This is a genomic window from Exiguobacterium sp. s80 (assembly GCF_018618725.1).
GTDB lineage: Bacteria > Bacillota > Bacilli > Exiguobacteriales > Exiguobacteriaceae > Exiguobacterium_A > Exiguobacterium_A oxidotolerans.
In genome coordinates this window covers 91,901-138,751 of the sequence record NZ_JACSMP010000008.1, presented here as the reverse complement: position 1 = coordinate 138,751, position 46,851 = coordinate 91,901, and the positions used below count along the sequence as shown (strand labels likewise).

The following is a 46,851-nucleotide window of genomic DNA, read 5'->3' as shown; positions in this document are numbered from 1 at the left end:
TGTTTCATGGCCAGCGACCGCTTCTTGTGCTGCTTTCGTCGGAAGGTTTTCTTCCGTTGCTGCTCCGAGGAACGCACCGAAGTCGTTCGTGAACATCTTGAGCATGTCTTGTGCGTCACCCATCATTTTTTTATCATCGTTGATGGCTGCTGTGACGAGGTTCGCTTGTGCTTCGATGTGGTTTTTCGTCCAGACTTGCTCGAACTGATCCGCACCGGCTTGACCGTAGATCGATTTGATCGCGGCTTTGAAGTCAGCTGTGTGCATGTCTTCCGCCCAGTTTGCAGCATCGTAGTCTTTCGCTTGATCGACGCCTGCCGTCATGCTGAGGTTCGCAAGAGCGACGTGTTCAGCAGCAAGGCTGTTGAGTGTTGACCGGAGGTCAGCGGCTTTCGTATCAGCTTTCGAGTTATCGAATTTCTCAGGCATTTGTGTCGTGATCGCGACTGAGAGTGCTTTCGAGATGTCATACATGCGGCTGTATCCTTCACGGAACGTGTTGTACGATCCTTCGTAGTCGCCTGCTGCATACTCTTGGAATGTTTTATAGACGTCCGCTTCGTGAGCACGAAGGACTTCTTCAGCTGCTTCCTTCGGAAGTTCGCCTTCTGTCGCAGCGTCGAGGAATGTCGAGAGATCCTGGACGAATTCTTCTGTCTCGGCTTTCGAAGCGTTGATGCCTTCCTGGTCATCCGCTTTGACGGCTTTGACGAGGTCCGTTGTGTATTTGTTGTGATCGACGAAGATTTTTTCGAATTGTTTTGCGCCTTCGTCGCCATAGACTGAAGCGATTGCCGGTGTCATGTCGAGTGCATTCTGTTTGAGTGCCGCTTCATAATACTCAGCATCTTTTGAACCGTCATATTGTTTTTTCATGTCCATGACAGCAAGCACGAAGTGCTCAGAAAGTAATTGGTCGAGTGTCGCACGAAGATCTGCTGCTTTCGTTTTGACCGTGACGTTTTTTGCTTTGTCCTCATGCATCATGTCGTCTGAACCGCCTGATGCGAACGCCGCCGTTCCTGGTAATACGAGTGCTGCTGCCATTGCTGATGCTGCGAATTTTTTAGTGTGTTTCATCTGTAATCATTCCTCTCAGTTTTTAGTGGTTTTGGTAGTTTCTGTTTCGTCCTTCTGAAGAGCCTACGAAGGAGTGAGGCATTTGGATTTAAAAAAGTTTTAAAAAGTTGAAGAAATCTTAAAACGTAATTTTGATGCGTTTCAGTAGTCGTTCTGTTTGCCGTTCTGTGTAGCTTACGCACAAGGGAATGAATTGGATTTAAAATTTGTGAAAGAATATCGAAAAATATGGGAAAGTGTTTTTTCTTTCCTTATATACACAATGCGAACTTTTTTTATATATTCGGTGATTCCTCATGTTACACTTGGAAAAAGAGCAAACTTGTAGCTAAATCGGAACTATTTAATACCAGGTACTAATGTGCTATACTGTTCTTTAGACTGACTCAATGAAAGGTGATCAAGATGGTACAAAACCAAGCAGGAACGGGTCAACCGACACGTGAACGTCTGAAACGGCATCAAAAAGAGCCGAATCAGGAACATCAAGAAAACCCGGAGCAGAAGCAGCGTAAACGTCTTCGTGAGTATTCTTCTCGTCGAGTACCGATTCTTGTACGACTATTGATCGTATTGGTTCTCGTCGCGATTGCACTCGTCGTAGGCGCGATGGTTGGTTACGCGACGTTTGGTGGTGGCGAAGCGATGGATGTATTGAAGCTCGATACGTGGACCCGCATCACCGATTTTTGGATGAAGGCTTAGATTAATCAGTGATTGGAGCTGTAGATATGTATACGATTGAACAGATAAAAGAAGTGATTCCGCACCGTTACCCGTTTTTACTCGTTGACCGGATTCTTGAAGTCGAGGAAGGTGAACGAGCGGTAGGCATCAAGAACGTCACGGCGAATGAAGAATTCTTCAATGGTCATTTTCCGGATTACAACGTCATGCCTGGCGTACTGATTGTCGAGGCGTTAGCACAAGTCGGTGCGTTCGCTGTACTGAAGATGGAACAAAACCAAGGGAAACTCGCATTTTTCGCAGGTATTGAAAATTGCCGTTTCAAACGTCAAGTCGTACCCGGTGACCAGCTCCGACTGGAAGTCGAATTGACGAAACTGCGTGGACCGATTGGTAAAGGGCGTGCTACAGCTACGGTCGATGGGGAAGTCGCCTGTACTGCTGAACTAACTTTCGCGATTAAGTGACCTGCTGATGAAACGCTGGTTGATCCCCCTTGCGATATCCTTACTCATCATTCCGGGTTGTCAGCGTGCTGACGTGGTGAAGACGGCTTCCCCGACGGTCTTCATTGATCCTGTCAAACGTGCCGGACAAACGGAAAACATTTCCGCTCAAGTCTCCTTGACGGAAAAGGACCGGATGCGCTTGACGATTCGAACGGCGAATGACATTCGTCTTGACGATCAACAGGTCGATATCCGACTCGATGTCGCCAATCAATCGATTCCGTTCCCGTTCGTTTCATTTAAAGCAAAGAAGATGGGTGAAGTTCGAATTTATACGGCAGATACGACGATCGAAGAAGACATCTTTGATGAAGAACGACTCCCTGTGTTGATTATCGATGCAGGCGCCGGGCGTGGCATTGAGATTCCGCTCGAAATCGTCCGTTAAACCAAATGAGAAGCATACGAGAGCCACTTGGATTCCCCGGTTCTCGCATGCTTCTTTTTTGATGTTTGTGATGAAGATGATAGGGAAATTAAAAAAGAGTGGTACCTACTATACGTATAGGAAGGACTTGGATGATGTCTGAAAACCATCAAGCTGTCTTAACAGAATTGAATGCATGCATCATGGCCTGCAACGCGTGCTTCGATGCCTGTTTGAATGAGGAACACGTCGCGCACATGGCAGGCTGTATCCGACTCGATCGGGATTGTGCCGATATATGTGGTCTGCTCCGTCAAGCGATTGCTCGAAACAGCTCGAATGTATCTGTACTCGCGAAAGCCTGTATCGAAATCTGTCGTGCATGTGCGAAAGAATGTGCCGGACATGATCATGACCATTGTCAAAAATGTGCTGAAGCGTGTGAAGTGTGCGCGACAGCTTGCGAGCGACTCGTCTAAAAGTCGAGTGAACGGGACTGCTTTCTTCCTGAAGGGAAGGGGCCGTCTCTTTTTTTGAAAAAAAGATAACGCAATTTAAAGTTTTAGGTGGTTTATTTTTCCTGTATTGTTTAAAGTTTAGGTAGAACATATTTTTGGAATGGAGTGTACATTTACATAATGCGAAAACTTGGCATGTATCTTGTGGCACTCGTAATGAGCTTGAGTATCATTCGTCCGGTACAAGCAGCACCGATGAGTTGGGACGTCACGGGAACGGGAACGAATCCGTACACCCTGACCTTCACAGGGGAAGGACTCGTCGATCTCAAATCAGAAACGGCGCTCGTCTTCGAAGGCGAAGTGACGGGAAAAAATATCGATATCGCGAAAACGCCGGTCGTGACGTTCACGGCTGATACGGCACCGACGATCAACATCGTTGCGGTCGATCAATCGAAGAACATCCTCGTCGAGTTCGGACGTGTCGTGACAGATGAACCGGCAACAGAGGAACCGACGGCGGAGGAGCCGGTAACGAAAGAACCAACAACAGAAGAACCAAATCCTGCGACGGAAGAACCGGCGAATGAGGAACCAGTAATAGAAGAGCCAACAAAAGAAAAGCCTGTCAAAGCCACAACGGGAACAATCAGTGGAACCGTCTGGTATGACGAGAACATGGACGGGATTCGTCAAAGTGGCGAGTTGTTACTCGATGATATTCCTGTATTGCTGTTGAATCATGATGAAGATGTCGTCGACGAAGTGTATACGAAGGAAGGCCGCTACACGTTCTCGAACCTGAAACCGGGTGAGTATGACGTCGAGATGGACGGATTCGACATGGGGTATTACTACAACTCGCCTCAAAACGTCGGTGACGACCGATTGATCGATTCGGATTTAGATGAAGAGGACGGTTACCTTTATTTAAGGCTGAAAGCTGGTCAAACGGCAGAGATTGATGCAGGACTGTATGGCGGTGAGGAAGAGGAAGACTTCTCAAACCTCTTGCTCGTCACAAACTTCTTTGACGCGGATGCGAATCAACGACCGGGCTATACAGAAACGGGCGTGCCTGCGACGTATACGGTGACGGACACGATTACCGGAGAAGACGTCTACAAAGAAACAGTCGGTGCGAATGAAGCAATGATGATTGAACTCGAACCAGGGACGTACTCGGTTAAAACAGAAGTGAAATCAGGGTATCTTGTAAAAGCGATGCATCATTTGGATTTGGATACGTTGCTTGACTTCGAAGATTTTTCAGGTGCCATCACGAAAGCGGACATGAAAGCGATGGCTGAAGATCAGGGTGAAGAACTCGACGAAGAATTCCCGGAGCTCGAGGAATTCATGAAGTTGTTCAAACGAAAGCCGGTCGAAGCCACCTTTACGATGACGGAAGACACGCTCGGATTTTTCTTGGCGGCTGAAGTCGTCCGTGCTGAACCGGTCGAACAAGCGAAACCGACGCCGGTCAAAGCGAAAACGGAGCAGGCGACGGACGTGACCCGTTCGACTAAAATGTCTGGAACGTTGCCGCAAGCAGGGGAAGAGACACCGTTCCCGTTTGCTGCGACAGGTGCCGGGCTTGCAGTTGTCGGACTGTGGTTCCTCTTACGCCGAAACGGTTAAAAATGAAAGCCTTCTGAACGATTATGTTCAGGAGGCTTTTTCGTGTGTGTATCGGTTGACACACACGCACACACGTGTGTATAGTTGTAGTATCAAATGAACAGAAAGAGGGATGACGATGTTAACGACGAAACAAATCAGTGAATTGTTACGTGTATCGGAAGAAACGGTCCGTCGCTGGATCCGGACAGGCGAATTGCATGCGGAACAGGATGGAAAAGGTTACTTGGTCGATGAACTGGCGCTGAAACGACTGGTCGATGAAAAGTCACAAATCCCGGGGACGGCGATGAACAAGATCCTTCCGATCATCAATGACATGTTTGGTCCGGAAGCGGCGAAGTTTGCGAAATCGAACTTGTTTGATCCACTCCGTCAATCGATGGATCAGACGCAAAGCGAGTCGGTGCCGCCAAAACAGGAAGCGACGGCTGAATCAATTGCTGAACAAATCAGTCAGCTCAAACGTAAAAAACGTCGCCTTGAGCTTGAACATGAACTGAAGTTGCTGGATGTTGACGAAAAAATCGCCGCACTCGAGCATAAAGCGAACGGTTTATAACCAGGAAAGACTACCTTCTACACATGAGGTAGTCTTTTTTTTGACGAAAAAAAGACAAAGTTCACAGTCGTGTGAGCTTTGCCGGCAGGCTAGTCCATCATGAAGACGATGGCGGTGTGATGGTTTTTTGTTTTTTCTTACGGCGCCAGTACCAATACCCGAGTCCGAGTGTGATCGGAATCGCGGCTAGATACGGATTGGCTTCTAGATAACTGATGATCTCAAACAGCGCGAACCATCCACTGAATAACCCGAGGATGAGTAAGATCGTCCGGATCGCTTCAGGAAGCTTCCGGATACGATATGCGAAGAGACAGACGAGGCAAAAGATGATAATCGCCACGGACATTCCTCCCATTCCCATGACTAGTATAGCGTATTCGAAAAGCTTTTTCGATGCACAAATCTTTCTTCCTCCCGTATAGTGAAGACAGAGAAACTAACGAAGGAAGTGATTGCATGCATCTAACGGTGATTGGGACCGGTTATGTCGGTCTTGTGACAGCGATTGGACTAGCGGACGCGGGACATGAAGTGACATGTGTCGATTTAAATAAAGAACGGATGGAACAGCTTAAACGAGGTATCGCGCCAATTACGGAGCAAGGGATAGACGAGGCACTCGAGAAAAATCAAAGTCGATTGACCTTCACGACGGAGTACCCGGTCTCGGACCTCTACCTCGTCGCCGTCGGTACACCGGAACGGGCAGATGGCAGTTGCGATCTTTCAGCCGTCGAAGCCGTCGTCCGGTTGATTGAATCGATCAGTCCCGGCGCATCGGTCGTCTTGAAATCGACCGTTCCTCCGGGGACGACGGAACGGTTGAGTACGGAGCATCCGTCCCTCCGCTTCGCGATGGTCCCGGAATTTTTGCGGGAAGGAACGGCACTCGCCGATATGCGTCAACCGAGCCGGATTGTCATCGGGACGCGTGACGCGCTACTTGCGCCTCGACTCGAGGAATTACTCAAGACGACGGACGCACCGGTCGTCCATGTCGATCCGACGACAGCAGAATTGACGAAATACGCGGCAAATAGTTTCCTGGCCGTCAAAATCAGCTTCATCAATGAAATCGCCCGGCTTGCCGACCAGGTCGGGGCGAACGTCGACGACATCGCCCAAGGGATCGGTCTTGATCCACGGATTGGTCCAGCCTTTCTCCGGGCAGGGGCTGGCTACGGCGGATCCTGTTTCCCGAAAGACATCAAAGCCTTGACGACACTTGCACGCACGCATGATACGCACCTTCACGTCATCGAAGCAGCGGACCGGACGAATGAAGCTCAGCTCGCATACGTGCTCGAAAAGATTCGTCCCGAGCGTGGCATGCATGTCGCCCTGCTCGGACTTGCCTTTAAACCGGGCACGGATGATTTACGGGATGCACCGGCGTTACGATTGGCCGAACGCCTGCAACAGCTTGGGGTGAAGGTGACAGGCTATGATCCGGCAGCGAAGACCCTGCTCGACCAAAAAACGACGATGGCTGAAGCAGTGGCGGGAGCGGACGTCGCCGTCATCATGACGGAATGGGATGACATCAAGTACGTATCCCCGCAACTCTTGCAGGAACACATGCAGACACCGCGTCTGATTGACGGACGAAACTGTTGGCAACATCTCGAGGCGCCGGGTAGCGTCCAGTATGAAGGCATCGGGCGACCGCACCAGACATTTTCGAACAATCCATCTAACTGACCTGTTATATAGGGTGAATCCATCAGTGGGTTCATCCTATTTTTTGTGGAGGAGACGGATGATGAAAATTGAGTATTTCACGGTACAACCGAGTGGACCTAAAGGGAAACTTGAAACAGTCCCCTTGGTAAACGGGTGGGAGCAACATGTCGACGAAGAGTGGTCGCGGGCGATTCATTACGGCGCGGGGGTGATTCGGGTGACGGACGCCGGCGTCGAGCTTCGGATTCCGATCGAGTTCGGGTTCGGATACGTGTTGCAATACATCCGTCAGTTCGTCGAAGCGGAACGAAAAACGAAGCGAGCGCGTCATTTGTTGCAGCGGCAACTGGACTGGATTGGGCGTGGCTTACCGATTCAGCTCCGACGAGTCGGTGAACGGATTGAAATCATGGCGGATTCGCGGCATCAGTTCGACCGGACGGATTTTTTGGAGGCGATGGACGCGCGCCATCAGATACTTACTTAGCGTGCATCCATCTTTCTGAAGAAAGGATACATCTCTTTTTTAATAATCGAAATGAAGCTGTCTTTTATCAAAAATAGGCGAGAATACGCCCACCTCTAAACGGTCAGGGTGAAGCCCGAGTGAAAGTGGGAGATGAATCGCTACCCTCTCTTTCGGGTATATCCTTTGTAAGGAGGTGAACATCATGTTGACTCACAAGGCCTACAAATTCAGAATCTACCCGACAAAAGAACAGGAAATCCTGATCGCGAAGACGATCGGTTGTTCGCGCTTCGTCTTCAACCACTTCTTGGCGAAGTGGGATGAGACGTATAAAGCGACAGGTAAAGGACTATCCTACGGGTCTTGTTCGAAAGAACTCCCGGTGTTGAAGCAGGCGTTCGACTGGCTGAAGGAAGTCGATAGCACGTCTGTGCAGATGAGCGTCAAACATCTTGCTGATGCCTTTGACCGCTTCTTCAAGAAGCAGAACGAACGGCCTCGCTTCAAGTCGAAACGGAACCCCGTTCAATCGTACAAGACGAACATTCAAGGGAAATCTCAACTTCCCGAAGTCTCTATAATCGGCAACAAGTTAAAACTCCCGAAGTTGAAATGGGTGCGTTTCGCCAACTCGAGGCAGGTCGTCGGACGCATCTTGAACGCGACGATCCGGCGTAACGCTTCAGGAAAATACTTCGTCTCCCTGCTCGTCGAGCAGGAAAGCAACGAAATGCCGAAGACGGGCTCATCCGTCGGCGTAGATGTCGGATTGAAGCACTTCGCCATCCTGTCGGACGGCACGGTATACAAGAACGACCGTTACTTCCGTTCGCTTGAGAAGAAGCTGGCGCGCGAGCAACGCAAGCTTTCTCGTCGTCAACGGTTGGCCTTGGACAAGAAAGTAACACTTTCCGAGGCGAAGAACTATCAGAAGCAGAAGCGGAAGGTCGCCCGCATCCACGAGAAGATCGCGAACAAGCGAACCGATTTCCTGCACAAGGTATCGACCGAGATCGTCAAAAACCACGACGTCATCGGGATCGAGACCTTGCAGGTGAAGAACATGCAGAAGAATCGCAAGTTAAGCAAGTCGATCTCGGAGGTCAGTTGGTCGGAGTTCTTCCGCATGTTCGGATACAAGGCGGAATGGTACGGAAAGACCGTCGTGAAAGTCGGCAAGACCTTCGCCTCTAGTCAACTGTGCTCCCGTTGCGGACATCAACACAAAGACGTGAAACATCTTGGCTTGCGTGAATGGACATGCCCGAGTTGCGGGATCCATCACGACCGCGATGTGAACGCAGGACTGAACCTCAAACAAGAAGCTGAACGCATCCTAGCTTCTTCAACCGTCGGGACGACGGGGTTAGCCTGATCAATTTTCGACCGTTAGGTCGGATTACTCAGGAATCCTCCACCTCTAAGCGAAGCGTAGGTGGAGGTAGTTCAATTTTGTGAACATGATCAAATTTCAGTTCAAAATTACGTTCGTAAAGGTGCGATTTGAATAGAGGTGGGAGTAGAAGTATTGCACGCGCATCAAGTTCTCTGAAGGTGACTATTTACGCATGTATAGATGATTCGAAGAGTAGAGCAGGATACGTCTTCAATGGAAAGATAGTTCAAGTTAATACAGAGATTTAGCTATACGATGGCTTTGTATTAACTTGTGTAAAAAAAATTGCGGATTAAACCAGTCACGACATGATTCTTTGGTCCAGAAATGGATTGAGGAGTTTTTTATCAAGCGTCCAGCATTTAGGGTTCAGTTCATAAGAGTCTGTAGAGAAGTTTTTTTCATTTTTTTTACAAAAAAAGAGTTATTTTTTGTATACTCGACTATAAGAGTGCTCATGCTGAACCGATATAAATGAGAACTCATAGGTATGACATAATACGCAAGACAAAAAGGAGAAATGATAGAGTGGAACGCGTCAAAAAGAAACGAAAAGCGAAAAAGCGGTGGACCCCGCTGAAAATCATGCTGTTGATTGCCTTGGTCCTCGTCGTCGGCATCGGCGGCTTCATCGGTTATACATATTATCAAGTCGACCAGACGGTCAAAAAAATTCAGTCACCGGTCAAAAATACAGGGGATGCTGTCGTTGAGAAACAAAAACCGGTTTCAGTCCTGCTGCTTGGGGTCGACCAACGTCCGGGTGAGCGCGGACGGAGTGACTCAATCATGGTTATGACACTGAATCCGACACGAAATGAAAGTCGTCTTATCAGTATCCCACGTGATACGAAAGTCGATATCGTCGGCAAAGGGACGAACGATAAAATCAACCACGCCTATTCATTTGGTGGACCGGAGATGGCAATCAAGACGGTCGAGAACTTCCTTGATATTCCGATCAACTACTATGCGGAAATCAACATGGAAGGGTTTACGTCACTCGTTGATGCGGTTGGTGGAGTGACAGTAGTCAATGATATTGATTTTGATTATGGAGGTGAAAAATTTTCTGTCGGGAAAATTAATTTAGACGGAAAATCTGCATTGAAGTACACACGGATGCGTTACGATGACCCACGTGGCGACTTTGGTCGTCAAATGCGTCAACGACAGGTCATTGAACAAGTAATCGATAAGTTATCCTCAGATGTATCCATCGGTAAATTTAATGCAATCATGGATGTCGTCGGGGACAATGCCCAGACGAATGTCTCATTCAAACCGATGCGGACGCTCGCTTTTGACTATATGGATGCCTTTAAGAATCAGGAAAACTTAAAGCTTGAAGGAGCGGGTGGAAAAGAAGCGGATGGCATTTATTACTGGCATCCGACGGACGATTCGCTCGAACAAACAAAAACTGCATTACAATATTCGTTAGGAATCGAATGATACAGAAAAAGGAGTGAGCCGACGTGGCTCACTCCTTTTGTTTAGAGATTTTGTTCGGCGAGACGGACGCGACTGAAGTCGGTCCCGTCTTTTGCGAACCGTTGCAGTCGGTACGAGTTGCTCATGACGAGCGAAGCCGTATCCGATTCGAGCTGGAGCGGTGCGAGTGTCGCGAGAGTTTCATTCGTGATATCCGTTTCCGACCAATCGATGGCGATGACCCGGTCATCGTATAACGTAAAGAAATGATTTCCATAAAACAGGTATGTGTTCAGTTCATCGGGATATGTGCGGTCGGGTTCGCCATATAAAGTGTTCAACTCTTCGTCCGATTTGCCGATAAGGTCAATGAGGGTGCCCGTGACAAAACTTGTATCGAGATTATCGTTGACCCATGTCAGTAACGTTTCATCGGCAATGGCATCACCCTCGACTTTTTTTGTCGTATCTGTATTTTTGATATATCCTGTCACTCCGTCAGTCAGTTCGACTTTACTGATTGAGTCGGATGTCTCAAGGATCCGGTAGCCGTCACCGAAGTCGGCTTCGTACAATTCTTCCGTCAACGCTTCGTCACGGTAGATGTTACTGTTGCGTGTGTTGACGTAAAGGATGTTTGTTTCCGGTTCAGCTTTCGGCTGATCGTCTGCTTTTTCATCATCTTGGTCTTCCATCGACTCTTTGACAGCGATCGGTTGTTCAATGGTCGCATCAGGTGCAGACGATTTTTGGCTTGCGAGATAGTTCGAATAGACGTATGTTCCACCAGCTCCAAGCAGGAAACAAAGAATCAATAACGCGATCCAGCCCCATGGGAATTTCGGTTTCGTATGTGGTGCAGCTGTCGGCTTCGTATGCTGGCGGCGTGGCGCATCTGGTCGCTGCGTACGTGACAGGGAAGACGGTGCTTCCGCCGAGATATCCTGTTTGATCTGGTCTTCTTTAAGGATTGGTCGGGCGACAATGGTGCCATAAAAATCTGCCAAACTCTCATGGTGCTTTCCGTCTAAAAAATTTTGCCATTCGTCTACCGTAACCGTGTCCTGCTTGAATGGGAGGAGTGGTGCGTCTCCCGTCAGACGGATCATCGTATCGGTTAAGGATTCGGTCGAAGCGAGACTTGAACGGATGCGTTCATGAAGACGTATGATCTCTTCCTCCGAGTGCGATGTATAGTATTGGAGTGCTTGCAGAGAGCGATGCATAAAAAATATTCCTCCTATGTAGATATCCGGTAATTCATGCAAAGGAAAGCATGTTAGTCTCTATTATACGCAAACTTTTTCAATAAACGTATGGTATTTCCTAAAATAATAGTAACCATTTCCCAATTTTTTGTTATACTGAATCCTAGTTGATAAAATAATCACTGCATTAGACAAATAAAGGAGAATAGTCACATCATGAATGAAACGATTAGCTTGCAAGAATTATTTTCAGTTTTACGGAAGTCGCTTTGGCGGATTCTCGCCCTGACGATCGTCGCAGCCGTCATCGCTTTTGCCGTCAGTACGTTTTTGATTAATCCGACGTACCAAGCTGGAACACAAATTCTTGTCACACCGAAAAAACAAGAGAACAATGTCATCGATGCGTCACAAGTCCAGTCGTCGGTCACACTCGTCAATACATACCGTGTCATCATCAAAAGCCCAGCGATTTTAGAAAAAGTCCAAGCAGAAGTCGATAATGCACCTACGAGTATTGATGCATTGAACAGCATGATCACTGTCGAAAGTGAACAAAACTCCCAGGTCATCAACGTCTCTGTCCAAAGTACAGATGCAGCACTTGCTTCAAACGTTGCTAATTCGGTTGCAAACGTCTTCAGTGATGATATCACTGAATTGATGAATGTCGATAACGTCAAAGTTTTATCGGTCTCAGGCATTCCGACGTCACCGGTCAGCCCGAATATCATCTTGAATACGGCGATTGCAGCAGTTGTTGGGTTCTTACTCGGCGTCGGTCTGGCCTTCTTACGTGAAGTTCTCGACCGCCGGATCCGGACGGAAGAACAAGTCCAACAAATCCTTGATCTACCGGTCTTAGGTAGTATCCCGGACATCGATAGCAAAGTCTTTAAATCGTCAGCGAAGGCAACCAAACGAGAGGCGGCAAAACAATATGGCTAAGAAAAGTAAAATGCATAAAGACGCACGGAACTTAATTACGGTCACACAACCGAAATCGCCAATCGCCGAGCAATACCGGACGATTCGGACGAATATCGAGTTCATGGCCGTTGATAAAGAAATTCAAGTCATGCTGATTACATCAGCAACGCAAAGTGAAGGAAAATCGACGACGTCGTCGAACCTTGCTGTTGCCTATGCTCAACAAGGGAAAAAAGTTCTAATCATCGATACCGACATGCGTCGTCCGACGGTTCACTATACGTTTAAAGTCGCAAATGGTCTTGGTTTATCGAGTCTCTTGACACGTCAAGCCGAGCTTGAAAAAGCGATTCTGCCAACGAAAGTCGACAACCTGTCGATTTTGACGGCTGGGCCAATCCCACCGAACCCGGCGGAGCTTTTATCATCACGGGCGATGGAAAATCTGATTTTAGAACTTCGTGAAAATTATGACGTCATCATCCTTGACGCACCGCCGTTACTGCAAGTCGCAGATAGCCGGATTACATCAAAATTAACTGACGGCGTTGTCTTAGTCGTCGGCTGTACGACTTCTGACCGTCAGCGTGTCTTGAAGGCGAAAGAACAGCTCGAACTGGCGGAAGCGAAGATTCTCGGCGTCGTCTTGAACCGTCGTGAACTGACGGATGATTCCGCATACCAATACTACTATTCTTATGAGTGAGGGGTTCAATCATGGTTGATTTGCACTGTCATCTCTTACCACTCGTCGATGATGGTCCGGCGAGCGTCGAACATACATTACAACTCGCAGAACAGGCTGTTGCAGAAGGGGTGTCGCAAATCATCGCGACACCACATCTGTACCACCCACAGTTCGAAACGGAAGACGTCGATGTCCGGTTGACGGTCGCTGAACTGAACGTCTTACTGAAACAACGGGATATTCGCTTGACGGTATATCCGGGACACGAGATTCGCTTGACAGGGGAATTGATCGAAGAAATCAAAGCGAGAAAGGCGTTACCACTCGCAGATTCGCGTTACTTATTGATTGAGTTTCCGTCGAGCGGGATTCCGTCCTATGCGCGGCAAGTCTTTGCTGAGTTGATCTCGGATGGTTATATCCCGATCATCGCCCACCCGGAAAAAAACAAAGCGATCATTCAAAACCCACAATTGTTGTTTGAGTTGATTTCGAACGGGGCGATCAGTCAAGTGACATGTGCGAGCTTGATTGGCAAGTATGGAAAAGACGTCCAACGGTTCGCAGTCGCTTTACTGGAAAATGGTCTTGCTCATCTTGTTGCATCAGACGCCCACCACATCGAAAAACGACCATTCTACTGGGAGCAGTGCAGAAAGTACTTGGCACAGGAACTGGAAGACTGGTTGTATGACGAAGTGTATGAAAACAATGATGCTGTCTTACTAAATCAGCTTGTGACGATTAATCCACCGAGTCCGGTCGAGAAAAACTGGAAAGGGCAATGGGTCTAAGGTGATAGTAACCAGAAATAGATAAAGAGAGTGAAATTGCACTCTCTTTTTTCTATGTTACCGCTTACATTATTAAAATATGGAAATATTTATGAAAAAAAGGTCAGTGATGTGTTATCTTAATTTACATAAAGACTACCAAGTTGATTATATTATGGTAATCGAAAATTACAGATAGGAGTTGATTTCATGAGCCGTGTAAAAAAAGCGGTCATCCCGGCAGCGGGTCTTGGGACACGTTTTTTACCAGCGACAAAAGCGATGCCGAAAGAAATGTTACCAATCGTCGATAAGCCGACGATTCAATATATTATTGAAGAAGCGATTGAATCAGGGATTGAAGATATTTTAATCATCACCGGTAAAGGGAAACGGGCGATTGAAGATCATTTTGATTCAGTACCGGAACTGGAAGCGAATTTAATCGCCAAAAACAAATCAGAGTTACTGCATTTAGTTGAAGCGACAACAAACATCAATATCCACTTCATCCGTCAATCAAAACCAAAAGGTCTTGGCGATGCAATTCTTCAAGCAAAAGCCTTTATCGGCAATGAACCATTCGTCGTCATGCTCGGAGATGATATCGTCCAGGCCGATGTCCCGTGCACACGCCAGTTAATTGAACAGTACGACATCACGAATAGTTCGATTATCGGTGTCCAACCAGTGGCCGATAAAGACACGCATCGTTATGGAATTGTTGATCCAAGCACAAGCATCTCGGAGAACTTACATAAGGTAAAATCATTTGTCGAAAAACCGGCGCCGGGAACGGCACCATCAAACTTAGCCATTTTAGGACGTTACTTATTAACACCGGAAATCTTTAAGTACCTCGAAACTCAAGAAGTCGGTTCAGGTGGCGAAATCCAGTTGACGGACGCGATTACAAGGCTCAACGAAATGCAACGCGTCTTTGCCTATGAATTTGATGGCAAACGGTATGACGTCGGGGAAAAACTTGGCTTCATCCAGACGACACTCGAATTTGCGTTGAAACGTGACGATCTCGGAGAAGATGTTGCGAAGATGATGGCAGACCTACTCGCAGCGCGGGAAGCGAACCAATCACTCGTCTAACTATTGCCCGCGAAATATGAAGAGAAAGGAACTTCATAGATGAAATTTTATTATTATTATCGGACGTTGACGTTAGCCTGTATTGATGCGGTCGCCCTGATCGTCGCGATGAGCTTTACGTACTTTTTCTTATATCCGAAGGAGTTATTTTCGTTAGTCGATACAGCATTGTTATTACGTTCCGCCGTGTTGTTCGCCGTGTTGTTCGTGACGGTTGCGTTCTTGATGAAGCTCTACCGTGTCAACTGGAAGTATGCCAGTATTCAAGAGGCACTGACGTTGTCATTATCATTAGGCGTTAGTTCAATCGGTCTAATGATTTATCAAAAATTTGTTTTCGGACAGATTTTAGAACGAATCACGATTTTAAGTTTTTGTATCGCACTCTTGTTACTCGGAGCAATCCGTGTTGCGCTTCGGCTACTCGGAATCGGCCAGCACTGGCGCAAATATGCGTTACCACGCCGGATGGTCAAGTCACGGGAACGGACACTCGTGATTGGTGCCGGTCGGGCCGGACGGTCACTCGTCCGTCAATTGTATGCGTCACCGTTTCATGAATTAAAACCAGTCGCGTTTGTCGATGACGATCCAAAAAACATGCATTTTATGATTCAGGGAATTGAAGTCGTCGGGACAACCGGCGATTTAGAATCAGTGATCGAAAAACACCGAATTGAAGCGATTGTCCTGGCGATTCCGTCGCTGTCACAGCAACGGCGGATTGAATTGATTACGGAAGCAAAAAAACTCTGTAAAAATGTCCAGACGTTACCGATGATTGAGGAACTCGTCACGGGGAAAGTCTCGATTAATGCAATTCGCGACGTTTCGATTGAAGATTTACTTGGACGGGAAGCCGTTGAACTCGATATCTCCGGCATCCGCTCAGAAATTGAAGGCCGGACTGTCCTCGTGACAGGAGCCGGTGGATCGATCGGCTCAGAAATCTGTCGACAAATCGTCCAGTTTAATCCAACGACGATTTTGTTGCTTGGTCACGGGGAAAACAGCATCTATTTAATTGAGCGCGAGTTACGCGGATTACAGTTGCCGATCAACTTAGTCCCAATTATTGCCGATGTCCAGGACCGGACACGGCTTGAAGAAGTATTTGAAGTGCATAAACCAGAAGTTGTCTTCCACGCGGCAGCACATAAGCACGTCCCATTGATGGAAGCAAATCCGTATGAATCGGTTAAAAATAATGTCTATGGGACAAAAAATGTCGCCGAAGTCGCCGATTTATTTAAGGCAGAACGGTTCGTCATGATTTCGACCGATAAAGCCGTTAATCCGACGAACGTCATGGGATCAACAAAACGGATTGCAGAAATGATTGTACAAGATTTAGGACGCCGCAGTCAGACCAAGTTTGCCGTCGTCCGGTTCGGTAACGTCCTCGGCAGTCGTGGGTCGGTCATTCCACTCTTTAAATCACAAATCTTAGCTGGTGGACCGGTCACGGTGACACACCCAGAAATGACACGATTCTTTATGACAATCCCAGAAGCAAGTCGTCTCGTTATTCAAGCGGGTATCTTAGCGGATGGCGGAGAAGTGTTTGTTCTTGATATGGGCGAGCCGGTTAAGATTGTGGATCTAGCAAAAAATATGATTGAACTGAGCGGCTTTACGGAAGATGAAATGCCAATCGTTTTCTCAGGGATTCGCCCGGGTGAGAAGATGTATGAAGAGTTATTAAAAGACGGCGAAGTCGATCCGGAAGCAATCTATCCGAAAATTTTTGTCGGGCGAACACGCCAAAAAGAACAAGTGTCGGACATTTTAGCTTTAGTCAATCAACATAAAGAAGCACCATTACAATTACGGAATGTGCTACTTGATATCGCGAATGATGTAGCGGTCCGTGAAAAAAATCTAATCTAAATGGATGAGGGAGGACCTATCGTGAGCTACATGCCAATAAAGCGTCGGCTTGGTTTTGTAATCGCACTTGTTGCCTGTATCATGTTAATTCCAGTGTTTGCTTTCATTATGGCAGCGATTAAAGTCGAATCGCGTGGACCAGTCTTTTTTAAACAAAAACGCGTAGGTTTAAATAAAAATCATTTTAACATTTTAAAATTCCGAACGATGTACATTGAGACACCAAATGACACGCCAACACACTTACTGGCCGATCCCGATGTCTACATCACTCGAGTCGGTAAAGTTTTACGTAAAACGAGTTTAGATGAGTTACCCCAATTGTTTAATATCCTTAAAGGTGAGATGGCATTTGTTGGACCACGCCCTGCTTTATGGAATCAGTATGACTTGATCGATGAACGGGACAAATACAAAGCAAATGATACATTACCTGGATTAACAGGCTGGGCACAAATCAATGGTCGTGATGAGTTGCCGATTGAAGTCAAAGCCAAGCTTGATGGAGAATATATCAAGCGAATGGGACTCTTGATGGATGCGCGCTGCTTCATAGCCACTATTTTTAGTGTGTTGAAGAGTGATGGAGTAGTTGAAGGTGGAACAGGAACAATCACTACAAAAGAAGTAGCGAGTACAAAGGAGTAAGAGATGATGAAAAGAGTACTTGTTACAGGGAAGTCGGGATACATTGGTACTAAGTTTAAAGAATGGGTTGAAGCGAATAATAAAGAGATCAAACTAGATTATATTTCCATAAGAGACGATTCGTGGAAAGAGAAAGATTTTAGTGAATATGATACTGTTTTACATCTTGCTGGAATAGCACATGTTTCTAGAAACCCAAAGTTAAAAGAACTGTATTATAACATAAACAGAGATTTAACGAATGATTTGGCAAAGAAATCTAAAAATGATGGTGTAAATCAATTTATATTCATGAGTAGTATAATAGTATATGGAAAAAATAGTATTGGTTTAGTAAACGGTGTTATTGATTCAAATACGATTCCTGTTCCTAATGATTTCTACGGTGATAGTAAGTTACAAGCAGAGAAATTATTAAATGATTTAGAAGACGAAAACTTTAAAATAGCTATAGTTCGACTTCCTATGGTCTACGGATCGAAATCTAAAGGTAACTTCCAAAAAATAAAGAAATTATCCAGGTACCTACCTGTATTTTGGGGATACCCTAATTACCGTAGTATGATTTATGTAGAAAACCTCTCTAATTTCATATACCTATTAATAAAAAATACGGAGGAAGGTTTATATTATCCTCAAAATTCGGAATATGTTAACACAAGTAAAATGTTTGTAGAAATTCGCAAAAAAGAAAAAAAAAGTACTTTAGAAATCAAGCTTTTTAATCCTTTTATTTCTTTAATGATACCAAAAGTTCCAATAGTTAATAAAATTTTTGGAACACTAATTTATGATAAAAAAATGTCATTATACTCTGAAGACTATAATAAGTATAATTTTGAGAAAAGTATTATAGGCTCTTAAAAAATCTATTGTTAAGTAAACGAAAGTTGGTGCAATACTTAATGTTAAGGAAATTAATTTATGAAATTGGAATGAATAAATATAATAACCAAATAAAAGAGGAATATCTTAATTTAAAAAAAATGGAAAATTACACATTAGAAGATCTTAAAGAATATCAATTCAAGGAGCTAAAAAAATTATTAAAATATGCTTATAATAATTCGAGTTTTTATAAAAGACAATTTAATAAAAAAGGAGTGTTACCAAGCGACCTTAATAATATAAAAGATCTAGAAAAATTCCCATTTTTAACTAAAGAAAATTTAAGGAATGAATCAAATGATATATCAAATACTTCTGATTCAAGATATGGTAAGATGTACTATTCTGAAACTTCTGGAAGTACAGGTGAGCCATTAATTTTTTTTAGAAATCAAAAGTGGGATGCTGTTCATAGAGCAAGTATCCTAAGAGGATACTCATGGCATGGAATAAAACCGTATCAAAAAAATGGATATTTATGGGGTTATAATTTAAATGGTAAAAAGGCTGTTAAAACAAAATTTTTTGATGTACTCCAAAACAGAACAAGAATTTTTTCGTATAAAGAGGAGGAATTAGATAAATTTCTACTCAAGATGCAATCTGCTACATATATCGAAGGTTATTCATCGATGATATATGAATTGGCTAAAAAAGTTAATTCTAAAGATAAATCTCACTATAAATTCCCGAAAATGAAAATGATAAAAGGTACATCTGAAAAGATTTTTGATAACTATAAAAAAGAAGTTAAAAAGGCTTTTGGGTTAAATTTTGTGAGCGAATACGGTGCAGCAGAGGCTGGAATAATTGCATTCGAATGTCCATTTGGTAATATGCATATAACTATGGAAAATATCATTGTTGAATCCGTGGATAATGAGATTGTAGTAACTAACTTATCTTCTTATTCTTTTCCTATTATTAGATACAAACTTGGTGACTATATCGAATTAGAATCGGAAAGTTATAGATGTAAATGTGGTAAAAGTCATCCAATTATTAAATCGATTTTAGGCAGAGTCGGTAATCTTATTTTAGGAAAGAAAGACAAGTATCCTAGCCTAACACTTTATTATGTATTTAAAAATCTTGCCGAAAAAGGTCACAAACTATATTATCAAGCTATTCAAGAACAAAGTGGAGTTTTAAAATTGAACATAGAACAAAAACTATCAGAAAATCAACGAATTATATTAGACAAGGAATTATATAAATACTTCGAAAATGATTTAGAAGTTTTAATTTTTGAAAAAACAAATATCGATCGTGGTGATGGCAAAATGAGAGACTTTATTTCTTATTTATGAGATAGTAGCTCGAAATACATTTTTGGAGGTAAAAATAATACAGTGACTTATAGAGGCGAGAAAAATCTTGTATCAATCATAATGCCAGCATACAATGCTGAAGAAAATATTGGAGAATCAATTCAATCGGTTATGAACCAAACGTTTAAAAATTGGGAATTGATTATTGTTGATGACTGTTCAAAGGATAGTACTCAGTCAATTATAAAAGAGACATGTATTCAAGATTCAAGAGTAAAATATCACAAACTTACACAAAATTCTGGTGCAGCAGTTGCAAGAAACTTAGCGATTGAAAAAGCCAAAGGTGAGTACATAGCATTTTTAGATAGCGATGATTTGTGGTTTCCAAATAAATTAGAAACACAAATAAACTTCATGACTTGTAGAAATTATATATTCACTTGTACTTTTTACAATAAAATTGATGAAAAAGGAAATGATATGAAACGAATTGTAACAAGTAATTCTAGTATGAACTATAATGATTTGTTGCATAATTGTCCCGGGAATTCAACTGTTATTTATAATGCTAATAAATTAGGGGAGAAATTTTTAATTCCTTCAATAAAAAAAAGAAATGACTACTTAATGTGGTTAAAAGTTATCAAAAAGGCAGAAAGCATTTTTTGTTTAGACCTAGTGATGGGTAGTCATAGAATTAGAAGAGAATCGTTGTCGAAAAATAAATTTAGCTTGGTTAAATATCATTGGATTATATATAGAAAGATTGAGAAATTAAATCCTATATATTCTTTGTATTTAATTTTTTACTGGATTTTTAAATCTATTATAAAAAAATAGTTTATAAGTATTGGAGTGAGTATATGAAAGTTGAAGTATTACTTTCTACTATGAATCAATCAAATATAGATATTTACGAACAAATGAATATTGAAACAGATGCAATAATAATAAACCAATCAAATTTTAATGGTTATAATAAAAAAAATATAAATAATAAAAAGATTGAGATGTATTCATTTGATGAAAAAGGGGTTGGAAAGAGTAGAAATGCTGCATTGTCTAGATCAACTTCTGAAATATGTTTAATAGCAGATGATGATATGATTTTTTTTAACGATTATGAAAAGACAATAATTCAAGCATTCCATGATAACCCAAAAGCAGATGTTATTATTTTTAATTTAGTTGCTGAAAATATAAACGGAAATTTAAGTTGTAAAGTGAAAAATAGCGGCAAAGTACATTTTTATAATTATTTACGTTATGGCACAGCAAATATAGCTTTTAAAAGAAAAAAAATTGTAAAAGAGAATATTTTTTTCTCTTTACTTTTTGGTGGTGGAGCGAAATATGGAAGTGGAGAAGATACATTGTTTTTGACGGAATGTCTAAAAAAGGGTTTGAATGTATACACACATGAAACCCTCATTGCGAAAATTAAGTATAGACCATCCACTTGGTTCGAGGGATATAATGAAAAATATTTTTACGATAAAGGTGCATTATTTACAGCAATCAATAAAAAAACTGTTTATATCAAAATTTTACTTTTTATTTTTAAACATAAAAAAATGTTTAAAGAATATAATTATTTTCAAATGTTTTTATGGATGTTAAGGGGAGTCAATGATTTTAAAAGACTGGAGTAAATCTTATGCAAAAAAAAAACGTAATTATCGTTTTAAATTATAATGATTTCGAAACTACCAAAGAGTATGTTGAAAAAATTCAATTTTTTAATATTTTAGATCAAGTGATTGTGGTAGATAATTGTTCGCCTGATGGATCTTACGATAGGTTAAAAAAAATATCATTTTCAAGTAAAGTAGAAATCATAAAAACAAATAAAAATGATGGATATGGCAAAGGTAATAATTTTGGAATGAAGTATGCAGAAAAAAAATACAATCCAGATTATTTTATAATCTCCAATCCAGATATCATAGTTTTTGAAAATACTATTGAAAATATTATCGATTTTCTTAAAAAGAATGATGACGTATCAGCGGCAACAGGATTAGTTCACGATTTGAAAGGAAACGTGGCAAAAAACTTTGCTTGGAAACAGCCGCGATATCTTGATATTTTACTAGATAGTACTTTTATCTTGAAAGTTATCTTTGAAATTTTTTTAAAGTATTCCAATCGATATTTAATAACAAATATTAAAAAACCTCATATGAATGTGGATATTTTATCGGGATGTTTCTTTATTGTAAAATCGGATTTAATAAAAAATGTAAATTATTTCAACGAAAAAACTTTTTTGTATCACGAAGAAAATTTATTATTTGGTAAGTTAAATGAGAACTATCAACAGTATGTTTTAACTGATGAAAAAATTATACACTATCAAGGAACATCTACTTCAAAAAACTTAAATAAATGGAATAATAAAATTAACTTTATGAATGAAAGTGCTAATATATATTTGAAGGACTATTTGAATGTTGGGAATTTTTCAAGTGGAATCTATAATAAATTATCAAATATTTTTAAGTACGAAAGATATGCTAGCCTTTTAATCAAGCAAAATATTAGTTCATTTCTTAAGTCTGTCAAGGAGAAAAAAAATGAATAGACCAGAACTTTTTTTTGTTTTTATCAATTTGGGTGTTTTAGGGAGTATTCCTTTATTCGGTCTTCAATATAATATAAATTACATTGAAGTATATTTGCTAATTGGATTTATCTATAGCCTATTTTTTCTTTTTAAAAGAAAAATTGAATTTTCAAAGCTTGACCTTGTATACTGCGTAACTTTATCGATTGTCTTTCTTTATAGCTTGATTCTTTTTTACTTTAGTCCTCACGGAGTTACGATCTTACCTGGGAGCTTGACTGTATTCTACATGCTTATATCTTATGTTTTTTCAGTAATAAATAAAAAAGAATTTGTGAAAAATTTTTACAAAGCAATTCGTTGGATGACGTTAGCAATTACGATACAACTTCTCTATGTTTTTTTTATTGATAATAGTGGGTTCAGTTCTAATTATTATGGGTTGAAAAATGAAGCAAAAACATTGATGGGATCATCGAATTATCTTTCGTTTTTTTTAGTGTTTTCTATAATTTATGAAGTTATCACTAGAAAACAAAATTGGCTTATTTTTTCATCTGTATCGTCTGTAGGATTAATACTAACATTGTCTAAAGGTGGATTTTTATCACTTCTGTTATCGATTTTTCTTTACATAATACTTATTTTTTCAAATAAAGAAACGAGTAAGAAAAAAGCAAGAAATGCTTTGATATTCAGTTTTTTAACATTATTTATAGTGTTTTTTATATTGTCAAATGTAGATTTCGGAAAACAACTATTTGGAAATTTACTGTATAATATTAATGAACCTGGTGCTGGTAGGATTCCATTGTGGGATAAAGCTATTTTTTCTATACAATCTAATTTTTTAGGGACGGGTATAACTTATGTAGATGATCCCCATAACCTATTATTAAAATCAATTCGAGATTTAGGGATTATTACTGGATTGTTATATATTTCACTTATGTTGTTCCCAATTCTAAAGATTTTCAGGATTGAAAAAATGAAAAAATTTACTGTTGAAGAAATTGCATTAGTTTCTAGCTATTCATCTATAGTAATACATTCTTTATTTGAAATTTTTTATTTTGATACATTATCTGCAATTTGGATAGGGGTTATTTTAATGGTTATTAATCAAGAATTTTCAAAGAAGAATAAAATAAATGAGATTAGATTGGAGATAGAAGAATGAAAGGTATTATTTTAGCAGGTGGATCTGGGACTAGATTATATCCGTTGACTATGGTTACTAGTAAACAGTTGTTGCCTATTTACGATAAACCAATGATTTATTATCCGCTATCTACATTAATGCTTGCAGGGATTAGGGAAATTTTAATTATTTCTACACCAGAAGATACTCCTAGGTTCGAAAATTTACTTGGAAATGGTGCACAATTCGGAATTAAATTAAGTTATTTAGTACAACCAAAGCCAGAGGGATTGGCACAGGCATTTATTTTAGCAGAAGAATTTATTGGGACAGATTCAGTAGGGATGATTTTAGGTGACAATATATATTATGGAAGTGGTATGAGAAAATTATTGAAAAATGCTTTTGATAAGAAATCAGGAGCTACAATATTTGGTTATCATGTTGTAGATCCAGAACGTTTTGGAGTTGTTGAGTTTGATAAAAATTCTGAAGTAATTAGTATAGTTGAAAAGCCTAAGAATCCAAAATCAAATTATGCAGTTACGGGTTTATATTTTTATGATAACAAAGTTGTAGAAATCGCTAAAAGTGTTAAACCTTCAGAGCGAGGAGAGTTAGAAATAACCGATATAAACGAAGCCTATCTCCAAAATAAAGAATTAAAAATTGAGTTGTTAGGGCGAGGTTTTACATGGCTAGATACTGGAACACACCAAAGCTTGTTTGAAGCAACTAACTTTGTCAAAACAGTTGAAGAACATCAAGGAATAAAAATTGCAGCTCCTGAAGAAATTGCATATTTAAATGGTTGGATATCTAAAAATGACTTAATTCGGTCTGCAAACTTACTTTTAAAAACCGGATACGGAAAATATTTAATCAAAGTAGCGAACGGAGAAATTCATTATTAAAGAATGGGACTGAGTTTATGAAAATAATTGATACTTATCTAAAAGATTTAAAAATAATAGAACCCTTAATACATGGAGATACAAGAGGATGGTTTTCTGAAAGTTATAATGATAAAGAATTTAAAGATATGGGATTAGATTTTTTGTTTATTCAGGATAATCACTCTTTTTCTAAAGAAAAAGGTACGTTAAGAGGATTGCATTATCAGTTAGAGCCTAAAGCACAGACTAAGTTAATTAGATGCACTCAAGGGAAAATTTTTGATGTAGCGGTTGATATTCGTAAAGAAAGTGAAACATATGGGAGATGGTTCGGTATTGAGCTTTCATCTCAAAATAAAAAGCAACTTCTTATACCTAAAGGATTTGCACACGGTTTTTTGACACTTACAGAAAATGTAGAAGTTCAATATAAAGTTGATGAATTATATTCTTATGATCATGAAAGAAGTATCCGATGGGACGATAAAGAACTCTCAATTGATTGGAAAATAACCCACCCAATTTTATCAAAAAAAGATTCGGAAGCTCCTTTTTTTAAAAAATCGAAAGATAATCATTTGAAAAAGATTTTAATAACTGGTGTAAATGGACAATTAGGAAACGATATGTTTGAAAAACTATCCTCAGAAGGTTACAAAATTTTTGGTACTACCAAATCAGATATGGATATTTCTAATATAGAGCAAGTTGAAAAAACTTTGAATTTATTTAAACCGGATTATATCATACACTGTGCTGCTTATACACAAGTGGATAAAGCAGAAAACGAACAACAACAATGTTATGAAGTCAATGTGATAGGTACTTCAAATTTATTGAAAATAGCTAAAAATTTAAATAGCGAGTTTATTTATATAAGTACAGATTATGTTTTTGATGGAAGTGGTATAGAAGAACATTGTGAGAATAAAAATACAAATCCTATAAACTATTATGGTTATACAAAAAAACTTGGTGAAGAAATTGTAAGGGAATCGATTGGGGAACATTATATTGTTAGAACATCATGGTTGTATGGTGAGAAAAATAACAATTTTGTTAAAACTATGTTAAATCTTGCTGATAAAAATTCTAGTATCAAAGTAGTGAACGATCAAGTAGGAACTCCGACATATACTAAAGATTTAGCAGAGTTTATTTCAGATTTAATTTTGACTAAGAAATATGGAACGTATCATGGAGTAAATAATGGATTTTGCAGTTGGGCAGAATTTGCTAAAGAAATATTTTCTGTTTTGAATATTGATGTAGATGTAATTCCTATTAAAAGTTCTGAATATAAAACTGAAGCTCGTCGTCCTCTTAATTCAAGACTAGGTACTTCCAAAATGAAAAATAATGTCGGCTACAACTTGCGAGATTGGAAAAGTGCATTAAAAGAATATCTTGAAAAAATTCTTATGTAAAAGGGAGAAATAATGAATAAAATATTACTTTATTTAAAATATATCTTTAAAAAAAATAAATGGCGCAAAAAAAATAATAATAATTTCACTAATATAAGTAAAAGATTCCCTGATGATATATCGATTGTTACAGTTGGTAAAATGACGTATGGTACTTTAAATGTTCAATCATATGGTAATTCAAGTGAAAAATTAGTAGTGGGTTCATACTGTTCTATTGCGGGTAATGTTGTTTTTTTATTAGGTGGGGAGCACCCATATAAATCCATTTCTACATACCCTTTTCGTAAATATATACATGGAACAAATGAAAAAACCGAGACAAAGGGTCCTATCGTTATAGAAGATGATGTATGGATTGGAGAAAACAGTTTGATACTCTCAGGAGTAGTAATCGGAAAAGGTTCTATTGTTGCTGCTGGTTCTATAGTTACTAAAGATATACCCCCATATGCTATTTTTGGTGGAGGGAAAATTTTGAAATATCGATTTGATGATGAGGTAATTAAAAAATTACTTGAATTTGACTTCTCAAAGTTAGATCATGATTACATTAAAAATAATATAGACGAATTTTATAAGGATATTAATAAAGAAAATGTAAGAAAAAGACTAGATATTTTAGAAAATAGAAAAAGAAAATGAAAATGAAGAAAATTTTTAATAAATTTATAAAGGATTTTAGTTTTACGCTCACATCTAATTTATTTACGTTGATAGTTTCCATTTTAATTACGTTAATAGTTCCGAAAATTTTAGGTGTTCAAGAGTATGGTTATTTTCAGTTATATTTATTTTATGGTTCATATTTAGGTTTTTTACAATTCGGTTGGAATGATGGTATATATTTAAGAAAAGGTGGAATTCAGTATTCTAGTTTAAATAAAAATGAAATTTTCTCTCAATTTTGGACATTATTTTTTTCTCAAGTATTACTTTGTATTTTTATTATTATAATAGGTTATTCGATTCATGAAGATAAAAATAAAATTTTTATATTTTTATTACTAGGCTTATCTTTAGTTGCAATAGGAACAAGAGCAATGCTGTGGTTTTTATTTCAAGCTACAAATCGTTTCTCTGAATTTGGTAAAGCAATGATAGTTGATCGATTTATATATTTAGTACTCGTTTCCATTTTCTTGTTAGTAGGAGTAAAAAGTTTTAAATATATTGTCTTAGCTGACCTAATAAGTAAATATATAACTTTGTGGTATTCAATGTTATTAGCTAAGGATGTAGTATTTTTGTCACCTAAAAAATATGTATTTGAGGGTAAAGAAATAAAAATAAATATAAGCGTTGGAATAAATTTAATGTTTGCGAACATTTCGAGTATGTTAATTTTAGGTGTTATTAGATACAGTATTGAACGAGTTTGGGACGTAGAGACATTTGGAAAAGTTTCTTTGATATTGAGTATATCTACCATGATGCTTTTCTTTATAAACGCAATGAGTATAGTTTTGTTTCCAATGCTGAGAAGGGTGCCTGAAGAATCACTCGTAAAAATATACTTAGTTTTTCGAGACTTATTAATGTTAGTGCTTATGGCAACATTATTAATGTATATTCCTTTAAAAATGCTATTGAGTAATTGGTTACCTAATTATCGAGATAGTATAAACTACTTGTTTTTAATTTTTCCAATTATAATATTTGAAGGAAAGATGTCTCTTTTGATAAATACATATTTAAAAACATTGAGAAAAGAGAAAATAATGCTCAGAGTTAATTTGTTAGCAGTAACTATAAGCGTATTACTTACAAGTATAACAGCATTTTTACTACAAAATTTATACTTAACTATGCTAATTATTTTAATTGTTTTAGCAATTAGATGTATATTAGCTGAGTTACTATTGTCCAATATTTTAAAGATAAATTTATCAAAAGATATTATACAAGAGTTACTTTTGACTATAATTTTCATAGTATTAATTTGGTTTTTTAATGAAAATATAGCTTTTATTGGATATCTAATCTCTTATTTGGTTTATATAATTTTTAAAATTGATGAAATTAAAAAGTTCAAAATGAAAATTAAACTTTTATTAATGGGGGGAATGAAGTAAATGGAAAAAAAAATTTTAGTAACGGGTGGCGCAGGATTTATAGGTGGAAATTTTGTTCAACATATGGTGAAAAAATATCCGAATTATCATATAACTAATCTAGATTTACTGACTTATGCAGGTGATTTATCAAAACATAAAGAAATTGAGGAACTGGAAAACTATTCATTTATAAAAGCGGATATAACTAATCAACAAGTAATCAACAAATTATTTAGTATACAAAAATTTGATTATGTTGTTCACTTTGCAGCAGAAAGTCATGTTGATCGTTCTATTGAAAACCCTGGAGTTTTTATAGAGACAAACGTGTTGGGAACTCAAATTCTTTTGGCAGCTTCAAAAAAGAACGAAATAAAAAAATTTATTCACGTTTCTACTGATGAAGTATACGGAGAGTTAACCTTTGATAACACTACGTTCTTTACAGAAACAACACCCCTTAATCCTAAAAGTCCCTATAGCGCTAGTAAAGCTTCGAGCGATTTTTTAGTGCAGGCATATTACGAAACGTATGGGCTTCCCATAAACATTACAAGATGTTCAAATAACTATGGTCCATATCATTTTCCCGAGAAACTAATACCACTAACCATTGATAGAGCACTAAAAAATCAGAAAATCCCTGTGTATGGTGACGGAAACAATATCAGAGATTGGTTACATGTAAATGATCATTGCACGGCAATTGATTTAGTTTTGCATGAAGGAGTAGTCGGCGAGGTTTATAATGTGGGTGGAAACAATGAGAAAACCAATCTAGAAGTAGTAAAAACAATCTTAAACACTCTTGATAAACCAGATTCTCTAATTGAATTTGTAAAAGACCGTTTAGGTCATGATAAGCGATATGCAATTGATCCTACAAAGCTTCAAAACTTAGGGTGGGAACCTAAATTTAAATTTGAGGAGGGGCTTAAACAAACGATTGAATGGTATCTTGGTAACAAAAAGTGGTTGAATGACATATCAACTGGAGAATATAGAGAATATGAAATTGATTGTCAAAAAACTGAAAAATCAAGATAGAATAGGAATGAATAAGAATGAAAATCACAGTAGCAGGAACAGGATATGTCGGTCTTTCAATGGCCGTTTTACTCGCACAGCATAATGAAGTCACATCGATTGATATCATTAAAGAACGTGTCGAGCTTGTCAATGACCGCAAATCGCCAATCGTTGACGGGGAAATCGAAAACTTCTTACAAAATAAAGAATTAAATCTGCATGCGACAACTGATAATTTTGAAGCGTACAAAGATGCTGAATTTGTCATTATTGCGACTCCGACGGATTACGATCCAACACGGAACTACTTTAACACTCGGACCGTTGAGAGTGTCATTGCAACAGTCCTTGCCATCAATCCGGATGCGACGATGGTCATTAAATCGACGGTACCGGTTGGCTACACACAAGAGCTAAAAGAGAAATTCGATACACCGAACATCGTATTCTCACCTGAGTTCTTACGTGAAGGGCAGGCACTGCATGACAATCTTTACCCATCACGTATTGTCGTCGGTGAACAATCGGAACGGGCGCAACGGTTTGCTGATCTCTTACTTCAAGGAGCCATTAAAAAGAATGTGCCGATTCTTTTGACGGATTCAACAGAAGCGGAAGCAATCAAGTTGTTCTCCAATACGTATTTAGCGATGCGTGTCGCTTTCTTTAATGAACTCGATACATATGCGGAAGTACGTAACCTTGATACAAAACAAATCATTGAAGGTGTCGGGCTCGATAGTCGGATCGGCAATCACTACAACAACCCATCATTCGGATATGGCGGTTACTGCTTACCGAAAGATACGAAGCAGTTACTCGCGAACTATGATGAAGTACCGAACAACATCATCGGGGCGATCGTCGAAGCGAACCGGACACGGAAAGACTATATTGCCGATACAATCATCAAACAAAATCCGAAAGTCGTCGGTGTCTATCGTCTAACTATGAAAACGGATTCCGATAACTTCCGCGCCTCATCGATTCAAGGGATCATGAAACGCATCAAGGCGAAGGGGATTGAAGTAACGGTCTTCGAACCCGTCTTGACGGAAGATACATTCTACAATTCACGCGTCATCCGCGATCTTGAAGCGTTTAAACAAGAGTCGGATGTGATTCTTTCGAACCGGATGCATCCGGAATTGAGTGATGTTGAAGATAAAGTCTATACACGTGATTTGTATAGTCGCGACTAAATAGAACAAAAGTAAAGATTTATAAGCATGAAAAGAGGTCCAAGCGATAACTATCGCCTGGACCTCTTTTTGCGTTCGATGTTTCAATTCGTTGACCTGCCTCTGAAAAGTGACCGGTTTTGTTTTGTGCATCCTGTATAATTGTGTCATGCAGGAGCACTCAGAATTGGAATTGATTAATCGGTTATGAGATTATATTCAAGTGGATTAGAATTTATTGTAATTCAGCGTCTTGTTTGATTTTAAGTGAATGAACCCATTCTTTTTCGCGTACTGCGCACTTTTCGCACCTTGCTTAGAAGAAATCGTCAATGTCTTGATGTCTTCTTCTTCGTTCAACTCCTGAAGATCTGTCATCCGGTCTTTTGACCATTGGTCTTTTGCGACCGTCGAGTAGTTGAAGCTTTCCCACATGATGCCGTCGATGTACGGGTACGTATGGTATTTTAATGTCCCGAAGCCCCAGTTTTGAATCAATGAGAGGTCCGCATGTTTCGTCTTGACGCTCTTTAAGAAGTTCGTCATCGCGACTTGCTGCTGCTCAAGAATCTTTGGTTGGTCGGCATGTTCGTTGTCGATGTCGCCGACTGTATCCAGGAAGACACCGTCGAGTCCTTTATTGACGACTTGCTTTTCGACTTCTTGCATGAGGACCGCTTGGTAATGCTTCGAGTTGATGTCCATTAAGTACGAATCCCATTCCGCGTAGTGGACACGTTGTCCACCTCGTTTAAAGAAATCAGAATTGCTTAACTTTGCCATCAATTCCGTGTTCCAGTTGTCGGCTTCCATCGTGTTGATGTAGCCATAGACTTTCGTGCCGTACTTTTGAATTTCTGCGATTTGTTTCGCTGAGTAAAAGACCGGTTCGATGATCATGACATCGTACTTTTGCATCTTCTTGATTTTTGATTTCGTCGGTGCATCGTAGTAGACCTTATACGAGCTGACGGAATCGAGTGGATTCGTTGATTGAGCTTTGCCCGTGATTGGTGTCATTAGTAACACTCCTAAAAAAAGAATGCACAAAAAAGACGTCACGCGTTTGAGTGAGATAATACCCATGGTTAGTAGCCTCCTGATTTTTATCAGAGAGCGGCTGCGGCATTGCAGACTGGCGATCGGTATCCGAAGATCGACGACCCATGTCTTTGCGCCCTTACTTTTCAGTAAGTTTGCCCTTCTCGATATTTAGTTGTAATTGCCTGTTTGACTAAATCTTACCACTGCTAACAAAAATGTAAATAACTATTTTAAGGAGAGTGTGCCATGATTTACACACAGCATAGAAATACAGTCAAATGGATAGAAATGCTAGCTAGTATTTTACTTATCGGTTTCTTTGACTATATGTTTAGCCTTTCGGTCTCGAATTGGGCAATTGATCCGTTAATCTTTTATATTTTATTGTTCGCCCTCCGCTACGGGCTGCTCGGGGCGTTCGTCAGTTTCACGATGACGATGCTGTACCACCTGTTTTTCCTGTCGGTCGAAGGATCGGACATTCTCCTATTTTTATACGACCGGACGGAACTGAGCTGGATCATCTTCCACTTCCTCGTCGCAATGGTCTGCGGGATTTTCAGTACCTCGTTCCAGGAACGGTACTTGTCGTTACGGCTCCGCCACGAAGAAGTCGTCGAAGAAAACAACCACTTGCTCGAGACGGTCGAAAAGCTCCGGCTGTCGCAGTCGACGATGCAAAAGAAGGTCCTCGACTCGGATCATACATTAACGAAAATCTACCAAGTCGGACTCGAGCTCGACCAAACGGCGGCCGACATCGTCCGCGATCGCCTCGTCGATGTCTTGAAACGTTCGTTCAAGGCAGAGAATCTTGCCATCTATCACGTCGATGCGTCAAAACGGACGTTACGACTCCACGTCCGGTTCGGTGAGAAAGAGGTCTTGCCGCAAACACTATTCATCGATCCGTCGACCGGCATCTATCAACGGATGTTCAAGACGAATGCGATCTCAATCCGGACGATGGACGAGACGGACGTCCCGTTACTGATCGCACCAATCCGCTACGACGGGAAGATTCAAGAGGTCGTCGTCATCCAGGCGATCGACTTCAACCGCCTGACGAGTTATGAGATGAACATCATGCAGTTGATTCTCGACTGGACCGGGACACGAATCGAAAAAGCGTTGACGATGGAATGGAATGCGTCGCGTGGTGATTTGATTGAAGGGACACGGATTTATCAAATCGAGCCATTCAATAAAAAAGTCGCACTCCAACAACACCGAGCTGAACAGTACGATCAGCCGTACAGTACGGTCGTCCTGCCGGTCGAACAGGTCCGGCTGTCGTTGATTGAAATGGAATTAATCCTACGCCAGTCGATGCGGGAAATCGACATCATCGGCTATGACGAGACGAATCAAATGCTCCACTTCCTCTTACCGGGAACACCGCAAGAGAACGCTGAAGGATTCAAGCAACGGATTAAAGAGTTGTTCGCACGAAAAGGAGGGAATCTTGGATGATTTTCTTCGTCCTGTTATTTTTTCTGATTCATGCCGTCATCGTCTTCCTCGTCGCGAAACTGATCACGGCACGGATGGATCCGGCACAGCGCGGTCTCGTCAAATGGATCGCCCTGATCTGTTATTTCGTCCCGCTGCTCGGTGAACTGTTCGGTCTCGTCAGTTGGCTGATCGCAAGACGATACGCGTCAGACAAGACGTTGCTCGACTACGATGACTACATCGAGTTCGACGTCGTCAACCTGGAAGGACTGCAACAACAGGCGGCCGACAACATCGATTTGGTGCCGATGGGCGAAGCGATGGCGATGGACGCGAAGGAACGGAAACAATCGATCGTCCGCTTGACGACGACATCGATTGCCGATTCCGGGAAGTACCTTCAGTTCGGGCTCGACCATGCCGACTCGGAGACGGTCCACTACGCCGCGACGGTCCGCAATACGTTATATGACCGGTACGAAGCGACGATTAAAAGTCGGGAGGAACAACTTAATCCGGGTCATGTCACGACGTATTACCACTTGATTGACGCCTTCGAAGCCTTCATCGAAAGTGGACTGCTCGACGACAGCATGCAAAAACGGATCTTTGATCGGTTCGGATCGTATTTACAAGACATGCGGATCCAGTATACGACGGACGCGACGTGCTTGAAGGCGTGCGGCAAGCTCGCACTCGCAAAAGGCGATGTCGCGGACGGACTCGCCTACTATGAACGCTTGATCATGCATTACCCGGAGCAAGCGGACGGCTACCTGCTGGCAATCGAATATCACTTCACGAGAGGTGACTGGACGAAGCTGGCACCGCTCGTGACACAACTGAAAACACACGTCGCACCGGACGACATTCCGGACGACAAACGCTACATTTTGGACCGGCTGGAAGGAGTGGAACTATGAAAAAATCGATCACGACCTACGTCGTCGCCGTCTTCGCGATTCTGCTCGTCACGATCGGCGTCGTCCAGTTGTTACGTCTTGATTATGGACATCGCCTGATTCCGACCGAGGAGACGCAACAAAAGACGTTTCAGACGATGTCGGGCAAGGAGGGACAGATGGACGGAGAACCGTTACAAGTCTATATCCATCAGGATAAAGGCGAGCTCTCAAAAAGTGTCTTGACGAACTTTAAATATGCACTGAAGTACGCGAAAGTCCCGTATACGAATATCTCAATCAAAGAAATCGAGCAATTGGAGCCGTCCGAGCGGACCGTGCTTGTTTTAGCGGGGGAGCACTCGCGTGACTGGCCATACGAAACGATTCGTCAATTCGTCAAGGACGGTGGACGGCTTTATATCGCAGCACGCTTCATTAACGAAGACTGGGCGGAACTCGTCGGGGTGAAACAGTTCGGTGATTTCAAAGACGGCATCAACGGATTAATCTTCAAGGAAGAAATTTTCCCAGGTTTCGTCGATCTGCCGGACTCGTCAAACTTGTTCGCCCACAGTATCGCCGACGTCGAGCTGCTACCGCAAGCGAACGTCAAAATCACGGCGTCCGGTGAACCGATTCTTTGGACATCAGCGTACGGCAAGGGAACAGTCCTGTTCTGGAACACGACGTCGCTCGCTGAGAAAAACTCACGCGGTTTAATGCTCCAGACGTTATCGTTATTGTTCCCGTCATTCGTCAGTCAACAGGCGGCGATCAAAGTGACGCATCTCGATGACTTCCCGTCACCGGTCCCCGGGAATACGAACGCCGCAATCGAGAAGACTTATAACCGGACGATCAAGGAGTTCTTTAAAGAAATCTGGTGGCGTGACATGAAACGAATCGCCGACGAACAAGATGTTACCTATACCGGGTTCATCATCGGCAGCTATAAGAATACGACGGAAGAGACGACGGAAGACTTGTCGGAGAAAATCCGCACCCCGATGCTCAACTATGGGCGGGGTCTGCTGAAGATGGGCGGGGAAATCGGACTGCACGGCTTCAATCACCAGCCACTCGTCGTTGCCGGTGAGACGCTTGATCCGAACCTTGGTTACGTCCCGTGGAAGAATCAGGACGAGATGGAGAGTGCGTTAAAGAAAGTCATCGGGACGCACGACTATTACTTCCCGAACGAGTCGATTCAAAGTTATGTCCCACCGTCGAACATCATCAACGAGACGGGTTTGACAGCACTTAATGATGTCTTTAAAGACGAGTTGATCGTCGCCTCACTCTACTCGGGTGATCCCTCGATGGGTAGCTATATCCAGGAGTTCGGACCGGATCCCGTCCATCAAAATCTGTATAACTTCCCGCGTATTTCGAGCGGCTACAACGAAACGGCAAACGATACGTTCGTCATGGCGGACGCCGTCGCGAACTTCGGAATGTTTACCCACTTCATCCACCCGGATGACGTGCTAGACGAAGACCGGTCGAAAGGGAAGGGCTGGGCAGAGATGGAGAAGACGATGGAAGAGATGTTCCGCGACGTCAAGACGATGTATCCGTACCTCGAGAGCTTGACCCAGTACGAAGCGTATGAAAAATACGTCCAGTACCAACAGTCGGACATCAACGTCACCTATACGGACAAGACGATTGAAATCAACGGGACGAATATGTTGAAGCCATCGGTCATGCTCGTCCGTGTCGCTCCGGGTCAACATCTCAAGACAGGGACGTTCGATTTCGGGACGGTCCGCGCGCTTGCAGGTGAGACGTTGTATCAAGTCACGTTGACGAAAGCAACGGTCACGCTACTGATCGAGGAGGGGACAGAATGAAGATTGGTTTAGTCGTCGAAGGCAGCTATCCCTACGTCAGCGGCGGTGTCGCGAGCTGGGTCCACATGGTGATCCAACAGATGCCGATGCATCAGTTTGAAATCATCGCCATCACACCGACGCAACTGACGGAAGCAGATTATAAATACAACTTACCGGACAACGTGACGGGTGTGACGAACTTATCACTCGATCTCAAATACGACCGTCCGAAACCGAAGCACGTCCTGTCGGCAGAACAAGGGCGGTTGATTCAACAATGGATGACGTTCCAACACGTCGAAGCCCCGGTCTTCCCGATCTTCGAACAAGCGGTCGGTACGTCGGAGCACTTCTTCGCGAGCCGGCTCTTCTTTGAGCTCGTCAAGACGAGTTATGAGACGGAAAAACAATCCGGCTCATTCATCGATTACCTCTGGATGTGGCGGAGTATGTATACGCCGGTCCTTGAGTTACTGCAGGCGGAGTTACCGCAAGTCGACTTGATTCACTCGGCGTCGACCGGATATGCCGGACTCGTCGCGAGTGCGATCAAACAACGCCAAGGCGTGCCGTACATCTTGACGGAGCACGGCATCTACTCGCGGGAGCGGGAAGAGGAACTGTTACAGGCGACGTGGATTCCAGTCGAATACCGGGTGCACTGGATTCGCTTCTTCCACCATTTGTCGGCGGAAGCCTACCAGGAAGCCGATGACGTCATCACGCTGTTCGACCGCAACGGCGAACTGCAACAGGAACTCGGGGCACCAGCGGCGAAGCTGCGGATCATCCCGAACGGTATCGATGCCGTCCGTCTGTCGAGTTTACCGGTCGTCGAGAAGGGACCAATCCTGAAGATTGGTGCCATCGTCCGCGTCGTCCCGATCAAGGACATCAAGACGATGATTCATGCGGCGAAGGTCCTGCAAGAGATGGACGTCGCGTTCGAGCTGACGATCATGGGACCGCTCGACGAGGACGAGGAATATGCGACCGAATGCCAACAGTTGATCGAACAGTTCGAACTTGATCCGTATGTGACGCTCGCCGGCAAGGTCGACATCGCCGCCTACTTGCCGACGTTTGACGTCTGCTTGTTGACGAGCATCTCGGAAGGACAACCGCTCGCCGTACTCGAAGGCATGGCAGCCGGTGTCCCGTGGATCGTGACCGATGTCGGAGCTTGCTCGGAATTGATTAACGGACGCGAAGACGACCCTTACGGACCAGCCGGGTTCGTCGTCCCGCCGGTCAATCCCGGACGGATCGCCGAGCGCTGTGCCTGGTTCGTTGCGCATCGCGCGGATGCGAAAAAACTCGGGGAAAACGGTAAGAAACGGGCCTTGAAATACTATCAGACACACCAGTTCATCGCCGAGTACGTGGCACTTTATGAAGAAAGGGGGCTGGCATATGGCGGGCATCGGGTTTAAGCTCCAAAAGCTGTTCCAGGAAGATTATTTTTCAGCACGTCTGAAGGCGTACGCCTTCGCAGGGCTCGTCACATCCGGTCCCTGGTTGATCGTCATCGTCACGATCGCCTTGACGCAGTGGTTGACGACATACTTATCGATTGCTTCGTTCGAGGAACGGACGACGTTCAACTTGACGATTTCCTACTGCTTCATCTTTTCACAAGTCATCCTCGGGATTCAGCAACTCGTCGTCACGCGGTATCTCGCCGATTGTTTTTATGAGAAGCGCTACAAGGAAATCTTCCCGACGTTCATCGGGATGACGAAGATGACGATCGCGATTGCCGCCGTCTTCTACGTGGTTTTCCTGACGTTCTCCGAGTTGCCGTTCCTGTCGAACTTGTTGATTTTGATTCTCTTTTTGACGATCAACCTGATTTGGGTGCAGTTCTTATTCCTGAGTGCGGCGAAGTTTTATCAAGCCGTCGCCTACAGCTTTTTAGGGGGGGCGGCAGTGTCAATCATCTCTGTCCTCTTGATCGACCGCTTCTTGATGCCGTACTTGACGGCACCGTTCGCGACGAGCATGGCGTTGACGGCAGGCTTTACGCTCGGGATGCTCGTGACGTTGTTCGGTCTGTTCACGGCGATGTTATTGACGTTCCCGAACCGGGAGACGAAAGATCCGTTTAGTTACCTCAGCTACTTCGACCGGCATCCGGCATTGTTTTGGACGAGCTTCCTCTACAACATCGGCGTCTGGGTCAGCAACTGGGTGATTTGGTTCTCGGAAGGCGGAGCCGTCCATCTCGGGACGTTCCGGTATCACCCCGTCTACGATACGGCGATTTTCCTCTCGTACTTGACGGTCATCCCGACGATGACGATCTTCGTCATCTCCGTCGAGACCCGTTTCTACGAGCGCTACCGTGTCTTTTACGGTTACGTCAATGAAGGCGGGACGCTCCAGCAAATCAACAAGGCGAAGGCGGCGATGCTGCTGATCTTACGGCAAGAGCTCCAGCGGCTCGTCCGCAACCAGGGACTGTTCACACTGTTCGTCCTGATTTTTGCCTCGACCTTGCTCAGTAGTCTCGCCTTGTCGAAGGAGACGATCAGCATCTTCCAGATGACGACGATTGGTGCCTTTTCGAACGCGATGGTCCTCGTCCTGACGCTACTGTTGCTCTATTTTGAAGATCAGCGCGGGGCCTGTATCACGTCACTGCTGTTCTTCGCCGTCAACGGTGTCTTCGCGGTTGCGTTAGCACCGTTCGGATATGACGGATTCGGTCTGAGCTTCGCGTTAGGGTCGACGGTGACGTTCGCCTACGCCTTGATTCGCTTGATTCAGTACGTCGATGAGATCGATTACCATACGTTTTGCCGCTATGAGCCGCGCCAGCGGTCAACCCGCTTCACCCGCGTCGGGGAACGGTTGAACCGACGCTCGGCCTAATATAAAAAGCCTGAACCCGAGTAGCGAGATGCTACTTCAGTTCAGGCTTTTTTTGTGGACGGTCATCAGCGGCGGTTCATTTCACGCGGATAGCCTTCCGGATTTTGTGACTGCCAGCGCCAAGCATCTTGGCACATGTCATATAACGTTTTTTCAGCTTTCCAGCCGAGGAGGCGTTCGGCTTTTGACGCATCCGCATAACAGGCGGCGACGTCACCCGGACGACGGTCGACGAACTTGCGTTTGACGTCGATGCCGGTCGCTGACTCGAACGTCGTCACTAAGTCGAGGACGCTTGAGCCGGTCCCTGTCCCGAGGTTAAAGGCTTCAATGCCTTTGTGCTTATACTCGAGTGCTTTGAGGTGCCCTTTTGCAAGATCGACGACGTGGATATAATCCCGAATCCCTGTCCCGTCCGGCGTATCGTAATCCTGTCCGTAGACACTGAGTTCATCCAAACGTCCGGCTGCGACTTGCGTGACGTACGGCATCAAGTTGTTCGGGATGCCGTTCGGGTCTTCCCCGATCAATCCACTGATATCGGCACCGATTGGATTGAAGTACCGTAACAGGGAAATCTCCCAGTCCATGTCGGACGCCGCGACGTCTTCGAGCATCTGTTCAATCATCAATTTCGTCGCGCCGTACGGATTCGTCGTCGAGCGTGGCGCCGACTCGTCAATCGGTGTCGTTTCCGGCACACCGTAGACGGTCGCGGATGAACTGAAGACGAGTTTTTTGACGTTGTGTCGCGCCATGACCTCAAACAAGACGAGTGAACTGACGAGATTGTTCTTATAGTACGACAGCGGTAAGGCGACAGACTCACCGACCGCTTTCAAACCGGCGAAGTGGATGACGGCTTCGATGTCATGCTGCGTAAAGATTTGTTCGAGCGCGTTCATGTCCATCACGTCGTTTTCATAAAACGTGACCGGTTTTCCGGCGAGCTGCTCGATTCGGTCGAGGGCGATTTTTTGACTGTTGCTCAAGTTGTCGATGACGACGACGTCATATCCTGCTTGGAGCAGTTCGAGACACGTGTGGCTACCGATATAACCGGCGCCTCCTGTTACTAAGATTTCCATAAAGATTCTCCTTTTTGTTACAATTATTGGATAAGCATAGCATGAAATGATTGTCTGTTCCATGCTTGAAAGCTCTTGGAAAGGGAATCCTTTTACTAGACCAATTATGAGGAGGATTAACCATGACCCACTTCGATTATCTCGAACAGTATCTCCAGACGCACGCGACGTATTCGGTGCTGACGATCAAAGCCTACCGCAGTGATTTACGGCAGCTGAAGAAAGCGTGTGTCGAGTGGTCGGTCAAGTCCCTCCAAACGTATTTTAATCATGTCATCGGACAGTATAAACCGGCGACGGCATTGCGGCGGTATCATGCGTTGATGGCACTCGGAAATGAACTTGTCCGAGTGAAACGACTTAAGGTCAATCCAATGAAACAAGTTCGACCGATCGTCCATCAGCACGTTCGGCAACGGGACGGTTATCCGTTGCTCGAAGCAATCGATGTCATCCGGCAAATCAAGCATCCGACGTACCGTCTCTTTTTTGAACTCATCAGCCAAACGGGCCTCCGCTTCATGGAGGCCCGTTTGTTGTCGATCGAGGACATTCAGTTTACAACGGCGACGTTACTCGTCCGGCATGGAAAAGGACGACGCTTGCGGACTGTACCGCTCGGGAACCATTTGGTCACGAAGCTAAAAGCGTTCATTGGAGATCGCGTGACAGGGTACGTTTTTCGCTCCGGCCGCGGCAAGGCGATCCATGAACAAGGGGCACGGGATGCGTTACGCAACCAGTCGCTCGCCCGGTCGGGTCATGTACTCCGTCCGCATGATTTACGTGTCGGCTACGCGACCTACCTGTACCAGACGGCGGGCTGTAAGTTACTCGAGATTCAACGCCTGCTCGGACATGCCCGGTCGGAGACGACGGAAGGCTATATCTTGAGCCGGGAGACGAAACTCAGACAAGTCGTCGATGCCTTGTCGGCGTCAGACGGTTGATCGACGAACGGGCGACTTCAGCCGACGGCAAGATGTACTGTTGCGTCGTCTTCGCGTCACTGTGACCAAGCAACCGCATGACCGTCAGCAAGTCGGTCTGGTGTTCCCGATAAAGGGTCGTCGCGAACGTCACCCGGAGGTCGTGCGGACGTAACGTCCGGCCGAGCAACAACTCACTTGCTTGGCGCAATTGTTTCCGTGTCGTGTCAGGACGTAACCGTCGCCCATGATCGGTCAGGAACACGTACTCGCCGTCCGGTCGTTCCGTCTCAATGTACCGCAACAGGACGTCTGTCAATTCGTCGTTCAACGGGACGAAACGGGATTTGTCGCCTTTACCGTGGCGGACGAACAGGTGGCGCTCCGTAAAATCAAGATCGGCACACGTCAATTGGTGGGCTTCACTGAACCGGAGTCCGGTATGGAGCAGTAAAAAGTAAAACGCATACGTCGCTTCATCGGTCAGCGTGTCGATGACACGATGGGCATCCGGATAGCTGAAGGCTGTTCGCAGTTTCGGATTCGGACGAGCCGGTTTCTTAATCTGCTTGAGAGGGTTTTTCGCAAGTGACCGCTCCGCGACGAGGGCATCGAACAAGGTCGCTAAGGCATGGATACGACGGGCGACGGTCGTCGGGGCATAGGTCGTGTGAAGCAGTGTGACGTATCTTCGGAGTGATGGAAGATCGAGGGCCGTCGCATGACGACAGAGGTGGCGGACGTCCGAGCGATAGGCTTTTTTGGTCAGACGGCTGTAGGTGGGGGAATCCTCAATCAAGGCGAGTAAGCGGTCGAGGTAGAACGTCATCATAGGAGGATACCTTCGACTTTCCGCTTCAAGTCTGACTTGAGGGAGCGCAGACGGGCGTCGGAGTAGCCGAGTGTTCCTTCCGTTCCAGCGATCATTGCCTGAATGAAGGTGAATTCTTTCGGGGAGAGGGCGTGTTCGAGTTCGTTCAGCAAGTAAGGGAAGGAAACAGTTTGTTGACGAGGCAGTTCCGGCAGGGTTTCGACAGCGACTTCGGTAGTCAGTGTGCGAGTTCGTTTAGCGAGATAGTCGAGCATCGCGCCGCGCGCCCGAATGCGGACGAACGTGATTGATAATTCTTTGCCGGATTCGATGGATGTCCAGAGGCGGAGCAATGCTGCTTGTCGGCATTCATCGTGTTCGTTCGGGTGGATCGAGAGGCGGTGCAGGAGTGAATTAATCAGAGGGAGCCAGTGGTGTAAGGCTTCATTCATGGGAAGGATCCAATCTTTCGGATATGCATATCGAAGGGTATTCCGCGGTAGTTTTAGTATAAGTAGAGTTATCCTCTCTTTTCAAACTATCTTTTTTGAATCATGCCAACGGTTTTCTGAGCTTTCAAAAGCCGTTCGTCTCGTTTTCCAACTAAATATCGACGATTGACCGAGGCAAACCCTTGTCTTGTCGCGAGTCGCTTCAGGATAACTCTACTTATCCTCGGGGGTGTTCGGAAAAAAACAAACGGATAATGCATGCTGTTATACATGAGACAGTTTGTCAAATTAAGTGCAACACCTCTTCCGAGAAGACCTCGTATACAATTTTTCGGTTGATACATTTTCTTTATATGCGCACGGATCCAGGATAGCGTTTGAGCGAATTCAGAACGACTGAGCTTGCTAAAATCTGCTTCCTTCTGTAAGAATTCATGGAAAAAACTAATAGCGTTTTTGTTACTCCGACATTGCCGGGAAGAGTACGAATCAGTGAAGTGCATGGATACTCCTAACGTTTCGAAAATGACAACTGAACTCTTTCCCACGGTCTGTCGTCGCAGTCTGAAGTGTTCCGGCAGGGAAAGAAGCATGGAGTGTATGAATCGCCTCTTCCATTAAGTCAAAAGAACGGTTAGACATCGATAACGTAATTGTAGAAACGACTCTTTCGCTTGACGAACGTCGCGACAGACGCTTTCGTTTATCCGACAGTATCGAATTCTTGATTATCGAATATTTGACATTCTTTCGCTTCAGAAGGGCGTTTGCTGATTGATAGTCCGATATTGAAGCGTCTCTGCGCGCTTCGCGTGGTTTTGGACGCAGAAGGCCAGCATGAGCCTTAACAAGGTCATTCCAGATCCCACGATAAATCGCTTTGAATGATGGTTGGTCCTCTTGGAATAAACGTCCTGTAATCTGTTTGATTGACATAGTAAGCATCTTAGTGCGGATTTGGCCTCGGTTCTTGTGAAATCATAGAGGGATGATGCTCAAGGCATTTAGCAATCTTTTGAATCGAGCATCTTAACTCGAGATACGTCTCTATCTACAATATCAGTAAAAAAGCGTTGTTTTGGATTGACTACGTTATAAAAAGAAATGTCCGCTATTTGGTGTTTCTGCGACAAATCTATGATTCGTTTCAACCTTTTCTCCTTTAGGAGTGAAGGTTTTTTATACAACATGAGTTTTTTTGATGAAGATAATAACTTTTTACATACATTCACAAAAGTATGTAATTAATAATTTTTTACAATAAATAGTAAATGTAATAAAAACGTGTTAGAATTTTCTATGGTTATTTTTTACTAATCAAAATTAAGAAATAGAGAGGGAGATTTGTCATGGCATGTGTGAATTGTTCGGATGCTGCAAAACGTGGCTTGAAGTTTTGTCCGAGTTGCGGTGATGAATTGGAACATCATGTAGAACAAGTAGAACCAGTAGAAAAAGAACGCGACGTCAGACCGGTCCGTCCTAATAAAATGAGTAAGTCTGCAAAAGCCGTTCTTTTAACGGTTGGATTATTGGTCGTAGCAGGTGGCGCGTATTATGGACTCGCGACACAATGGTTCACGGTCGAGGCGACGACAAATCAGGTGCGGGATGCGATTCGCTCAGACGATGCGATATTACTCGCTGAGCATACGGAGTTCAATGGAAAGCCAATTGATCAGAAGATGGCGCAACGTTTCTTAGATGCCTTGAAAGAGACGCCAGAGCAAAAGAAATCATTCATGGATTATTTATTAATGGCTGGTGCTTCAATTCAGGCAGAAAACGAAAGTGACGTTCCCGGTCAAATCGTAGCAAGTGGTCGTCAACTCGGGATCTTTAAGGATTACCGTTTACGCCTCGATAGTGTTAAAACGGAAGTCATCAGTAACTTTAAAGGAACGAAGGTCACGCTCGTGAATCCGGTCGGAACGGAAAGTAGTAAAGCGTCGGCGGAAGGTATCATGATGGACGGTGTCTACCCGGGATTAATGGATGCCAAAGTCGCGTATGACGGCGAATATGGAAAAGAGTCGAGCGATGTCACAATTAATCCATTGACGCTTGACGCCGCAAATCGAAAATTTGAAATCACGTTAAAAGGAAATGCGATCGAACTCGATCAAACGTACCCGGATGCCTTTTTGATTGTTGATGGAAAGTCAACATCAAAACAAGTATCGGATTTGAAGAATTATGGACCAATCCCGAAGAACGGCATCAAACTCTCGATTGAGAATTCATTCCCATGGGGGGAGGAGACATCGGATGAGATTGTCGTCAAACCGGATACCAAAAAAGCGACGTTCACGTTCGAACCATCAGAAGCCGTGCTGAACCAACTTCAAGGAGTTGTCGAGCAGCATGCGTCCGACTGGGTCGATGCGGCAACCTATCAGGATACGAGTTATTTCTCGTTCGTGGATGATGCGTCTTACCTTGCGAAACAACAAAAGAACTATGACGATTGGAGCCGAAAGGACTTGGAGTGGGACGGAGAGTTCATGAATGCATCGATTGATCGTTCGTCAGCGAAGTTTGTCGAGTACGGGAATACGGTCGGCATCGAAGTCATGGCGACAACATATATTCGAGGTGAACTGTATACGTATGCGAGTGAATCACCAGGAAAGTCAACATCGAAGTCACTCTTCCGCTATTTCTTCACATATGGTAGTTCAGAAGATAGCTATGAGGAAGGGTTCCGAATTCAACAGGCAACGAACATTAAATAAAAATAAGGAGGCAACAAAGATGATGGATTGGCAAACAGTCAAATCACGTTTTCAAGGGATGACAGCAAAAGAATTACAGGATCAGGCGGAGCAGGCACGACGTGAAAAAGGACGCTTGTTGTATGAAATCGGAGAGCGTCATTACATGAAGCTGCGGAGCGAAGGACGTCGTCAAGAAATCGAGGACATTCTTGCGCAAGAAGTACTCGTGTTCGGTGCATTGTCACGGATTGATGAGATGGAAGTCGAAGCTGCACAAAAACAATGTAAGTCATGCCGGACACCACTTGAGCCAGGCGCGAAGTTCTGTGGTAAATGCGGCACGTCCGTCCCGCGTGAGAACGAACAAGCGAAAGTCGCATGTACGACATGTCATACGCCACAACGTAATGATCAGCATTTCTGTACATGTTGTGGATCGGAAATGGGGCAACGCGTATGAAGTATTGTTCGACCTGTGGTCAAGCACATGCTCCCCACGCCCAGTATTGCGAAGTAGACGGAACGTCACTGGATAAGCAAGCCCGTCCGATCCGTTTCGAACAAGCAACTCATTTCTGCGTCGGGTGTGGTACACAAATGGATGGTCGTGCGTCCTATTGTCCGAATTGTGGACATTCGCGCCTTATCGCGGCGACGTCAGAAGGCTCGCTTGTGGATCGCCTTCCGGGTATGGACGACATTCGTAAGAAGTGGAAGTCACAGGATTGGAATGTGAATCTTCCATGGAAAGAGCGCGGACAATCGTTTTTATCACGATTCAATATATCGCTTGGGAATCCGAGTCTTGCCATCGGTAGTATCGCTGCCGTCATTTGTTTTGCTGCAATCATCGTCTTATTGTTCATCATGCTTGGTCTCCTCAGTGATAACCCGGCATTAGAAGGAATCAAGACTGTTCAACAAAACATGGGGGATGATTTTAGTACATTCGGTATGTTCTTCTTCCTTGCCTTCGTTGCCCTTGCTGGTCTCCAGCTCACATCAAGTGAAGACTTGAAGTCACGTTTCCTTACAGAAGTGGTAGGTAACGATGCAGAACAGTTCTCCGATATTCAAAAAGCTATCGATCAACTTGATTTTCATATTTTCTCAGGACACTTCTTGCTGTCCTTACCGGGTCTGCTTCTATTAATCGGGAGTGCATGGTTACTGGAACGAGGTGGTGTCATCGGGATCAAGGCGACATCATGGAATGAACGAATCGAACGTGCTGTCATTTTTGCCCTGACGTTATCGTTAATCACGCTGGTCGTCGGATTGCTCGCGACAGACTTCGGTATCTTCGATCTACATCTGGTCACAGGAATGCTTCGGATTTTCCTTCTATCACTTGGTGGTGTCCTGTTGTTCCAATTCATCGGTCAAACGAATCTGCACGGTTCTTGGCAAGTTGGACGAATCGCTGCGACGACATTAATGAGCGTCTATTTGTTCGGTGTCCTGCTGACGTCGTTCGGACAACTGTATTATCTAAACGAGCTCGATGAAATGGACGAAGTCGAATTTGGTGAATCAGCAAGTCTCGTCCTGTTGAGTGGCGCGTCTCCGCTTTACGCGATGTCACAAGCGGGGCAAGTCGACTTCAAGATGACTGTTTTGACGGAAGACTTCCGTTTAGGTGCTGCCTTATATGGCGAAGACCGCTTGAGTGATCTGCAACGACCAGTGGAAGAAGCAGGAGAAGCTTCGAATCTGAGTCGGATTCAAGGAATCATCGGTAACCAGATTGAAAACGGAGAAGATCCAACACTCGATCCGAAAGTGACACGTTTTGATGAAACGGTGGATGTTGGACTTTTAACACGTTTCGCGCAAATCGCGAATGCCTCCACTCCATTTGAAGAAGAGCAATTGCTCAGTTCAAGTGTTGCTCCGTACGGCTTGATTGCTCTTATACTGATGTTCGTTATCCATATCGGAATCGGATTCCGTTGGATTCGGACGTTACCTAATGTGGTGATTTATGCTGGGGTCTTTATGATCGGTGGACTCATTCTAGCTTACTTCACACAAACGCGGTTTGAACTGCAATGGGATAACGATATCCTAGCCGGTGTCGTCGTTTCTACTTTGACATGGTGGAATGCGTTCATGCTTTTCCTCTTCCCATTCCTCGGTGGATTAGTGGGGTATGGATTGAACCGCTTCAAAGATACAAAAGGATGATTCCAAACAAAAACGCTTGTCTCCGTTTGCGAAGACAAGCGTTTTATCATAAGGATTGTTTGGTCGTCTGTTCAAAGTCGATTGTCGAGTCTTTTTCAATGCCGGAATCTCGCAATGTCAGACTACCGTCCTCATTAAACTGGATTTCTAAAGAGGACTCGTAAAAGTAAAGCATCAAGCTATTGTTGGAATTAAAACGTCCGCTATACGTATAGTCATCGAGTGGCTGTCCTTCATAATCGAGGGCATCATGGATTGTCAACGTCGCTTCGCGGTTTGGACGCGTCACGACATCGATTGTCGCACTCGTATAATCTTGCTCGTACTCGCCTTGATCACTCGTCGAGTATGAATAGGTACCCGCCACGTCACGAAACGTTTTTTCGACCTTACCAAGTGTCCGATGGTAACGGGCCGCTTCGTTCGCAAGTGCTCGGTCACCGAACGTCTGATTCATGACCCGTTCCGCATAACGAAGGGCATCCGTCGTCTGATTCATGAACAAGGCAGCTTCCAAATCGTGAAAAGCTTCTTGTTGCTGCATCAGTGCGATCAGACGTTT

At 43.4% G+C, this 46,851-nt stretch carries 45 protein-coding genes and 1 riboswitch (1 of these 46 running past the window's edge); of the genes, 37 read left to right on the top strand and 8 right to left on the bottom strand.

The window, feature by feature from the left end:
• Positions 1-1,080 (bottom strand): copper amine oxidase (locus KNP94_RS13320; RefSeq protein WP_215115819.1); only part of this gene is annotated, 1,080 nt, incomplete at its 3' end.
• A 405-nt stretch (positions 1,081-1,485) separates the two neighbouring features.
• Here KNP94_RS13320 and KNP94_RS13315 point away from each other — a divergent pair.
• The 6 genes from KNP94_RS13315 (at position 1,486) to KNP94_RS13290 (ending at position 5,307) form a co-directional block, all read left to right on the top strand.
• A complete protein-coding gene (locus KNP94_RS13315) occupies positions 1,486-1,785 on the top strand; it encodes a DNA-directed RNA polymerase subunit beta (RefSeq protein ID WP_214766939.1) in 300 nt (99 codons plus the stop codon).
• A gap of 26 nt (positions 1,786-1,811) precedes the next feature.
• Positions 1,812-2,234 (top strand): 3-hydroxyacyl-ACP dehydratase FabZ, encoded by a 423-nt coding sequence (fabZ, locus tag KNP94_RS13310; protein ID WP_088837944.1) that lies wholly within the window; start codon positions 1,812-1,814, stop codon positions 2,232-2,234.
• 7 nt (positions 2,235-2,241) lie between these two features.
• On the top strand, positions 2,242-2,664 hold the full coding sequence (locus KNP94_RS13305; RefSeq protein ID WP_029331709.1) for a hypothetical protein: 423 nt from the start codon (positions 2,242-2,244) through the stop codon (positions 2,662-2,664).
• Between the two features lie 131 nt (positions 2,665-2,795).
• Positions 2,796-3,122 carry a four-helix bundle copper-binding protein gene (locus tag KNP94_RS13300; RefSeq protein WP_215115818.1) on the top strand — a complete coding sequence of 109 codons (327 nt, stop codon included), beginning with the start codon at positions 2,796-2,798 and terminating at the stop codon, positions 3,120-3,122.
• Positions 3,123-3,281: 159 nt separating this feature from the next.
• On the top strand, positions 3,282-4,745 hold the full coding sequence (locus KNP94_RS13295; RefSeq protein WP_215115817.1) for an SdrD B-like domain-containing protein: 1,464 nt from the start codon (positions 3,282-3,284) through the stop codon (positions 4,743-4,745).
• 118 nt (positions 4,746-4,863) lie between these two features.
• Positions 4,864-5,307: a helix-turn-helix domain-containing protein gene (locus KNP94_RS13290; RefSeq protein WP_088837940.1), complete on the top strand. Its 444-nt coding sequence runs from the start codon at positions 4,864-4,866 to the stop codon at positions 5,305-5,307.
• A 97-nt stretch (positions 5,308-5,404) separates the two neighbouring features.
• Here the strand turns inward: KNP94_RS13290 and KNP94_RS13285 are convergent, their stop codons facing one another.
• On the bottom strand, positions 5,405-5,656 hold the full coding sequence (locus KNP94_RS13285; protein ID WP_251132663.1) for a hypothetical protein: 252 nt from the start codon (positions 5,654-5,656) through the stop codon (positions 5,405-5,407).
• 110 nt (positions 5,657-5,766) lie between these two features.
• Between KNP94_RS13285 and KNP94_RS13280 the strand changes: the two genes are divergently transcribed.
• The 4 genes from KNP94_RS13280 (at position 5,767) to KNP94_RS13265 (ending at position 10,313) form a co-directional block, all read left to right on the top strand.
• Positions 5,767-7,011, top strand: a complete 1,245-nt coding sequence (locus KNP94_RS13280; protein ID WP_215115816.1) for a UDP-glucose dehydrogenase family protein — start codon at positions 5,767-5,769, stop codon at positions 7,009-7,011.
• A 58-nt stretch (positions 7,012-7,069) separates the two neighbouring features.
• Complete coding sequence (locus KNP94_RS13275) at positions 7,070-7,480, top strand: hypothetical protein (RefSeq protein WP_251132662.1); 411 nt, start codon at positions 7,070-7,072, stop codon at positions 7,478-7,480.
• A gap of 184 nt (positions 7,481-7,664) precedes the next feature.
• Positions 7,665-8,837, top strand: coding sequence for an IS200/IS605 family element RNA-guided endonuclease TnpB (gene tnpB / locus KNP94_RS13270; protein WP_215115815.1), 1,173 nt, complete (start codon positions 7,665-7,667; stop codon positions 8,835-8,837).
• A gap of 549 nt (positions 8,838-9,386) precedes the next feature.
• Positions 9,387-10,313 carry an LCP family glycopolymer transferase gene (locus KNP94_RS13265; RefSeq protein WP_215115814.1) on the top strand — a complete coding sequence of 309 codons (927 nt, stop codon included), beginning with the start codon at positions 9,387-9,389 and terminating at the stop codon, positions 10,311-10,313.
• A 41-nt stretch (positions 10,314-10,354) separates the two neighbouring features.
• On the opposite strand, the gene KNP94_RS13260 is transcribed toward KNP94_RS13265, so the two are convergent.
• Entirely contained in the window at positions 10,355-11,518 is a 1,164-nt protein-coding gene (locus KNP94_RS13260) for a hypothetical protein (RefSeq protein ID WP_029331698.1), read from the bottom strand.
• A 198-nt stretch (positions 11,519-11,716) separates the two neighbouring features.
• On the opposite strand from KNP94_RS13260, the gene KNP94_RS13255 reads away from it, so the two are divergent.
• From KNP94_RS13255 to KNP94_RS13170, 18 genes are all read left to right on the top strand, one after another.
• Entirely contained in the window at positions 11,717-12,448 is a 732-nt protein-coding gene (locus KNP94_RS13255; protein ID WP_029331696.1) for a YveK family protein, read from the top strand.
• Positions 12,441-13,136: a CpsD/CapB family tyrosine-protein kinase gene (locus tag KNP94_RS13250; RefSeq protein ID WP_215115813.1), complete on the top strand. Its 696-nt coding sequence runs from the start codon at positions 12,441-12,443 to the stop codon at positions 13,134-13,136. The genes KNP94_RS13255 and KNP94_RS13250 overlap by 8 nt, the downstream gene beginning before the upstream one ends.
• Before the next feature lie 11 nt (positions 13,137-13,147).
• Entirely contained in the window at positions 13,148-13,912 is a 765-nt protein-coding gene (locus tag KNP94_RS13245) for a tyrosine-protein phosphatase (RefSeq protein ID WP_215115812.1), read from the top strand.
• A 189-nt stretch (positions 13,913-14,101) separates the two neighbouring features.
• A complete protein-coding gene (galU, locus tag KNP94_RS13240; protein ID WP_215115811.1) occupies positions 14,102-14,995 on the top strand; it encodes a UTP--glucose-1-phosphate uridylyltransferase GalU in 894 nt (297 codons plus the stop codon).
• A gap of 39 nt (positions 14,996-15,034) precedes the next feature.
• Complete coding sequence (locus KNP94_RS13235) at positions 15,035-16,885, top strand: polysaccharide biosynthesis protein (RefSeq protein WP_215115810.1); 1,851 nt, start codon at positions 15,035-15,037, stop codon at positions 16,883-16,885.
• Positions 16,886-16,906: 21 nt separating this feature from the next.
• Positions 16,907-17,533, top strand: a complete 627-nt coding sequence (locus tag KNP94_RS13230) for a sugar transferase (RefSeq protein WP_371816047.1) — start codon at positions 16,907-16,909, stop codon at positions 17,531-17,533.
• A 6-nt stretch (positions 17,534-17,539) separates the two neighbouring features.
• A complete protein-coding gene (locus KNP94_RS13225) occupies positions 17,540-18,397 on the top strand; it encodes an NAD-dependent epimerase/dehydratase family protein (protein WP_215115808.1) in 858 nt (285 codons plus the stop codon).
• 41 nt (positions 18,398-18,438) lie between these two features.
• On the top strand, positions 18,439-19,731 hold the full coding sequence (locus KNP94_RS13220) for a phenylacetate--CoA ligase family protein (RefSeq protein WP_215115807.1): 1,293 nt from the start codon (positions 18,439-18,441) through the stop codon (positions 19,729-19,731).
• A 42-nt stretch (positions 19,732-19,773) separates the two neighbouring features.
• Complete coding sequence (locus KNP94_RS13215; protein ID WP_371816046.1) at positions 19,774-20,535, top strand: glycosyltransferase family 2 protein; 762 nt, start codon at positions 19,774-19,776, stop codon at positions 20,533-20,535.
• 23 nt (positions 20,536-20,558) lie between these two features.
• Positions 20,559-21,347 (top strand): glycosyltransferase family 2 protein, encoded by a 789-nt coding sequence (locus tag KNP94_RS13210; protein WP_215115806.1) that lies wholly within the window; start codon positions 20,559-20,561, stop codon positions 21,345-21,347.
• A gap of 5 nt (positions 21,348-21,352) precedes the next feature.
• On the top strand, positions 21,353-22,279 hold the full coding sequence (locus tag KNP94_RS13205) for a glycosyltransferase (RefSeq protein ID WP_215115805.1): 927 nt from the start codon (positions 21,353-21,355) through the stop codon (positions 22,277-22,279).
• Positions 22,272-23,441: an O-antigen ligase family protein gene (locus tag KNP94_RS13200; RefSeq protein WP_215115804.1), complete on the top strand. Its 1,170-nt coding sequence runs from the start codon at positions 22,272-22,274 to the stop codon at positions 23,439-23,441. The genes KNP94_RS13205 and KNP94_RS13200 overlap by 8 nt, the downstream gene beginning before the upstream one ends.
• Complete coding sequence (gene rfbA, locus KNP94_RS13195; protein ID WP_215115803.1) at positions 23,438-24,316, top strand: glucose-1-phosphate thymidylyltransferase RfbA; 879 nt, start codon at positions 23,438-23,440, stop codon at positions 24,314-24,316. Before KNP94_RS13200 ends, rfbA begins: the two co-directional genes overlap by 4 nt.
• A gap of 17 nt (positions 24,317-24,333) precedes the next feature.
• Positions 24,334-25,725, top strand: a complete 1,392-nt coding sequence (rfbD, locus tag KNP94_RS13190) for a dTDP-4-dehydrorhamnose reductase (protein WP_215115802.1) — start codon at positions 24,334-24,336, stop codon at positions 25,723-25,725.
• A 12-nt stretch (positions 25,726-25,737) separates the two neighbouring features.
• Positions 25,738-26,370 (top strand): CatB-related O-acetyltransferase, encoded by a 633-nt coding sequence (locus KNP94_RS13185; RefSeq protein ID WP_251132661.1) that lies wholly within the window; start codon positions 25,738-25,740, stop codon positions 26,368-26,370.
• Between the two features lie 2 nt (positions 26,371-26,372).
• A complete protein-coding gene (locus KNP94_RS13180) occupies positions 26,373-27,800 on the top strand; it encodes a lipopolysaccharide biosynthesis protein (protein ID WP_215115801.1) in 1,428 nt (475 codons plus the stop codon).
• Positions 27,801-28,829 (top strand): dTDP-glucose 4,6-dehydratase, encoded by a 1,029-nt coding sequence (rfbB, locus tag KNP94_RS13175; protein ID WP_215115800.1) that lies wholly within the window; start codon positions 27,801-27,803, stop codon positions 28,827-28,829. It abuts the gene before it with no gap.
• Between the two features lie 17 nt (positions 28,830-28,846).
• Positions 28,847-30,013, top strand: coding sequence for a nucleotide sugar dehydrogenase (locus KNP94_RS13170; RefSeq protein ID WP_215115799.1), 1,167 nt, complete (start codon positions 28,847-28,849; stop codon positions 30,011-30,013).
• A gap of 207 nt (positions 30,014-30,220) precedes the next feature.
• Here KNP94_RS13170 and KNP94_RS13165 read toward each other — a convergent pair whose 3' ends face one another.
• Positions 30,221-31,012 (bottom strand): glycoside hydrolase family 191 protein, encoded by a 792-nt coding sequence (locus KNP94_RS13165; RefSeq protein ID WP_251132660.1) that lies wholly within the window; start codon positions 31,010-31,012, stop codon positions 30,221-30,223.
• A 106-nt stretch (positions 31,013-31,118) separates the two neighbouring features.
• Positions 31,119-31,203: riboswitch (cyclic di-GMP riboswitch) on the bottom strand.
• Positions 31,204-31,282: 79 nt separating this feature from the next.
• On the opposite strand from KNP94_RS13165, the gene KNP94_RS13160 reads away from it, so the two are divergent.
• Genes KNP94_RS13160 through pelG form a run of 5 tightly spaced genes read left to right on the top strand, consistent with a single transcriptional unit; the run spans position 31,283 to position 38,105 of the window.
• On the top strand, positions 31,283-32,509 hold the full coding sequence (locus KNP94_RS13160; RefSeq protein WP_215115797.1) for a hypothetical protein: 1,227 nt from the start codon (positions 31,283-31,285) through the stop codon (positions 32,507-32,509).
• Positions 32,506-33,414 (top strand): hypothetical protein, encoded by a 909-nt coding sequence (locus KNP94_RS13155; RefSeq protein ID WP_215115796.1) that lies wholly within the window; start codon positions 32,506-32,508, stop codon positions 33,412-33,414. The genes KNP94_RS13160 and KNP94_RS13155 overlap by 4 nt, the downstream gene beginning before the upstream one ends.
• Entirely contained in the window at positions 33,411-35,249 is a 1,839-nt protein-coding gene (locus KNP94_RS13150; protein ID WP_215115795.1) for a DUF2194 domain-containing protein, read from the top strand. Before KNP94_RS13155 ends, KNP94_RS13150 begins: the two co-directional genes overlap by 4 nt.
• Positions 35,246-36,664 (top strand): GT4 family glycosyltransferase PelF, encoded by a 1,419-nt coding sequence (gene pelF / locus KNP94_RS13145; RefSeq protein WP_215115794.1) that lies wholly within the window; start codon positions 35,246-35,248, stop codon positions 36,662-36,664. The genes KNP94_RS13150 and pelF overlap by 4 nt, the downstream gene beginning before the upstream one ends.
• Positions 36,645-38,105: an exopolysaccharide Pel transporter PelG gene (pelG, locus tag KNP94_RS13140; protein WP_215115793.1), complete on the top strand. Its 1,461-nt coding sequence runs from the start codon at positions 36,645-36,647 to the stop codon at positions 38,103-38,105. The genes pelF and pelG overlap by 20 nt, the downstream gene beginning before the upstream one ends.
• 65 nt (positions 38,106-38,170) lie before the next feature.
• Here pelG and galE read toward each other — a convergent pair whose 3' ends face one another.
• Positions 38,171-39,193, bottom strand: a complete 1,023-nt coding sequence (gene galE, locus KNP94_RS13135; protein ID WP_215115792.1) for a UDP-glucose 4-epimerase GalE — start codon at positions 39,191-39,193, stop codon at positions 38,171-38,173.
• Positions 39,194-39,315: 122 nt separating this feature from the next.
• On the opposite strand from galE, the gene KNP94_RS13130 reads away from it, so the two are divergent.
• Complete coding sequence (locus tag KNP94_RS13130) at positions 39,316-40,143, top strand: tyrosine-type recombinase/integrase (RefSeq protein WP_215115791.1); 828 nt, start codon at positions 39,316-39,318, stop codon at positions 40,141-40,143.
• On the opposite strand, the gene KNP94_RS13125 is transcribed toward KNP94_RS13130, so the two are convergent.
• Together KNP94_RS13125 and KNP94_RS13120 are read right to left on the bottom strand one after the other, a co-directional pair.
• On the bottom strand, positions 40,103-40,954 hold the full coding sequence (locus KNP94_RS13125; protein ID WP_215115790.1) for a tyrosine-type recombinase/integrase: 852 nt from the start codon (positions 40,952-40,954) through the stop codon (positions 40,103-40,105). The genes KNP94_RS13130 and KNP94_RS13125 overlap by 41 nt on opposite strands.
• Positions 40,951-41,385: a sigma factor gene (locus tag KNP94_RS13120; RefSeq protein WP_215115789.1), complete on the bottom strand. Its 435-nt coding sequence runs from the start codon at positions 41,383-41,385 to the stop codon at positions 40,951-40,953. The genes KNP94_RS13125 and KNP94_RS13120 overlap by 4 nt, the downstream gene beginning before the upstream one ends.
• A 1,349-nt stretch (positions 41,386-42,734) precedes the next feature.
• Here KNP94_RS13120 and KNP94_RS13115 point away from each other — a divergent pair.
• Genes KNP94_RS13115 through KNP94_RS13105 form a run of 3 tightly spaced genes read left to right on the top strand, consistent with a single transcriptional unit; the run spans position 42,735 to position 46,289 of the window.
• The gene (locus KNP94_RS13115) at positions 42,735-44,120 is read left to right on the top strand and encodes a TcaA 3rd/4th domain-containing protein (RefSeq protein WP_215115788.1); all 1,386 of its coding nucleotides are present in this window, start codon (positions 42,735-42,737) and stop codon (positions 44,118-44,120) included.
• Positions 44,121-44,139: 19 nt separating this feature from the next.
• A complete protein-coding gene (locus KNP94_RS13110; RefSeq protein WP_214767008.1) occupies positions 44,140-44,562 on the top strand; it encodes a zinc ribbon domain-containing protein in 423 nt (140 codons plus the stop codon).
• Positions 44,559-46,289: a zinc ribbon domain-containing protein gene (locus KNP94_RS13105; protein WP_215115787.1), complete on the top strand. Its 1,731-nt coding sequence runs from the start codon at positions 44,559-44,561 to the stop codon at positions 46,287-46,289. The genes KNP94_RS13110 and KNP94_RS13105 overlap by 4 nt, the downstream gene beginning before the upstream one ends.
• A 46-nt stretch (positions 46,290-46,335) precedes the next feature.
• On the opposite strand, the gene KNP94_RS13100 is transcribed toward KNP94_RS13105, so the two are convergent.
• On the bottom strand, positions 46,336-46,851 hold the 3' portion of the coding sequence (locus KNP94_RS13100) for a DUF1254 domain-containing protein (protein ID WP_215115786.1). The gene runs 168 nt beyond the window's last position; the window shows 516 of its 684 coding nt (coding positions 169-684); the start codon falls outside the window, past its right edge — the gene reads right to left on this strand; its stop codon occupies positions 46,336-46,338.

Coding starts and splice junctions, on each gene's coding strand:
- KNP94_RS13200 (WP_215115804.1), top strand. CDS start 22,272: ATGAATAGACCAGAACTTTTTTTTGTTTTTATCAATTTGGGTGTTTTA.
- KNP94_RS13205 (WP_215115805.1), top strand. CDS start 21,353: ATGCAAAAAAAAAACGTAATTATCGTTTTAAATTATAATGATTTCGAA.
- KNP94_RS13105 (WP_215115787.1), top strand. CDS start 44,559: ATGAAGTATTGTTCGACCTGTGGTCAAGCACATGCTCCCCACGCCCAG.
- KNP94_RS13260 (WP_029331698.1), bottom strand. CDS start 11,518: ATGCATCGCTCTCTGCAAGCACTCCAATACTATACATCGCACTCGGAG.
- KNP94_RS13210 (WP_215115806.1), top strand. CDS start 20,559: ATGAAAGTTGAAGTATTACTTTCTACTATGAATCAATCAAATATAGAT.
- KNP94_RS13170 (WP_215115799.1), top strand. CDS start 28,847: ATGAAAATCACAGTAGCAGGAACAGGATATGTCGGTCTTTCAATGGCC.
- tnpB (WP_215115815.1), top strand. CDS start 7,665: ATGTTGACTCACAAGGCCTACAAATTCAGAATCTACCCGACAAAAGAA.
- galU (WP_215115811.1), top strand. CDS start 14,102: ATGAGCCGTGTAAAAAAAGCGGTCATCCCGGCAGCGGGTCTTGGGACA.
- fabZ (WP_088837944.1), top strand. CDS start 1,812: ATGTATACGATTGAACAGATAAAAGAAGTGATTCCGCACCGTTACCCG.
- KNP94_RS13225 (WP_215115808.1), top strand. CDS start 17,540: ATGAAAAGAGTACTTGTTACAGGGAAGTCGGGATACATTGGTACTAAG.
- rfbB (WP_215115800.1), top strand. CDS start 27,801: ATGGAAAAAAAAATTTTAGTAACGGGTGGCGCAGGATTTATAGGTGGA.
- galE (WP_215115792.1), bottom strand. CDS start 39,193: ATGGAAATCTTAGTAACAGGAGGCGCCGGTTATATCGGTAGCCACACG.
- KNP94_RS13290 (WP_088837940.1), top strand. CDS start 4,864: ATGTTAACGACGAAACAAATCAGTGAATTGTTACGTGTATCGGAAGAA.
- pelF (WP_215115794.1), top strand. CDS start 35,246: ATGAAGATTGGTTTAGTCGTCGAAGGCAGCTATCCCTACGTCAGCGGC.
- KNP94_RS13275 (WP_251132662.1), top strand. CDS start 7,070: ATGATGAAAATTGAGTATTTCACGGTACAACCGAGTGGACCTAAAGGG.
- KNP94_RS13130 (WP_215115791.1), top strand. CDS start 39,316: ATGACCCACTTCGATTATCTCGAACAGTATCTCCAGACGCACGCGACG.
- KNP94_RS13150 (WP_215115795.1), top strand. CDS start 33,411: ATGAAAAAATCGATCACGACCTACGTCGTCGCCGTCTTCGCGATTCTG.
- KNP94_RS13255 (WP_029331696.1), top strand. CDS start 11,717: ATGAATGAAACGATTAGCTTGCAAGAATTATTTTCAGTTTTACGGAAG.
- KNP94_RS13160 (WP_215115797.1), top strand. CDS start 31,283: ATGATTTACACACAGCATAGAAATACAGTCAAATGGATAGAAATGCTA.
- KNP94_RS13185 (WP_251132661.1), top strand. CDS start 25,738: ATGAATAAAATATTACTTTATTTAAAATATATCTTTAAAAAAAATAAA.
- KNP94_RS13300 (WP_215115818.1), top strand. CDS start 2,796: ATGATGTCTGAAAACCATCAAGCTGTCTTAACAGAATTGAATGCATGC.
- rfbD (WP_215115802.1), top strand. CDS start 24,334: ATGAAAATAATTGATACTTATCTAAAAGATTTAAAAATAATAGAACCC.
- KNP94_RS13180 (WP_215115801.1), top strand. CDS start 26,373: ATGAAGAAAATTTTTAATAAATTTATAAAGGATTTTAGTTTTACGCTC.
- KNP94_RS13120 (WP_215115789.1), bottom strand. CDS start 41,385: ATGAATGAAGCCTTACACCACTGGCTCCCTCTGATTAATTCACTCCTG.
- KNP94_RS13245 (WP_215115812.1), top strand. CDS start 13,148: ATGGTTGATTTGCACTGTCATCTCTTACCACTCGTCGATGATGGTCCG.
- KNP94_RS13165 (WP_251132660.1), bottom strand. CDS start 31,012: ATGACACCAATCACGGGCAAAGCTCAATCAACGAATCCACTCGATTCC.
- KNP94_RS13115 (WP_215115788.1), top strand. CDS start 42,735: ATGGCATGTGTGAATTGTTCGGATGCTGCAAAACGTGGCTTGAAGTTT.
- KNP94_RS13235 (WP_215115810.1), top strand. CDS start 15,035: ATGAAATTTTATTATTATTATCGGACGTTGACGTTAGCCTGTATTGAT.
- KNP94_RS13280 (WP_215115816.1), top strand. CDS start 5,767: ATGCATCTAACGGTGATTGGGACCGGTTATGTCGGTCTTGTGACAGCG.
- KNP94_RS13110 (WP_214767008.1), top strand. CDS start 44,140: ATGATGGATTGGCAAACAGTCAAATCACGTTTTCAAGGGATGACAGCA.
- pelG (WP_215115793.1), top strand. CDS start 36,645: ATGGCGGGCATCGGGTTTAAGCTCCAAAAGCTGTTCCAGGAAGATTAT.
- KNP94_RS13305 (WP_029331709.1), top strand. CDS start 2,242: ATGAAACGCTGGTTGATCCCCCTTGCGATATCCTTACTCATCATTCCG.
- rfbA (WP_215115803.1), top strand. CDS start 23,438: ATGAAAGGTATTATTTTAGCAGGTGGATCTGGGACTAGATTATATCCG.
- KNP94_RS13315 (WP_214766939.1), top strand. CDS start 1,486: ATGGTACAAAACCAAGCAGGAACGGGTCAACCGACACGTGAACGTCTG.
- KNP94_RS13155 (WP_215115796.1), top strand. CDS start 32,506: ATGATTTTCTTCGTCCTGTTATTTTTTCTGATTCATGCCGTCATCGTC.
- KNP94_RS13295 (WP_215115817.1), top strand. CDS start 3,282: ATGCGAAAACTTGGCATGTATCTTGTGGCACTCGTAATGAGCTTGAGT.
- KNP94_RS13285 (WP_251132663.1), bottom strand. CDS start 5,656: ATGTCCGTGGCGATTATCATCTTTTGCCTCGTCTGTCTCTTCGCATAT.
- KNP94_RS13125 (WP_215115790.1), bottom strand. CDS start 40,954: ATGATGACGTTCTACCTCGACCGCTTACTCGCCTTGATTGAGGATTCC.
- KNP94_RS13220 (WP_215115807.1), top strand. CDS start 18,439: ATGTTAAGGAAATTAATTTATGAAATTGGAATGAATAAATATAATAAC.
- KNP94_RS13250 (WP_215115813.1), top strand. CDS start 12,441: ATGGCTAAGAAAAGTAAAATGCATAAAGACGCACGGAACTTAATTACG.